Raw genomic sequence first — 56,628 nt, 5'->3', positions numbered from 1 at the left:
CTTAGCTTCCTTACCTACTGTTATGCTTTCAACATCTGGAAATCCAGATATGATTGACTTTGCTAAAAAATTAGGTGCGCTCGACTATTATATAAAGCCATCTACCATGGATGGCCTAGTAAACCTGTGTCGTCAATTGGTTTTTGGAAAAGCTGGGCATACTGATGTCGGTTCCGGTACGCTTTAACTACCGAATAATCTTCAGTTAAAAAGGTATAGACATAATCTATAATGTTATCCAAACCACCAGTGTAAGTTTCATTAAATAGGCAGACTGGAACAAATTTGTATCAGATGTTTGAAATCATTGCTAAATTCTATGATACTCAACAAAAACGTTTCCGTAAACGGGATAGACATATTTTACCGTGAGGCTGGTGACAGGCAAAACCCAACTTTGCTGTTGTTGCACGGGTTTCCCAGCTCGTCGGTTATGTTTAAAGAATTGATGGAAATATTGTCTGACGACTTTCATTTGATAGCTCCGGACTATCCCGGGTTTGGGTTCAGCGGTTTCCAGATACCGACTCTTCAAATATACATTTGCCAATATAGCAGCATGCATCGATTCCTTTCTGCAAAGCATTGATGTCAATGACTTCTTTATTTACCTGCACGACTACGGTTCTGTAATAGGACTGCGGATCTGCAGGAAACATCCTGATAGAATCCTGGGAATCATTGTCCAGAATGGAAATGCTTATATGGAAGGTCTAGGACCGCAATGGGATGAAACCAGGGACTATTGGACAAACCCAACACCGGAAAAAGCGGAAAAAGTCAAAGCTTTTCTAACCGAGGAAGGCACTAAAATGCAATATACAGCAGGGCTGCCCGACAATTTTTTACCACAGCTCGGCCCTGAACTATGGTTTCTGGATTGGGCACTTTTAAGCCGGCCTGGCAACATTGACATGCAATTCGACCTGAACCGGGATTATTCCAGCAACCTTGAATTGTTTGGCTCATTTCAACAATATTTCCGCACACACCAACCTCCTGCTTTAATCCTTTGGGGGAAATATGATGCGTTTTTCAGCTTGGAAGAAGCATATTGCTATCAACGGGACTTGCCTAACGCAAATCTACACATCCTTGACGGTGGACATATGCTATTGCTTACCAACTTTGAAGAGACATCAGCGCTGGTCCATAAGTTTTGTTGGGCAGTATCAGGTACTCTCCGGCAGTTCAATCATTGATTATGGCCTTGTGCTGCTAATGATAGGTTCTAATTCGTTTGAATTCCAAGCAAATAAGGCCTATCCTGTGGTTCACATTCCAACCGCTCTTCCATCTGAAATAGGATGAACCTTATCATTCGGACAGGAATTGGGTTTTAGAAGTATCAGCCAATTAATAGGCATTCCTTGGCAGCGTCTATCACTTCTTTTGATATCAAATTCAGATTTAAAACCAAAAAGGAAATCAACTAGACTGCCGCCTATGTTATAAAACTCTAAAGCTGTCTTTGGCATACCTTCTACATTTGCCTCGATCAGCCTAGGATCATCACTGGTCCCCGAACGATAAGGGCCGGTTACTAAGATAATCATTTGACTCACACCTCTGTTTTTAGGAGAATTAATGCGTGTTTCCTCATGAAAATGTGAGCAAAAGTACCAATTCTATCCACTGCCTGAGCCTTGGGTGATCGGCTTCACCAGCTGTTCACGAAATTCATATCGTTCTTGCATCTAATCCAATAGCTCTTCGCTTGATTTTGATTAGGGTGTTAAGTGTCGATAACTGCAGTAAAATTTGCCGTAATTTGTTAGCAGGAAAATCGCTAAAAAGGGCTGACGTTGTTGCTGAATTAACCAAAATTTACCAGCGGAGAACCTAAAAATAATGACTGAATTACTTCGCAAACAGATTGAGGAGATTATTCTCTTAACTGATGATGAATTTGAGTTTGTGCTTGCACACTTCACAACCAAAAAATTTAAAAAACATCAGTTCGTCGTTCAGGAAGGACAAATGGTGGAAGACGATTTCTTTGTGCTTGAGGGTTGCCTGAAGTCTTACTTGACCGAGCCGACAGGTAAAGAGCATATCATCCAGTTTGGACTTCAGAACTGGTGGATAACCGATTACGAAGCATATTATTACAATACGCGGGCTACAGTAACAATAGACTGTGTTGAAGACAGTACCGTACTCTGTTTATCCAGCAGTAACCGCGAAAAATTATGCGCTCAAATGCATAAGATGGAACATTTCTTCCGCAAAAAAACAAACCGTAGAAATGTGGCATTACAACGGCGAATTTTATTATTAATGAGCGCTGACGCCCGGGAGCGCCATGACAGGTTGTTGGAGCAATACCCTGTACTCTTCCAAACGGTACCAAAAAGGCTTATTGCTTCCTACCTGGGAGTTAGCCGGGAAACTCTAAGCCGGTTCGGAAAGTCATCCCAAAAGAAGTGATCTATATCACATCAAACTTGTGCGCTAGCTCATCGCTCCTGACCCTGGTCCTGACAGATCTTTGTCCTGTTAAACCGAAAATTAAACATGGCAACATTTCACATTCAGCCCAGCAGCAGTACCGTCAACTGGACGGGTAAAAAAGTACTCGGCCTCCACACCGGCAGCATCGATATAGCCGAAGGCTATTTGGAACTCACAAATGGTGAAGTAAAAGCCGGTGAAATCAGCATTGATATGGCTTCACTGACAATTACCGATATCGATGACATTCAAACTCATGAGGAATTCAAAGCACATTTGTATTCCAGCGATTTCTTTGCGATCGATCAGTTCTCCACAGCGCGGCTGGTTCTTTCTCATAGCCTGGCTATGAGCGGCACCCAGTACAGACTTTCAGGTTTACTGACTATTAAAGACATTACTCACCCGATCAGCTTTGACGGTACGATCGAGGAGCTGACCGAATACCTGCTGGCACGCGGCGAGCTGATCATTGACCGTACTTTGTATAACATCCGGTACGGATCGGGCAAGTTCATCGATAACCTGGGCGACAAGCTCATCTACGACCAATTCGTCCTGCAATTCAAGATTGTGGGGAAAGCTAACTGGCATTAACCCGGTAAATCGTAACGGCAGTAGCTCCGAATGAATCCAGGGCGCCGATCACAAATTCATTCAGTACAACTCCATCACAACATATTGAGATCATGTGGAATAAAACGAAATTCACAAAACTTCTTGGCATTGCTTATCCCATTGTACAAGGACCGTTCGGAGGAGGTTTATCTTCTGTTTTGCTAACCAGCACGGTTTCTAATGCAGGCGGACTAGGTTCATTCGGTGGCCAACCGTACACAGCGGCCGAATTAATTGATATATGTTCTCAAATCCGAAGAAAGACAGATAAGCCCGTAAACATCAATTTATGGGTGAACGACCGGGATAGCCGGTTAGCCACGTATACGGATGAACGCTATCAACAGCTGATGGAGCTGTTTACTCCATATTTTAATGAACTGGATTTGCCTTTGCCCCCAAGATCTACTGAACTTGGACCCCGGTTTGATGACCAGGTCGAAGCCATTTTCGAGGCCAGACCAGCCGTCTTCAGCTTCGTATACGGCATTCCTTCGCCTGAGATCCTGGAGCGGTGTAAGTCGCTGGGCATTATAACGGTGGGGGCAGCCACTACGGCCGATGAGGCTGTTGCATTGGAGCAGGCTGGTGTTGACGCGGTTGTTGCGACCGGTTTTGAAGCGGGTGGTCACCGTGTGTCGTTTTTACAGCCGGCCGAGGAATCATTGACCGGCACGTTTTCTCTGATTCCGCAGGTGGCAGACCGGGTTTCCATTCCCATAATCGCAGCTGGCGGTATAGCGGATGCGCGCGGCTTAAAAGCGTCTCTGGCTTTGGGGGCTCATGCTGTGCAGATGGGTACGGCCTTTCTGGCTACCCGCGAGTCAAACGCCACCCAGGATCACAAAGACATCCTGTTTTCGGAAAAAGCCAGGAACACTGCATTAACTAAGGTTTTCACCGGGCGACTCTCACGAGGAATCAGGAATCGCTTGATCGACGACTTGAAGGAAAAGGATCATTTATTGGCTCCATATCCTTTACAAAGTAAGTTTATGAGCCATCTTAAAGCATATCCGGCAACGGCTTGCAGCAATCCCGCTTTCAGATCGTATTGGGCAGGTCAGTCAGCTCCATTATTAAAATACAGGCAAGCTGAAAAACTGATCCGATCGCTGGTAGTCGACATGGATGCAAGTTTGACAAACTGATTACAGGTTCCAGCAACCTTTAAAATCGAGCTGCGCCATGATAAACTAGGGTGTGGCAGTGATTCTGGCTTCTGGTTTTCGGCATCTAGGGATTCAAAGTGTTTTCAATAGATGAAAAGGTCTTTTCAATCTATTGAAGCATTGGCTTTAACCGGAGCAGAACGGCCGCCACCGCGGTCCATGGCTTCAGTAAGCCCCAATTTCTGTACGAGGATCTACCGCAAGCTTCTCCGGATACGGCTCAACGACTGTGGCGTGATCTTGAGATATGAAGCCAGATACTGTTGGGGGACCTGCTGAACCAACTCGGGGTATCGCCTCATCAGCTCTGTGTATTTAGTGGTAGAGTCGCCAAAGTTAAGAAAGTCGTTGTCCTTGATTTTATTTAACAGTGTTGCCTCACTGATACTTTTAAAGAATATGTACAGATTCGGTACATCTGCGAATAGCTGCTCCAACACTGAAAATTTGATCATATGTAGTTCGCAGCCTGCGACGGCTTGAATGGACTCAGTGGCAGGTTGCCTGGAATAATAACTTTCCAGGTTGGCAAAAAATTGATTTTCACGGATAAAGTGCTTCGTAACATCGTCTCCTCTCGCGTCGGCACCGAACAACCTTAAAATCCCACTTTCTACAAATATGATCTCGGAAGCTATCTCGTGCAGATCCTGTACATAGTCCTCGGACTTTACTGTAAGGTGTCTGAAATTTGATGCTACCGATTCTATATCCACAGTTGACAATATTCCACCAAAAGCTAATGCAGACTTCAATTTTTCCATTAGATCAGTATTTTTTGTGCAAACAGGCTGTCCGCACAGGCCAAAACAGCGTCCTTTGCTGAGACTGGTTCCCACCCTAATTCCTTTCTGGCTTTAAGCAAATTTGTTTTCCTTCTAATCGTTTCAAGCATGATCGGTCGGAGTTCAGGCGTGAAAAAGGCAAGTGTGTGACTCACAAAATTGGGCATTACACTCAGCGGAATTTTTCGTTCCGGGTAATGTTCTTCTAAAATACCAGCTATTTCTCTGAGGGTCAAATATTCTGATGCACCAAGATATCTGTTTCCATTGGCTTCTGGAATTTCCATTGCCCTGATCAACAAGTCGGCCACGGACCGAACATCCACAATGTCAAAACCGACTTTTGGTAATGCCGGAAAGCTTCCATTCAGGATGGACAGTATAAGGTTTGCTGACGTGCCGAAATCCTTTTCAAGTACAGGTCCAAGAACAGCACCTGGACAAACTGTTACCAGTTCCAGGCCGGAAGCATCTGCTCCAATAAAGTCCCAGGCTGCCTTCTCAGCCACAGTCTTGCTTTTATAATATGGGGTAATGTCTTTTTTGCTATGCTCGTTGGTCCAATCATTTTCATCAAATGTCTTTCTTAATTTCCGCGCGGGCCTACCATAAGCAACAGCAGCCATAGATGATGTTATCACAACCCTTTTAACATTATTTGCCGCGGCCGCCCGAAGGATTGCTAATGTCCCGTTCCTTGCGGGGAGTATCAGCTCGTCCTCATGCCGTGGCAACTGCCGGGGAAAGGGTGAGGCGATATGCTGGATAAAGTCCACCTCCGTTGAAAGCTCATCCCAAATCAGCTGATCCCCCAAATCGGCAACTGCAAAATCAAGATTATGGATATGACTTGTATGCTCAGCAAGTACCTCTTTGATCGGTTCGATTTTATCTGCGTTACGCGCGGTACCAACTACGCGGTAACCCTGGTTTAGAAGTTGGATCGCCGTGTGTGATCCCAAGAATCCAGTTACCCCGGTTAGCAAAACTTTTTTGTTTTTCATCAGCTCTTTCTTTTTACCAAATTTCTGCGTTAAGCGCTGACTCCCAATTATCATTTGATAAGAAATGCAAGGAACTGATTGCGATGACTCGTGAATAAAGGAAATTGATTAAAGTGCAGCTAAATTGAATTGACGCAAATAACGTCCGTGGTTGTTACACAACTCTCGATAGTAATTGCAACCTCACTATAAGCGTCCTTTAACACGATGAGAATCGTTCAGACAATAAACAATATATCTTGGCAGGCCATCTACGACAATCTCGCAGACTTTTGCAATAGTGAAAACGTCTTTGGATCGAAGGTTTTAAGTTGTGCAACAGCCACCACCGTTTCCACGGACACTGATAAACGAAAAATGAAAGAATCGCAGGCTGGGCTTGCTACCGGTAATGAATCATAAGGAATAATAACCCTTAGGGCTGATGGAACCAGGTTTGCCAATTGGAGTGAGCTAGGAGCTGGATTGCAGTACCATACATGGATGTACTTATATGTAGTGCTAAGTTTACCATTTTTATTACTCTCGCGTTCCAAGCTACATTTTCAACAGCACTAAGTAAGCATAAGTCTAATCCGTCAAATGACATTGGTTAAAAAGTGAAACCTGGATCGATCATAGTCCTTATACCATCCATGATGTTACGGACTCGATAGCTTAACCGCTCGTAGAGTAATCCAATACAGTGACCTGGCGCTCTTCATAGATTTTTCAATCACATTGTAAATTTAGAAATGCTCTTCCTTCGGTGATGAAGCTATCCCGCTTAACCTAAATACCGCCCAAACTTCCTGTTAAAACTTCCATCCAATTGCAATGCTCGGTGCAGGAAATACTGGCCTCAAACGGAAAGTTGTTTCTCTAAGCCTCTGTTCCCTGCCTCGGCCAACGATCACGTTAGCAGTAATTTTTGGCAGAACGTACAAGCCCACAGCTTTCCAGGGAAACCACATAAAACCGACTGCCGGAGATATGAAACCGTTAGTTTTTCCATGAACCTGCTCTTCTATGTGGACCTTGAATTCTTCCACGCCAACTCCTACCTCTCCAAAAAAACCTTTTCTGCTTTCTAAAAAATGGTATCGGGAAATGATACCCGCCAGCCAGGTCAGTCGGATCGAAAGTGCATCGCGATTGTTACTTTCAAAAATCAAAGAGCGGGTATTGCCATTTATCTCATGCGTGGCGTAAATAGCCCCGAAGGAAAATTTGGATTGGGAAGGATAATAGAATACGGCGGCGTCAAAGCCATTTTGCAAATAAGTGGTAAGCCGCGTTTCGACTGCAAACGTACCTCTCGGACTTGGATCCTGGGCTTTTGCGGAAATATAAACGAAGGCTAAAAGCATTGCCAGGCATTTCATTTTCTTTATCATAACATGGTAATTTATTGTTATGGTAAAGAAATGAGCTGCGACGGGTGTTTGCATTCACATTTGTTAAGAAAGTTCGAGCAGATTCACTTTCTTGTTTTCCGCAGCCTGCTCAGGCTCTGGGGTTTAATTCCCATAAATGAGGCCAGATCATACTGGGGCATTTTTTGAATATGATCAGGATGCTTTTCAAGAATGTTGGTATAATAATCAGAAGCATTAAGGCTTGTCAAGTCGGTAATCCTTTGCTGGCAGCTTAACAGCGTATCAAAAACGAGCTGGTTATAAAACTTCTCGATTGCCGGAAATGCATCCATTGCCTGGTCAAAATCGCTTCTGGTAACATAATAGGTCACAGTGCATTCCGATGCTTTAAGGAATTCCTGCGTAGACTGCTGCTTCGAGAAACTTTCAAGACAAGTAATGAATTCATTTTCAGTGACCAGGTGCCTCGCTACGGATTTGTCATGCAACTCGCTCCCCAGCACTACCGAGCCTTGTTCGATAAAAAACAATTTCCGGGCAACATCGCCTGGGCGGATCAGAAATTCGGATTTTTCAAAAGTGGCAGACTTAAATTTAGAAAGGAGCCGTCCAAGGTCATTTGGGTCGGGCAGCAAATTTTGAAACTTACTTCTGAGTTTTTCCATTTTCCAATGAGTTTGACACTAATACGATCATATATTTTCCAGAATATCCGCCAGCTCTTTGGGCCTTGTCAGCATGATCCAATGTCCTCCGTCTTGTTCCAGACTCACTCAGGACGAAGCTGGAATAAGTAAAGGTGGAAGGATAAATTAGCAACCGATGATCACCATAACACCACTATGGATCTGTTTAATGATCGGTTTGTTGAATTTTAGCCTGATGATGAAATATAATTTGACTATTGATAAGACAAGTCACTTGCAATAAATGCAGGCCAGTCAAGCCCACTAAGTAAAATGATCTCAATAATTTAACATGGCTATTGATAAATACAGGTCTATTATTATGAATTATTGCCCCTTTTTGCTCGAATACTGTGGTATAAGTCAACGGCTTATCCTAGATCTTTCTATCACTAGATCCCTTCTCTGGTCATGACTACCTTCCTGATCGTTCCGTCTTGGTTGTAGAGCAATTGGTCAATACAAACAGACCTGCGATGACTTCCGCCGTCGGGCAAGGCGCCATTGTGGTAAAATAAATAGTCCTTGCCGTTGTACGGCTACAAAAGTAATTTTTTCTCCTTTGGTTAGATGGAATCAATCTGCCAGTTTTTAGTGATAATGGCTTTACAGAAGCACATGCACATGTTAATTTTCCTTTTGTAAACCAGGACGATAAAAAGTTACCAGCCGATATACTGAAAGGTCAACGCATAAAAATTGCATTTACCTAAATTAACCACGGGTACATTAATCCGGAAGCAGAGAAATACAGAAAATAATCGACAGTGTTTTCAAAGATTTATCCAAATGGACTACGATAGGTAAACCATCTTCCACATACATTACTCCCCTGACTTGCTTTGAGGAATACATGAATTGGGGACTGGTTACGCTGTATTATCTAGATCTTTTTGATAAGAAAGCATTTGATACACTCAATATGGGCAATGAAAAAACGATGGTCGAACTGCGTGGCTTTCAACACAGAAATAAAAAACCATGTCAAACTGTTGCGGATTTGTATCCTGCTATTATCGAGTGGACAGCAAAATAAGAGATAATTAAACACTAATATTACTGAATATAAGATAGTTAATGTGGATTGAGATGTTAAATTAACCAATTTAGGTCTTGGGAACAATGGATACGGGTCAGCGAGAATAGTAAAACTAAATACCTAGTTCGCTAACGCCGTTTTTCGCCCATTTGTAAGAAAAACCTCATCAATGAATATGGCGCGGGAGAATATGGCTCAAATCCTGAAACTGCTGCCTTGGCCCGCGCCCACAAGCCTAGCTACGAAATCCTGTCGCTGAACGATTACCGCACGCGTTTCAAACAATATCGCAGCGATCCGCAATTGCAGCTGGCCCACCAGAAAAAGCCTTTATCTGTGTGTGGGACGATCATGAGATTGCAAATGACTCATACATGGACAGCGCGCGAAATCATAATGAGGGCGAAGGTGATTTCCAGCAGCGCAAGGAGCGTGCGATCAAAGCCTATCATGAGTACATTGGTGTACGGACGCTGGTGGATGCAAAAATTTACCGGAGCTTTTCGTTTGGCAATATCCTGGACCTGCACATGCTCGACGCCCGGATCATTGGCCGCAACAAGCAGCTTTCCTACGCCAACTACATTACACCGACGGGACTTGACGCAGCAGCATTTCAGCAGGATTGGTTAAATCCAAACCGCAGTATACTGGGCAAAGAGCAGCTTGCGTGGCTGGCAGTGCCATCACTTCGGGAAAAGGTGCATGGCAGGTGTTGGGGCAGCAGGTTTTGATGGGCAAAATGTACGTCCCGGCAGAGATGCTGTTGACCATCGTGCAAATCATTGCCGAAGTGGACGCGACGGGCTCTGCTTCGCCGGTCACGTTCGGCATGTTCCAGACATTACTGCTGGAACTGACGAAGATCAAAGGCCGCCTGCTTGTAGGCGACCCGTCGCTGACCCCGCAGGAAAAAGCGTGCGTGCAAACCGTGTTGCCGTACAACCTGGATGCCTGGGACGGTTACCCAGTGGAGCCGAAATGCTGTATGGAATGGCAACAGGGAAAAAATTGGTTACATTATCCGGAGACTCGCATAATGGCTGGTATTCAAATCTGGTTGCACAGGACAAGTCAGAGGTAGGAAAGGAAATTGCCACATCTTCGGTAAGCTCGCCTGGTTTTGAACAGGATCTGGGCGCAGAGCCCGCATCACTTGCCGGTTTTGAGCAGGCGCTTGCATTGCTGGTTGACGACCTGAATTATTTGGATGCGTCCAGAAGAGGCTATGTTTTAGTTAAAATGAGCGTTAGCCAGATTGCTGCTGAATGGCGATATGTATCTACGATCCTTTCTCCAACGATTGACACAAGTTTGGGGCACGCCGAAGCAATGGGAGCTTAAGCTAGGTTATTTGATCAACAGACTGGCGTCAAGCCAATCTGTTGATTCTTGGCTATGTTAAGTTTTTGAAAAGCGGTCGTGATTGGCGTGAAATTTTAGATCGTAATAACAGCCTCGCCAAATGCCAGGTTACATTTCATCAACAAACTTGAAATTAATGGCCACTGAATTTAGATCTCCATTGACGAGGCTACAAAATACATGGCGTATTTTACTAAACGGTCAAGGTTTGTGGGTAATCATAACCATTAAACTATTAATCGAAAATCATGAAAAGCGCTAAGAAAGAGCTGATCGCCGACATTCAAAACTTTACAGCATAAATTGGCTGGTTCACAAAGTGAGCCCAAGAAACTGCAAAAAGCATTTAAACACACTGCGAAAAAGCTAGCTAATAAGATCATGAAGGTCGCAGACAAGCCGGCTAAGAATGTTCAGAAAGATAAATCGAATACTGGTTCGGGCAAGGGTAGTAAATCAAAAGAAAAGCAGCACGTGGTTGCGCCTGGCTTAACAAACACTATTTCTTCTGAAAGGGACTTGCTGGCACAAAACTAGAAACCCAGGCTTTCTTATGCATCCATTTTCGGTCAACCCTGTATATAAGTCTAGCTCCAGCAACTGCTAGGCATACAAGTCGGGATGCCAAGGGAGGCAAATTTTGAGTCTTAACTTAATGTTGTGGTAATCATTGCTTGACATTGTAAGACTAGTTTTGAGCATTAAATGCTCTTATCTTACTACTCTTCAATGAAAAAAATCTCAGTATTGTTTTTTTGCTTATTGCTGATCTCATCAGTACAGGCACAGTCTCTCGTAAGAGGATTTGTATTTAACGACGCTAACGGCAATGGTCGCAAGGACAAAAATGAAAAAGGGCTGCCGCAGGTCTCGGTATCTAATGGTGTAGTAGTAACGCAGACCGGATATAATGGCAGTTACGAATTACCTGTTGGAAAGGATAATATCATTTTTGTAATTAAACCATCAGGCTTTAAAATTCCGCTTACGGAGGATAATCTCCCGCGCTTTTATCGTTTGCACAAGCCAGACGGTTCACCTGCATTGAAATACAAGGGCGTCGCGCCAACACCCGCATTACCTGCATCACTGGATTTTCCATTGACTGCCAAAGCCGAATCCGACGACTACACCGCATTGATTTTCGGAGACCCGCAGCCCTACACGGTGGAGGAAATTGAATACTTTGCTCGTGGCGTGGTGAGTGAAGTGGAGGGTATTAAAAACGTAGAATTCGGGCTGAGCCTCGGCGACCTTGTCGGAGATAATCTAGATCTTCATCAACCTTATGTGAAGGCGGTGAAAAGGGTCGGCTTACCGTGGTATAATCTGATGGGCAACCATGACATGGATTACGATGCAACTAGTGACTCACTTTCTGATGATACTTACGAAGCGCACTTCGGGCCGGCCAACTACGCTTTCAATTATGGAAAAGTGCATTATATTATTCTTGATGATATCCTGTATCCTGACCCCCGCGACGGCAAGGGATACTGGGGCGGTTTCCGTAAAGATCAGCTGGATTTTGTAGAAAATGACCTGAAATATGTAGCAAAAGACCAGTTGATTGTGCTTGCTTACCATATCCCGTTGCACGAAGAAGGTGAAGGCGATGCTTTCCGTGATGAAGACAGGAATCGTTTGTTTGCTATTCTTAAAGACTATCCGAATACACTGGCGCTGTCGGCCCATACACATTTGCAGCGACAGAACTTCCATGGTACAAAGGCAGGCTGGAACGGCACCAAACCGTTGCACGAATACAACGCAGGCACTACCTCAGGGGACTGGTATTCCGGAGAATTTAACCTACAAGGCGTGCCTTCGTCGACCATGCGAGACGGGACGCCAAAAGGGTATGCGTTTCTGCGTATCAAAGGCAACCAATATAGTATTGATTATAAAGTAGCTGGTGAGCCCAAAGAGTATCAGATCCGCATTCATACGCCACGTGTGGTACCGGCGGGGCGCAACACTTCATCAAGCATCTATGCAAATTTCTTTATGGGTCACGAGGGAAATGCTGTACAATATCGCATTGACAACGAAGTCTGGAAAGATATGATTTTCCATGACGAACCGGATCCACATTTTCAGCGGTTGGTCAACAACTGGGATTATACCGAAAGCCTGCCGGCAGGACGCCGCCCAAGCAATGCAGTCAGAAGTACACATTTGTGGCGAGCACCATTCCCTAATAACCTTGCTGAAGGGCAGCACACCGTTGAAGTGAAAGCAAGAGATATGTTTGGCCAGGATTTTACACAAAAGCACGTTTTCTGGGCTGAAAGATAATAAACGACATCTATGTCATCTGGTATTAGGCCAGCTTGGCGACGCCTGGCAATGCCGTTGTGGACGTGGCAAGAAATACGTTTGCAGATGCCCGAGGCAAATCGGAACCGTTACCAAGCGCTGGGCTAAAAACCAGGCAAGTAGTAGCAGAAGCGGGATTGTCGTCAGATGATTCCGCTTCTGTTCTTATAAAGATCTATTACATGTTTGAACGGATAATAAACGCCTATTATCCTAACATTTAGGAAATTGCTTTGGACAGTTCTTAGTTTTAGAGATTCACAAAATCAATCAAACTATGGAAATCTTTAAGAATGAAGCGACGCTGACCATTCCTTTGACGATCACTACTGTTGCCAGACTAGTGTGACCGGTTCTATAGTCTTATGATTGAAGGTGAGTGTTGCACAACTCCCTCTTGCACTTGCTACCGCAGTTAGGTGTCACCTAGCGCATTAAGGATTGTCCAGACTACAGAATAGGAATTTTCATTGACCATCCATGAAAACCTCACAGACTTTACACCATTGGAGCTATCATCCGACCGAAGGTTTCCAGTTGTGCAACACTCACGAGGGTTTGTGAGACATCGCAATTGCTAACAATTAGAGCATAAACGTTTTGAGATACTGGAGATCCTGCCTTCATATCTCACAATTATATCAAGTGGAAGTGCGAACGTTTAACAAGCTTAAAGAGATAACTACTTTTTCAAAACATTCTAGCAAAATCACTTTGTCCACATACAAACGGTCGTATGTATGTGGACAAAGTGCTAATGCAGTATACTTCGCTGAAAGCGAATGAGATTGACCGTTAGTTAAACCATATTCGCCGGTTAATCGCTTCGTTTCCTCTTGCCTTGGGTCTTGCTATCTATGGGAAAGCATTTTCCGATATGGCAGACTACAAATTTATAGGGGAAGTCAAAGATTTCAACATTAACGATTACATTGGACTTTTTGGCTGGATCGGCACAAGCTGCAAAAAATCTATGCATCGAAGGGTTTTCAGTCCTCCTACCTGCCCGACGAAGAAAATAATAGCCGTGATGAAGCACGGGGCTTGCAGCGCTTTTGGCTTGAAGGATAGCTTGTTCAAGTTGACGGCGCATTTCGTTCTGGATTCATAGTACATATTTCGAGAAAGTCTCGAACGTTTGTGAAGTAGTTGCCTGATATTGAGTAAACTTATTGCTAAATCAGCTCTCACCAAAGCGCATGAAAATTAAAGCGTTAACCTCTTTAAAAGCTGCGATTATATTCTACTTGCAATTTATATCGATCCATACATTTTCCCAAGGATCGGTCAGGCTTGAAGGCTCTGTAACAAATAGTCAAACAGACAGACCGCTAGCTTCGGCAATTGTATTCATAGATGGTACGAGCATTGGAACTTTAACAAATGAGCAAGGAGGATTCACTTTGTCAAACTTACCACTTGGTACACTGAATTTAGTTGTCACTCTTCTCGGCCATAAATCTGAAAAGCACGTTTTGTATTTCGATAAACCCGGAGTTAAGAAAATTCACGTGAAAATGTTAGAGGGGTTGGATCTGAACACTTTGAAGAGTGTACAATCTTTGCAGCCTTATCAGCTGAAACAAATCTGAGACAATTTATCGTTGATCTTTTCTACAATAAGGCCAGTCCACGTCTGTACAATTAAACTGAGCTCATCCTGGCTTATGTTCTGATGATTTAGTTTTCTGAGCCATGTATCGTCTTTCGAACTACCGACTTTGTAGGTATATTCCTCAAAGTAGAATGTCAGAACCTGCTTCACATCAAACGTATCTACACCCGCTCTTTTGAAACCTTCAAGTCGGGCGGCAAGGCCTATCTTGCTGACCGCATCGTGATAGTATCTAACCTCTAAATCCGCCGAAGTAAGAAAATCTGAATCGTCATCATCAATCGTCCGGAAGAGCGTGCTGGAAAAAAACAGTGGAAACACCTCGGACCGAAGCCCTGCCTCCGCCTTCAACGCGATGTCAGGAAGCACTTCGGAAAAAATCTTATTGACCGCGTCAATGCCAAGTCTCTGCCGTACTTCTTCTAGCAGTATGTGTAAATGAAGAAGAACTGGAAAGGTAAGCTTGGATAGCCGACCTATCTCTGCCCAACAAAAAACACCCAGCAAATAAAATCATCCGAAAAGTCATTAAATCTGTGCTCGCTAAATTTTGGGACATAAAGAAAATCGCCCGGCTTAAAGCCAGTAGTTTGATCTCGTAATGTAAATTTCCCTTCACCTGAAATGAACATATAGAATTCATCACGGTCGTGCGGTGATTGTTTGTCGATTAAATGCGGCCTATATATTTCTACTGAAAGCAGGCTGTTTCGAAAAGAACAACAAATTCTTTCCCTGATTCTTTTAACCGGTCGATTGCTATTTCCTGCTCTATTTTATTTATGAAGTTATTTTCAAAGGTCATCCGTAAAATGCCATCTTGCTTTTTCCTGATTAAATTTCCGCATATTATAATCGCCCGATTTGTTCCTGGGAATTGAAAGGCTTTCCCAATTTTCATTAGCGGCCATTTTCGCAATGTAAACGATCTGCCCGATGTGATAAGGGTAATGGGCCAGCTGTCGGTTGATCGCCTCCATTACCGTGTGGCCGTCATTCCGGATGTATACGATCGTTTCCAGTTGATCGTCGCGAAGGTTTCGCAAGGTGGTTAACAATTGCGCCCAGCCTTTTTCCCAGTGCAATATGATTTCTTCACGGCCAGAAAAAAGATCCTCAAATTCCGCATCGCGGTTTCGCCAGGGTTTTTCACCGTCGGTTGTTAAAAAGTCAGTAAAACGCGAGAGCATATTTCCGACAATGTGGTTGACGATCACTGCTATACTATTGCTCTCGGCATTGTATTGCCAGAAAAGCGCCTCGTCGGGCAACTGCGCAATCGCCTTTTCACCTAGCATTTTATAATACTCAAACTGTTTGATCGAGCTGGCTAAATAACTTGTATTCATGATTTTAATTTTCCATTTTGTCGAATTCGTTCTTCCAATGCGCCGCGAAACCAACAATTAATTTGAACGCCATTAACATGAGTAGCACATATAAAGAGTTAGGGATTTTGGTATAATATCGCATTACCAAAACTACTAATGTAAATAGAAGTACGCTGATCTGCTTTTGAAAATGCGTATTGTACACAATGACGGTCACACTGGAAAACAGCATCGCACAGAAAGATAAAATCACAATCTCTGATCTGAATTCCAGAAAAATACCGAGCAGCAACGCCGACTGCAACAAATGAGACCAGACAAAAGCATGGGGCGACAGGTGGTGTTCCCTGTAGTATCTGATTGTGCTTTTTGTAAAATTACTGACAACGCCGCCGCCAATATCAATGGAAAGCACTGCGAGTATAACAATCTTCCACACTGGTAATGATCGTGAAAAAGCCAGGTTGAACAACATGACTAAGATCGCAAGTAAGTAGGTTAAGATCAGCTCGGTCTGATATGCTTTTTTGCCGTGCAACTTCCATAAGGCTGGCGGAATGCTTACCTCTTTTGCCTGATATAAATTCATTACTATTTTAGGCTTAGGACTAATGATCATTTCTTATCTGCCGCCGGTCACGTCTATAAAAATACCTGTCGAAAAGGACGACTTTTCTGTGGAAAGCCAAAGGATCGCCTCCGCCACTTCTGTTGCCAGTCCGCCGCGTTTCAATGGAATACTGTCCTTGATCCTATCGACCCTGCCGGGCTCACCGCCAGCGGCGTGAATGTCGGTATAAATGAATGCAGGCCGCACCGCATTGACGCGGATACCTTCTTCGGCTAGCTCTTTCGAAAGCCCGATGGTGAATGCATCGATTGCGCCTTTGGAAGCAGCATAATCAATGTACTCGTTCGGCGCGCCTGTTCTGGCAGCAATAGAGGACACATTGACAATAGTACCGCCCTCGCCACCATTTTTTACCGACATTCTTTTGATCGCTTCCCGGGCGCAAATAAACTGGCCGGTAATATTGGCCGTAAAAATCCGATTAAGCCTCGCTACATCCATATTTTCCAGCCGCATCTGACGTTCCAGTATGCCCGCGTTGTTGACCAGCGCATGCAGGTTTCCGAAAAGCTCGTCGATTTCCGCAAAAAGCCTGAGAATATCTTCTTCTTTCGAGATATCAGCTTGAATGGCAGCCGCCTTCCCGCCTTTTTCAATAATATCCGAAACCACTTGCTGGGCCGCAGCCTGATTCTGATGATAGTTAACGATCACTGCAAAACCGTTTTCAGCGGCCAAATAGGCCGTCGCTGCGCCTATTCCCCGGCTTCCGCCTGTTATGAGCATTGTCTTCATTGTATTGCTATTTGTTCAGGGTTTAACGTTTTTAAATTGTTTTTGAAGTTGATCTCAGCTTTAAGTCGTGTCAGTTGGCCTAATAGCATTGTTGCCTTTATGTCATGCACTAATCCCAGCTCCCTGGCCATTCTCACTATTTCGAAATTAAGCGTGTCAATTTCCGTCCGCTTGCCTGCGCGGATATCCTGCAAAGTGGAAATAAGTTGACCATCAGATGCCCGGCTGATCTCCAACAAACCTTCTTCTATATCATTTGAAGTGAGCAGTATACCTTTCGCATTTGCAATACCACTACATTCGGCAATTACGCGACCGGCAATTTGCATGGCCTGTTCACTTCTGTAAAATATGCCATTATGCGTTTCCAGCAGCGGGCAGATTGAATTAAAAACACAATTGATGATCGCCTTTTTCCAGATCGTATGCTGGATATGCGCCTTGCTTTCGAATACCAGTTGCGGGGTAGTCAGCTGGCTGACAATGTGCTGCAAACGATCTGTATTCCCGCGCTCGATACCGACGGGACAAGGCGCAACGGGCTTGAAACGGACCGTGGTTCCGTCGATGACCTGGCTTGTTACAAATAATACGCAACGATATATTTCCGGAAAGCTTTGTGCCAAGAAAGGTCTCTCCACGCCCAATCCGTTTTGCAGCAAAACAATCGGCGAGTTGCCGGTTTTGTTTTTCAATGCGATTGCCAACTGCTCATTTCCGAATGATTTGTTGGCAAGAACAATAATGCCGTTAAGCGTGGGAAACGCATTTATCGTGGAAATGGTGACCTCGGCCTCGCGCAAAGTTCCGTCTTGCATCTCAACGCGTATAGGCTCGATTTTACGGCTGCCGTCGTTTACGCTTCCTCTGATGAGCGTCGCTTTTCGTCCCGAAAGTCTGAGAAAGACCGCCAGCGCCCTCCCGATGGCGCCGCTCCCGATGATGTAGATATGATCTGAATTTAGATGCATGATATGATTCAAACTGACAAGGGCAAATTTGAACAAAAGGAAAATACGATAGCAGATGCAGTTTTGCTATTTTTGACGGCAGCAGTTATTTTTAAGCATGAAAAAAGAAGGGATCGATAAAGGCAAATTTGTCTACCTCCAGATTGCAGGTATTATAGAGCAGCAGATACTGGACGATACTTTGCGTACCGGCGACAAACTGCCGTCGTTGCGCACCATTTGCAGCGAATATGGTGTAAGCCAGAATACGGCCCTGAGCGCCTATTATCACCTGGAAAACAAAATGCTGATTGAGACCCGGCCGCAATCGGGCTATTATGTCAAGTACCCCGGAGCCAGGATCCCGCAGGTACCAGACATCAGCAGCCCATCTACCATTGCCAACTTTGGCATCAGCGAACTACTGGTAAGCAAAGTGTATGATAATCTTGGCAAAGGCGGGCACCTGCCGCTTGCGCTTGCAACTCCTGCCAACGAACTTTTACCAATTGCCAAACTCAATAAAGGATTACTCCAGGCAACCCGAGAGCTGCAAGGCAGCGGCGTAGCCTACGATAAAGCCGAAGGAAACGAAAGATTGCGAAGACAAATAGCGCGCTGGGCATTTAACATGGAATGCAGCCTGAGCCACCACGACATCATCACTACCAGCGGCTGCCTTAATGCGCTTTCCTATTGCCTGATACCCGTCACTGAAAAAGGCGATACCGTCGCGATGGAAAGTCCGGTGTCTTTCGGGATGCTGCAACTGGCCGAGGCACTGGGCTTGAAGGTACTCGAGCTGCCCACGCACCCGGAATCAGGTGTCGACTTGAATGCATTTGAAGGTGCTTTGAAAAACAAAAAGGTGAAAGCCAGCCTGTTGATCAGCAATTTCAACAACCCGCTGGGTAGCTGTATGCCCGATGAAAACAAAAAAGCGGCTGTGCAGCTGGCTGAAAAATATAATGTACCCCTGATCGAAAATGATATCAGTGGCGACGTATACTTTGGCCCAAACCGGCCAAGGACCTGCAAAACTTACGACAAGAGCGGGATCGTACTCTGGTGCGGCTCGGTTTCCAAAACCCTTGCACCGGGCTACCGCGTGGGCTGGACAGCACCGGGCAGGTTTAAAGAAAATGTGTTGAGAATGAAGCTCTACCACAGCATTTCCGGCACTTCGATCACGCAGGAAACGATCGGCGGCTTTCTGGAAACCGGGCGCTACGAAAGCCACCTACGCAAACTCCGCCACACATTGCATGGCAACATGCTCCGGTATTCGGGTGCCATCGCCGACTATTTTCCCGAAGGCACCAAAGCCAGCAGGCCGCAGGGCGGTTCCGTTTTGTGGGTGGAGCTACCGCCACATATTGATACTGTCGATCTTTATGAAAAAGCCCTTGCCCGAAGCATCAGCTTCGCTCCAGGCAAGATTTTCACGCTGCAAAATCAATATCAAAGCTGCATGCGCTTGAATTATGGATTATTGTGGAATGAGCAAACAGAAGCGCAGCTGAAAACGCTTGGAGAACTTGCGAAACGACATTAGCGTGGAGAAGTTTCGTTTCCCTATAATTTCTGATTCGTGTTACAACATTCTTGATATGGGCCAAGTGGTGATTGCTATGCCACGCATAGTTACCGATCGCCTCGTCCAACCTGAACTCCCTTCCGTGTTCGGGATGGATATAGATCCTTGAAAGATCCTGCGTGCTAAGACTTTGAAGCAAAACAACCCAGCGTGCATGCAGCCCGCGAAGGATAAAAAGAGAATCATCAACGGGGATCTCCCTGGAATCCGCCAGCTCTGCCCAAAGCGCTTCGAAGTAAGGTTTGATAGTCGGGCTGTCTTCGGTTAAAGTTAGCTTGAAACGGCAAAAGGCGTTCATGTGGCTGTCGGCGCAGTGATGCACTACCTGACGAACTGTCCAGCCACCGAGCCTGTAAGGTGTATCCAGATGGCTATCAGTTAATTTTTCAACCTTTTTTGACAACACACGGGAAAAATCGGATATAGTTTTTATCCATTCGTTCAAGATTGCTGTGGTAATTTCAGCCGGCTTTTCAAATTCGCCTATCGGGTATTTGAGTTTGTACAATGTTTCAGTATCCATTGCCTAGCTAATCAGATAGTTCCAATTGTGTTTGTCTTCTTGCTCCCCTCTGCGGATCGCTTCCAGCTCATTTTTGAGAGTAAACATCACCGCGCCGGTTTCTGTGTAGGGGAAATAATCGGTGCCGTTAATCTGGACACACGACATGGATGACACGATCGCTGCAGTGCCTACGCCAAACAATTCCACACGTTCATCATTCTCAAAATACCCTTGCAGCTCTTTGCAGCTGATCGCTCTTTCTTCAAATAGAATATTCAGATCCTTTGCAATCTGAATGATTGAATCTCGCGTGATACCATCAAGTATGGAGCTGCTGACCGGGGGGGTAACAAGGGTGCCGTGTACATACATCATGATATTCATTGTTCCGGCTTCTTCCAGACACTCGTGCGTTTTGGCATCGGTCCAGATCACCTGGTCGAAACCGGCTTCGACTGCTTTTTGTGTCGGGTAAAAAGCACCGCCATAGTTCCCTCCGAACTTGGCATATCCCGCGCCGCCTTCGGCTGCACGCGCATACTGCGTCTCTACTTTGACTTTCAGCGGCTTGTCATAATACTCCCCGATAGGCGTACAGGCAACTGCAAAAAGATATTCGCTGGACACTTTTACACCGAGCCGAGCTTCGGTGGCTATCACAAACGGGCGTATGTATAAAGCAATGTCCGTGCGATCAGTCGGCAGCCAGGTCTGGTCTTTTAGGATTAGATGGGTAAGCCCTTCCAGAAAAAGGTGCCTTGGCAATACCGGCATCGACATTCGCTCCAAAGACTTGCTCAACCGATCATAATGCTTGTCTGGCCTGAAAATGCTGATCGAGCCGTTGGCCAGCCGGAATGCTTTCATGCCTTCGAAAACGGTTTGCCCATAGTGGAAACAGAGCGCGAAGGGACTTAGGGTAAGGTTTTGAAATGGCTGTACGCCCAGGCTCGACCAATTACCGCCTTTGTATTCAGCAAGAAACAGGTGGTCTGTCGGCGTTTCTCCAAACGAGAAGTGATTAAAGTCAAACTGCTGCGCGCGGCTTGTCTGGGGTAAATCCAGGTTTTGCATGGATAATTGGATACTGGTGATCTGCAAATATCCATTCAAACCAAACTATGAGAACAGACGCAATTTCATCATTTTCGATGGGTGCAGCTCTTTCACTGGTACTTGGTAGGGCTGTCGTAATAGAAGATGTAAATATCTGGTGAATCGAAGAAAAACAATGAATAAGAAAGGCTATACCAACAAATGACTGTCCCGATCTGCCACCGCGGTTGTCCTATATCCCCTACAACTGCCGATGCCTGAAATGGTAGCTTTGTTTATTATAAATAAAAAAAGGCAATCGAAATGGATATCAAATTCGAAGGCGGCATCAACATTGCCGTAAAGATTCCGAAAGCTAAATACGAAGCCACAGTTCATTTCTATCGCGACATTCTCAAACTCATCGTGGAAGAAAAGCCGATCACGAATCCGACAGTTTCGCGAACACACCAGGTTCGCTTCGGTAGCAACGTCATGTGGCTGGACTGCGTCGATAACTATACGCATTCCGAAACCTGGCTGGAGCTCAATGTGGAGAATATCCCGGCAGCAACTGAATACCTGAAATCTCACGGTATTTCGACCTGTGACGAACTGGAAGAACTTCCCGACAATATGCATTGGATCACCGATCCCGCAGGCTCAGTCTATATTGTTAAAAACAGAGAGTGATTCTGAGGCAATTAAAATCGAAAAGTCATGGCGAATAAGCTCTCAAGCCGACTTCAAGAAATTGTGGATGCACTGCCGCTGAAAGAAGGTATGAGAATATTGGAGATCGGCTGTGGATCAGGTGCTGCTGCCCGCGAAGTTGCCAAACGTGTCCCAGGTGGTCGAGTTCTGGGAATTGATCGTTCATCCAAGGCTATCGAACAGGCTATTGAAAATAGTAAGGCAGAAATTGCTTCCGGCGTACTTTCTTTTCGTGCCGAGTCAATCGAAAACTTTGAGCTGCAAGCGGGCGAAGGGAGGTTTGATCTCGTCTTTGCGATTCGTGTAGGTGCGCTGGACGGAAGACATCCGAAAATTGAGCAGCAGGCTATCGAAAAAATCCGGAAATCACTCAAACCAAATGGTAAGGTTTATATTGATGGCGGAAACCCATTGAAGCTGCTTGCAATCTGAAAACCGATAACTAAAACATTGTTATGAAACTTTCTTTAAAAGCGGACAACATCCTGGAAAAGATCAATGGTAATACCAAACTGGGAGATTTACGGAAAATTGCCAAGGATATTAAGAAAGATCATGAGCTGGCTCTTGAACTTTGGTCGACCGGGAGATTTTTGCCCAGGCAACTGGCCATTTTAATTATGGACAATAAGCGTATTTCACAAGATCTGATCAATAAGCTTAACAATGATATGAAGACCCATCCGTCAGGAGAGGCCAATCAACTTATGGACTGGTTAATGGCCAATCAACTCCTTAAAGACAAGAAGATCACTGCTTTAATTGAATCATGGGAAAATAGCCCGTCTGCTCTTCAAAGAAGAGTATTCTGGTATCATCAGGCGCGTTTGAGATGGATGGGACAAACACCCCCTGATAACACGGCGGAATTGCTGGCCAAAATAGAAACCAACATTGCCAAAGAAGAACCGGAAGTGCAATGGGCGATGAACTTCACCGCCGGTTGGATTGGTGTCTATGAAAAACAATATCGGGATCGCTGTATTGCCGTCGGCCAGAACACTGGTCTTTATAAGGGAGAAATGGTCTCAAAAGGCTGTACTCCGGATTATCTGCCGGATTTTATAGCGATTGAAAGTAGCAAACGGAATTTATAGTTATTTTTCTTAAAGAAGATACGATTCACCCTGCTAGCCGATCACATATCTCACCTATGATTAAAACATATTTACAACCGCTGTTACCGATGAGCTTATTGCCGGATTAATACTCTGAATCAGAATACCCAGCCTCTTTGGGGAAAGATGAATGTGGCTCAGATGCTGGCTCACTGTCGTGTAAGCTATAAACTTGCATGGCATGAGGAAGCTTGGTGATCATCAACCACCTGCGCCAATGAACTAAATCAAGCGAGAACCCTGACCTGGATAAAAATTTCTTTTGTGTCCCCATAGCGTGTGTTAATGTTGCCGGCGTCTGAACCCTGCACATCCTAACTCATTTCAGCTTGGGTGGGCATCATATTCACTTTCAGTTCTTAATTTCGTGGTCGGTAAACATAAACAAAAACATGACCAAAGCAGATATTGTATCCCGAATAACCGAAAAAACTGGCATTCAGAAAGAGGAGGTTGAAAAAATTATCGAATCGTTTTTTGCAACTATCAAAAATTCACTTCGTGAGGGTGAAAACGTTTATTTCCGGGGCTTCGGCAGCTTTATTATCAGGCAAAGGGCTGCTAAAACAGCAAGAAACATCACTCTGAAATCAACTATTGTCGTCCCTGCCCATCAAGTTCCCGTTTTCAAACCAGCTGACGATTTCATCAGCCAGGTAAAGAAAGGCCTGCCGGTACAGTAGTCGTTCGACGTTTTGCTGTGTAAAGAACCGCGCTCTACGATCTTTACACAGCAAAAAGCTTCCTTAGCACCTTACCTGGCACGCCGTTACGATTTTGGTTTTGCATTTTTCACTGCCGCCCAGCCTCGTCCAAATAGATGCTGCTGGGCTGTTTGCGGCTCAGGGAGGGTTCATATTTAATATAGCCGTACTCGCTGAGCTGTCTGATATACCTGAAATAGGTGTCCCGACTGCTGACTTTGGCAAGACCAATGACCTGATGGGAGAAAACCATCAGTGGTTGCCGGTACTGCTGAGCCGCCCAGCACTGCAGAAGTGCCGCATAGAGGCCGATATGGCCACAACTAATGCGCGGGTCGCGAGCTATGCCTTCAAAAAAAGTATGCAGCAGCCCCGATACTGTTATGCTAAGGGTGTACGCGCACAAAATGATTGTCCGTTTCCGAACAGCCATAACGAGGGTTTGTTTACTAACCTAATTAAAGGTACCTGTAACAAGGGCATGACTATTTTGGACTGCAAACCTGTCAACCTTTTTCACCTGAATCATGATCGGTAGCTACTTTAAAACGTCCGGACGCAGCTTGATGCGCAACAAGCTGTTTTCTTCCATCAATATTGTTGGCCTCGCCATTAGTATGTCCGTCGGGTTACTGCTGATCGCGTTTGTGCTCGACCTGCGTTCTTACGACAAGTTCAACAAGAACGGTGAGCGGATCTATCGCATTACCAACGTAGCGGCTTTCAAAGGTGAAAAAGGTGGCAAGTTTTCATCGACATCTGTAAAGACAGGAAAGCTGATCCGCCAGAAAGTGACTGGTATTGAAGAGGTGGCTATTATGCGCAATGACTTTTTGCAGGATGGGAGGGTTGGCGACAATGTTCTTCCGATCAAGGGCATCTGGGCGGAGCCTTCGGTGTTCAAAATATTTACATATCCAATGCTGGAAGGCAATCCCGAAAATGCGCTGCGCGATCCCTACTCGATCGTTCTGACGGAGACGGCCGCGAAAAAGCTCTTCGGCAATGGAGCCGCGCTTGGCAAAGTGATAAAATTCGATACACTTGATTATCAGGTAACGGTGTGATGAAGGACGTTCCTTTCTTTTCGCATCTGAGTTTCGAAGCATTGGTGTCTTTCTCGACTGCCGAACAGCTAAACAGGAAAGATAAGAATTTCGACAAATGGACAAACATGTTTTCGAGCTCCGTTTACCTTTTGCTGCCGGAAAATACCCGGGTTTCCTCAGTCCAGTCGCAGCTCGACGCAATTGCAAAGCAGGAAAATCTCGCCGAAGAAAACACAAAGATCCAGCTCGAATTGCTTCCTTTATATGACATTGTGGTCGGAGAAAATCTCCAATCCGGCTCCATGAGTGGCTCCACTGGTCCTCATATGGCTCCGGTTGTACTCTGGATACTGGGTGGCCTCGCATTGGTCGTAATATTGTCTGCGTGTTTCAATTATACCAATCTTTCGGTAGCACGCGCCATGCGGCGCTTTAAGGAAGTAGGTCTGCATAAAGCGATCGGCGCCGGAAAGGCACAGATCCGGCAACAATTTCTGGCCGAGGCGATCATCATTTCCCTGACAGCACTTTTCCTTTCATTCTTTCTATTTCTCGTGTTGCGGCCGCAGCTGATCAACATGGCCCCTGAAATGCAGCGTACTGTGAAGTTGGAGCTCAGTCCGTCCATGATCATAGCGTTTATTTTGTTTTCTGTCGGTGTGGGCGCTATGGCCAGCTTTATGCCTGCGATATTCTTTTCAAAAGTCAGTGCAATCCATGCGCTCAGGAATGTCTTTTCTGTGAAAGCGTTCAAACAAGGGACGCTCATACGCGCCCTGGTCGTGATCCAGTATACGGTCACACTGATCTTTATTACAACAACCGCCGTCGGCTATGTGCAGTATAAAAACATACTTGGGTTCGACCTTGGATTCAACACAGAAAATGTCTTGAACATCAATATGCAGGGTAATAAAACCGATGCGCTTCTCAAGGAACTAAGCGAAATGCCGGAGGTAACAGCACTGTCCCGCTCGTTTATCATCACCAGTGTAGGCAATGCATGGGGCGGCTATATGAAATACAAAGATTCCGGGGACTCCGCCCTGGTGATGACCAACAACGTAGATGAAAACTACCTGGCTGTTCATGGATACAAGCTTCTTGCCGGTGGAAATTTTATTGCACGACCAACTACTGCCAACGCTGTCCGCGAGGTTATTGTAAATCAGGAGTTCTTGAAACGATTTAACATCGGAACAGGCGACCCTCAGAAAGCACTTGGTGAGGAAATTACATTCATTAATTTTAAAGTAAATGGACAAAAGATGACTATTGTGGGCGTGATGCGGGACTTTCGCTACGGCAAGGTCGACAACCGCATCGGCCCGGTGGCAATCATGCCCTGGACACCCGAAGATAGGGCTATCATTAATGCCAAGATAAAAAGCAATGATATGCCGGCGACGATGGCCAGGATCGAATCAACATGGAAGAAAATCGATCGTGTTCACCCATTCGAGGCTGAATTCTATGACGAAGCAATAGAAGATGCTTACAGCGAATTTTCCACCATGATCAAGATCATTGGTTTCCTTTCATTCCTTACTATTTCTATCGCATCGTTGGGATTGTTTGGAATGGTGGTATTCACAACCGAGACAAGGCTGAAAGAGATCGGCATCCGAAAAGTAGTGGGCGCCACCTCCGCCAGTCTGATCTACTTATTAAGCCGCGGCTTTCTAATTTTGCTGTCAATATCGGCGATGATTGCCTTGCCGGTGACATACCTTTTCTTCGAGAGATTTTTGTTCACGAACTTCCCTTATCATACACCAGTGCAAATAGCAGAGCTGTTCGCTGGCTTGCTGGCGGTGTTGCTGACCGCATTCGTTATGATCGGCTCACAAACGCTGAAGGCGGCGCGAAGTAATCCGGTGGAGGTTCTTAAAAATGAGTAGGATTTGAGAGTTGGAACCTATATTTAATAAGTTTCAATCAAACGCCGGACACGTTGCAATACCAGACCTTTCAGCCACAGCCTGATTTAAATTCATTTGTCAAATGTTACTGGACATTGGAAGTCCCGGCAGATAGTGACACCGCCAAGCAACGGACACAACAACTTCCGCTGGTAATCCCGAAAAGCCTCTTGGGTCAAGCGATAGCTTATACCTTGCCCCGTAGGGAAGGACTCAGTCCGTATGCATTACATGGGCAATTTGAGATCGACCGCGGCGGCGGACCGCAATAACTTGGCTGAAAATGTCATCAGACCTCTGGCCATTGGAAGAAAGACGTTTTTGTTCGCCGGCTCCCATCAGGCAGCTGAGATGACAGCAGCTATGTACTCCTTTATGGCTCCGTGCAAGAAAAATGGTGTTGATGAGCAGGAATTGGCTCAAAGACGTATTCGAAAGGATTCAATCACACAAACAAAAAAATCTTTATCAACTGCTTCCAAATAACTGGTTGGAGTATCGAAATCAGAACGGTTAACCTAGCTGCCATGAAGCCCAACTACACAATATGGGTTCGTCGGTTGAATACGGTTCAACTATTTTCTGCCATCCCTATCCGGCTCGCTTTAATCCCTAACAAAGCGCTACATGTCCCTAAAAATTTAAAGAAGAATTTTGCGGCGTAAAATTTCGATCATCTCGAAAATTTACTAACGGCATCATGCAACACCGTATTTACGACTTTTTTCTGCTAAGAAGGCCTTTGTTACCAAAGCAGACCTTGGCAGATTTTCATGAAAAGGTCGGCACCGACCCAGTAGCATTTCAGAACGAGTTGATTCGAATTTTCTCCAACCCATTGGTTCAGGACAGCCTTTTTATAGCCTCCAAGCCTCTTTTTGAATCTCTGATGGGGGTTTTAGCATCCAAGCCAATTAAGAAGGCCGATAGAACCTACCGGGCCTTGTATAAATATTTGATAAGGATGTCAACCCGGTGCACACCTTTTGGACTATTTGCGGGCTGTACAACCGGTCAGATCAAAAGTGAGACGGCCATCACAATTTCGAATGCCGATCAAATAAGGCCGGCGTACAGGTTAAATGCAGGTATTGCCGATCAGCTTTGCCAGTACTGGCAACAAACAGAAAATCTTAGTAGCCAGCTGCTCTTTTATCCCAATTCCAGTCTGCTAGCAGGCCCGAGTTGGTTTAGGTATCTGGAAAGAAACCGACAGGAGCCGGGCCGTTTCACGCTGACCGAGCTCAGCTTTCAGCCAGCTCAGGAAGGACTATGGCAGAGAGCAGGCTGATGTGATCATGAACATCACCGGTAATTTGATAGCCGGGCAGGTCTCAGGAGACACGGCAAGGCAGCTTTCGGAACGGTTTGGAAAAATCATGCAGGATCGTACCAGCTTTTCTATCACTCGGAACGATACTTCCATAAGTCAATCAAAGCAGCTAGACCTTGCCATCCCAGCCTCTAAAATCGCCTCACTAAGCTCAGGAGAATTTGTAGGAATCGTGGCAGATACGCCCAGTGAAAAGGTTGATCTAAAGATTTTTCATTGTGAAATCGCCAATGATCATCATGCTATCAAAAAGCAGGAAGATGCCTACAAGGAAATTCCAAGGGTACGAAAGATCGATCAGGCCGCGGTAATGGCCAACTATTATCAAATTAAGCAGGAGGTGCAAAATATTGTGTTTTCAGAGATGGAACGCTTGCTTAATGATCCAGAGCTGTCGCACTTGATTATTGATAAGTAGTTCATGCAAAATGCACTTAGCGCCTTCACCCTTGTACGTAATAAACCCTAGTACCAGCAAGATATATCAAAGAAGTCAGCTCGCTAAACTCGATTCCTGCTGATTCGATTGTTTAACAGAATGTACTGCTTCATAGGGCATCACTAGGCTTACTTTCCAACTACCACGTGAAGCGATTTTGCTGTTCCGTTGTTGAATGTGAGATTGACAACATAACGGCCCTGCGGGAGATTACCAACTTCAAGTCCGGCTGAGATGTTTTTTGTTTTTGTCAGTGGCCTGCCACTTAGGTCCACCAGCGTAGCTTCTTTCAATGTGTTCTGGGTTATTCCATTGAAATTGATCCTGTCAGACGCCGGGTTTGGGTAGATAAATGCGGTTGCATGCTGGTCAAATCGTAACTCTTTGATCTGGCTGTATGTGTAGGATGCATCCAGATCAACCATTTTCAAGCGGTAAAGATTAACTCCGGTTAATGGATGCTGATCAACAAACTGGTAGTTCGAATGATGATCCGTGTTTGCGCTCGTGGTAGCAGCCTGCAAGCCGATTTGCGCCCACTGCTTGCCGTCTGCACTGCGTTCAATTTCGAAGTGACTGCTATTTACCTCTGCGGATGTAACCCAGTTTAGAATGGCCGATTGCTCAGCCGCTTTCACATGAAAGCTCGCCAAAGTAACAGGCAAAGATCCCTCTGCGATCACGCCCAACGTAAAAATGCTGAAGTTATCAGGAGTAAGTTCTTCGCTTGTGGTTATCGATCCCGCTGTAAGTGAGCTACTTTCTCCACCTACAGACACAGGATCGACAATGGATGGCACCTTCACCCATTTGCCTGCCGACCAACCAACAATCGTCAGCTTGGCCAGATCTTTGCCCGCGAGCATGGAAGTAATATCGCTATCCGCATTCCAGGTCAGACTGATTGTCGTACTTGCCGAACCATTAATGTCCCAGAACTCCTTGTTGCTGACCAGGCTCGTGCCGGGATCGGTGACCAGCGGATTAAATGGTCCTTCATTGAACATATCACGCGTCATATCTGAGCCCGGGTCCCCAAAGAAGTATGCGCCGGAAGTACCCTGCGCCTCGGCCGCAAATGGCCGGAGAGTACCATTGCCACCAACGGGGTAAACGAACAGATTTGTGCCCACCTTCTTCACGTACCCGTCCACAAAATTATCAATCCCAAGTATGCCCGTCTCCACCCCCGGCCCAAATGTAACGAGTCCGATCTGGGTACCGCGCTTTGTAGATATACTGTTGGTAAACTGCGCCGAGACTTCTAAGTTGAAGAGAGTGAGGGTACTTAGTAAGCCACAGAAAAACAACTTGGACAGATTCTTCATAATAAATTCGTATACAAGTAGAGTTAATGGGCTGAAATATACAGTTTATTCCTATTTCATATCAATTATTTCTACAACGATGTGCTACAAATTAGACATCCAAATCGATGTGCAGGTTTACGGCAAGGCATATCTGGCGTGTTGAAGCGTGTGCTACCGGCAGTTGGCAGAAGATCTTACTTGTCAACGCAGGTATGGGAATGAAGACGAACTGGAAAAATGGCTATCCCGGGCTTATCCACAGTTCGAATAACTATCCAGAAAATCCGTTAAGGCTGGCATTTAGCACACGAAGACGCCGGCACGTGGCGAGGTCTCGTCGAGCGGGGTGGCGTGTGGTCAAAGCAGGAACTACTTGCTGGATCTGAGAAGAATTAAATAGCGCTGTTCCGATGCGAACTATTTCGTTAATTATTAGACGATTATTTACTGAACACAATTTAATTGAACCAATCGAATATTATATTTAATCCTGACAAGTTTACACCAATTTAACCATCCCATTTGAAACATTTTCAGTATTTCAAAAACATGAATTTCGTGTAGAATAAAGCCTTTTCCGGCGTTTAGAAACGGGATTTTTGTGACCCCAGATTTCGTCAAACTGACCACATATTACCCGGGGTATCGCCCCAAAAAGTATTTTGCCCTACCCTATTGTTGTAATTTAGATTTCGAAATCAAACAGGCCACTTGCAAACTGACCTGTATTTTATCAAGCACACTCTTTTTCGATATCCGTCAATAGCATAGCCAGCCAATAAACTTGTCTGTTGTTATTGATTACCTGACACCAACATCATCACATAAAAAATAGGCTTTTTAATAAGTTTATCGACCTGACGATTACGCCTTCAGAAATACCAATGGAAAGTTTAATGCAGTGTCAGTAAGATTGGTGATAAATAATACAGACTTTGTGTAATATACTTTATTACTGATCGCAGATTTATTCATTTGCATTGGAGATATATTTCGCCTCTGCTGAAAAATGCTCCTTGCTTTATAAAAAGAAATTCCAGTACAAATAAAGACATGTGTTTGTACTATAATGAATTTAGATTATTAACTATTGATGATTGATTCGTAATGAGTAAAAAAGTATTTGATGTCCCTGTCCTGCTCATCACTTTTAACAGGCCGGAAACCACTTGTCATGTTTTTGCACAAATCAGGAAGCTAAGACCTTCAAAACTTTACATATTCTCAGATGCGGCAAGAGTAGAAAAGCCCGAAGAAAAAGAATTGGTAGATGCATGCAGGAGCTTGTTCGACGATTCGCAGATTGATTGGGATTGTCAGGTGGAAAGATGGTTTGCTGACAGTAACATGGGCTGCGCAATGGGTGTATCTTCTGCGATCAGCTGGGCATTTGAAACAAATGAGAAATTGATCATTCTGGAAGACGATTGTTTGCCACACCCAACCTTCTTTTCGTTTTGCAAAGTAATGCTTGATAAATACCACAACAATGATCGCGTGATGCATGTTTCAGGTACCAGATGGAACGAAGAATTTGTCATGGGGCAATCCGATCATTTTTTCAGTTTGATAGGTCACATCTGGGGCTGGGCAACCTGGAAAAGAGCGTGGAATAAATATGATTTCTGGATGGAGAAGCTGCCCGAAATGAAGAATCAAAGAAAGATCCAGACGTTATTCGGAGATAGCAAAATCGCCAGATATTGGTACGACCGGTTTAACGAAGTTTATGTGGAAGAGAAAAAAAGAACCTGGGATTACCAGTGGCAATATACTCTCTTCCTCAATTACGGTCTGGCGGTGGTTCCAAACGTTAATCTGGTGAGTAATATCGGTCTGGTTGGCGTTCATTCGAGCGGAGAAAAGACCGAGGACCATTTTTGCGAAACCTGGCCCTGGCAAAATACAGGTTCACAGGTGCAGCTGGCAGTCAACACCCAATACGAGCGTCACCACGCAAAAAAACGGTTCATGAGAAAACCACCCATGCGCATTCGGATCATGAACAGGGTGAAGAATATGCTGCATTTGAGTGCGTAGTGAGAACACTAAGGGCTATTCGCGAAGTAAGGATTAATAAAAAGCTATCTATTTAACTACCTGTGTATTAATGAAAATCGCGGTATTATTAACAACCTACAACAGAAAGAGCAAAACACTCGATTGTTTGAAAACCCTGTACAGTCAGGATATCGATGACAGTGTTCAAATTTCCACTTTTCTGACTGATGATTTATCGTCAGACGGGACAGCCGAAGCAGTAAAGCAATCATTTCCGCAGGTTCAAATTTTAAAAGGAACCGGTAGCTTGTTTTGGGCGGGCGGAATGAGAAAGTCATGGCGACGGGCATCTGCCGGTAATTTCGACTACTATTTGCTGATCAATGACGATACAATGTTATTTTCAGATGCAATTAGTACACTTCTGAGATGTGTGGAATCAACGAAAACAAAAGACGGAGTTCCAGGTATTTGCATTGGTAGTACGATGGATTCTATATCAAAAAAAATATCTTATGGAGGAAAAAAATTAACATCGAATTTTTCCATAAAGAGTGTTCAGGTTTTCAGCTCCAAAGAAGCGGTGGAATGTGATCTTGGAAATGCAAATATCATGCTGGTTCCCGCAGCTGTCGTAGAAAAAGTCGGTATTTTATCTGAGAATTTCACACACGGAATTGCTGACTATGACTATACATTGAAAGCAAAGAAGGCAGGATTTTCCGTTTTTGTTGCACCCGGAATTTTAGGTGAATGTACGGATGATCACGGTAATAACTGGCGCGGTTCCAATACGCGGCTTTCGGAGAGAATCAAATATTTAAAGAGCCCAAAAGGGTTAGCTTATCATGAATATCTGGGATTTATACGTGATCACTTTCCAGTCTATTATCCATTTGCATTCAGCAAGCTGTGGCTCAAAACTTTATTTCCATTTTTATGGGATAATTTAAAAGCAACGCAAAGTTAAAGGCCTTTTCATAGCGCTATTTAGCAAATTTATAAACCCCGCTAATCTAAATGATAACCCCACTAGACTCAGGTTTGGCCACAAAATAAAAGATCAAGAAATAACCTTTGGTAACTTAGATTAACAATTCAGCACAATAGCAAATGATTGTAACACGGGAGCTGTTCAGTGCTCCCCGATTAAGGCACACATGTTAGCATTCGTCGATTGACACCTGCCATCAGCCTAAACTATTATAGATCCATTTATTTGGTTCAAAACTGATTAATAAAGCTAAATACTCTGCCTCGTTCCGAATAATCCCTCAAAATGGAGAATAAAATTCATGTCGTTTACCTTACCAACGTTCCTGCCCCTTACCGGGAAAGAATGCACGAACTGCTCGAACAAGAAAGCGCATTTGCATACACTGTTGTGTATTGCGCGCAGCTTGAACCTAACAGGTCGTGGAAGCTGGATTATGGGAAATATGCGAGGTACTTTCTGAGCGAGGCATCAAAGACATTCAAGCATAATAATCCCTCTGTCTGGGCGCTGCTTAATGTGATCAGGCCGGATGTTCTGATCATTACCGGATTCAATCCGACAATGCTTTATGGTTTTATCTGGGCGATGCTTAAAAGATGTAAGTTAATCGTATCCCTCGATGGCACCTATGATTCGGAAAAGGACTACTCAATATTCCATAAGCTGGTCAGAAAGATCATTTTCCCCTTTACAAACGCCTTTATTGGGCCGAGCCGCGGATCGGCTAAGCTCTTCAAAAGCTACGGGGTTAAGGATAGCGACATATTCAAGAGCACACTGTGTGTTGATAACAGCAGATTTTCCCCATCCAGCATCACCGACAGGGAATTTGACATCATGTTTTCGGGCCAACTCATCGCGCGAAAAATGCCTGGCTTTTTTGTGGATGTGGCCTGCCGGCTCAACAAGATTTATCCGGGACTCAAAATACTTTTGGTTGGGGACGGTCCCGAAAGGGAGCCCGTTTTAAAGCGGCTTGATTCAGAAGGGCTGGATTATCTCTTCACCGGCTTTCTTGACCAGCAATCGCTCGGTTCGTGCTACAACAAGTCGAAATTATTCCTTTTCCCGACGTTGCATGATCCCTGGGGCATTGTTGCAAATGAAGCCTGCGCCAGCGGCACGCCCGTGATAACCTGTGCAAACGCCGGCGCGGCTGACGATCTGATCATTGATCAGCACACGGGCCTAATACTCCCATTGGATGTGGATATCTGGGTTGAACAAATCGCCAGGCTGTTAAACAATCCGGGGCAGATCCGGCAGTATGCCAGCAATGCATTATCGCGGGTCCGGATCTACAATCACAACCAGGCAGCTCAGGGAGTGGTAGATGCTGTGTTGCACACTGTCCCAAGCACTTTTGCAGGGACTTACCACCAGATCTGATGCAAAGTTTACATGACAAACATAAAGTTAAAGTATAGTTACAAGCGACACGTATATAGCATAACGTTAACCCGTCTATTCTGATTTCAGCTTACAATAATATCATTTTAAACAAACCTTTTTCTTCTGATCATCTATCTCAAACTCATCAAAAATAATCGTTATGGTAAAAGTTGCATTGATTGGTGCCGGCAAGATGGGCATATCCCATCTCTCTATCCTCGGGGCACATCCGAATGTTGAAGTTGTCGGAGTGAGTGACACCTCAAAAATGGTCCTTGACGTTTTCGAAAAATATTCTTCGTTCCCCTGCTTTTCCAATTATGAGGAAATGCTTGCGAAGACAAATGCAGACGCAGTTTTTGTATCTGTTCCCACCAAATACCACGCAACAATGGTGCGCAAGGTCCTGGAAAGAGGCAAGCACGTTTTTGCTGAAAAACCGCTTTGTTTGACTGCCGAAGAAGGGAAATCACTCGTTGAGCTGGCAGCGGAAAAGGCTGTTGTCAACCAGGTAGGCTATCACAACAAGTTCATCGGGACATTCAGGGAGGTAAAAAGACTGCTGGATCTCGGTGTTCTCGGCGAAGTATACCATTTTACCGGTGAATCGTACGGGCCGGTTGTAATCCGCGAAAAACAGGATAACTGGCGCGCAGATCCCGCTGAAGGCGGTGGCTGTCTGATGGACTATGCTTCGCACGTTATTGACCTGATCAACTACCTTTTAGGTAACATCACTGGTGTCAGAGGCACGATGCTGGAATCGATTTACTCGAAGAATGTAGAAGACGCTGTTTATTGTATTCTCGAAGTTGATTCAGGTGTAAATGGGGTGCTCTCGGTAAACTGGAGTGACGAGACCTACCGCAAAATGTCGACTTCCATTACAATCCAGGGCAAAAAAGGTAAAATCATCTGCGACGCCAATGAGCTGAAAGTATACTTCAAGTCAAGCGACTGTCCGGAAGGATATTCAAAAGGCTGGACTGTGAAATATGTGACCGATCTGACCGACTCTGTGGATTTCTACCTGAGAGGAGAAGAGTACTCTTCGCAAATCGATTACTTCATCAGTGCCATTGAACGTCAGGTACCTAATGTTATCAACAACTTCAAAAGTGCCTGGTATACCGACAATGTAATTTCAATGATCAAAAGCAGCAACCTTAATTAATCATGGACAGAATCATCTTCGGAGACAATCAATTCTTCGCCGTCAACCATATTTCTGACGAAAAATCACGTGCGCAATCCATTAAGTTTAAAGACGATCGCGCGATCATCAAAACACTGGATATTGCCATTGAAAGCGGCATTAACACTTTCATGTGCACAACGCACGACCGCATCGAAAATATTTGCGACCACATCCGTAAAAACCCCTCTAAGTACCAGGATTTCAAGATTTATCCTTGCATGCCTTACGCACATAAGTATGCAAATGCTGTGACGGAAATGGGCTACGCGGGTACGTTGAAACACTTTGTTCCCGGCAACTTTGTGGGATCACTTTTCAAGGGCGGCCTGGCCTTCTTGTCCAAGGATTATATCTCGATCATGGAACTCCTCATCGACTCTGAGATGAAGATGTTCAGGGGTATTCAAACACCTGTGATCTTTTTACAGAATGTAATCACAGACCTGCTGCTTGGCCTTGGAATGAACGATATCCTCGTTGCATTTCACCGGTACGTGAAGAAGAAGTACGGCGCAGAAGCGGGTTACATTACCATGAATATGCCTAAACTTCTGTCTGTACTTGAAGCCAATGGCATTCACAACCCGATCATTTGCAGCTCGATCAACAAAGTTGGTTTCCGCATGTCAGGCGGACGTGAGATTTACGAGGAGGTGCTCAGGACAAAAAAGGTGAGAGCAATGGCTATGCAGGTTCTGGCCGGGGGCGCGATCCCTCCGAAGGAGGCGATTGAGTATGTATGCAATTTGCCTAACATCGAATCCATCCTTTTTGGCGCATCGTCTGCCGCCAACATTGAGCAGACAGTAGAACTAATCAACGAATACAGTTTGACTGGCGAATTAAGTGAAGTTGTCAGCTAATCGACACACTTTCAGGCAGTAAAAATCAAACGAATGAACCAAGTACCTATGAGATCAATATTGACATTAGCAATTGCGGGTTTGCTGTTGGCAGGATGCAGAAAAGACAAGGAAGTTACCACAGACCCAAATTTCATTGAATTCAGGGCAACTTATAATAATGCAGACGGGTCTCCAACCCTCAGGTTTCAGCCCGGAGATCTGCCTGCCCGGCTGCGCCTGAATCCCAGCAGCAGCTTTGTTCATTCCGGCGAATGCCAAAAGTCGATGGCCTGCCTGAATTTGTCTGATATCCGCGTTGAAGAAAACGGGACGCCTTACGAGTTCATCATGGAGAATGCAGAGACATTTGAAGTGGTCAATGGGTCTCCGCTGAGAGATCTGGATAACAAACTCTCGATTAGTCCCGTGAAAACGCTGGATTATGTACTTGTCCTGGATATTGGGAGGTCGCTTGGCGGCAACGAGGCGCTCATTAAGCAATACGCCGGCGAGTTTATTGACAGGATTGCTGCCAATGCAGCTACAAAGTCCAGGGTCGGTTTGGTTGTCTTTTCGGATGTCATTGAATCATTTAAATTGAGCTCGGATTACGCTGCCGCAAAGGCTTTCATACAAAGCAGAAAGGGCGGCAGCGAAACCAAGCTTTACCAGGCAGTAGATACCGGATTGTCGCTGCTAGAAGGTTCCAATGCCGAGGCGATGGCGCTCATCACCTTCACCGACGGCCTTAACAACTCGTGGACTGACTCTAATCTCTATCAAAGTATTGATCATGTGAAGAACCGTCTTGGTTCGCCAATTGGTGGCAAATTTGTCTCCACCTATACGATTGGTTTAAAGGGCCATCCCACATACAGCCCCGACGAAAAGGTGTTAAAAGACCTGACACGAAACGGCGGAATTTCCCTGATCGGAAAAACGGCTGGTGAGATGGACGGTATTTTCAAAAAAATGGCTACTTCGGTCTCTTCGGTTTACACTTTTACTTACAGCAGAAATACCAGCAGGTTATCCGCTCCTATTGACCTTCTTTTCAAACTCCAATTGAAAAGTCTCTAATTGAAATTTACCCTCCTCAAACCTTTACTCAGCACATCATGAAAAGTCCATTTGTTGCGGGATACCCGTTCGACGATATTCTGGAAAAGTCAGTTTCAGAGAAAGACTGGGCGGCTTACAAGCGAATCTTCGACGTTGCATTCTCGCTGACAGTTATGCTTTGCGGAATACCTTTGTTCCTGCTGGTGATGATTCTTGTGAAATGCTCGTCGAAAGGCCCCGTGTTCTTTTTACAAACAAGAACCGGCCGCTGGGGCGAACCTTTCAGCATCATCAAGTTCAGGACCATGTATACCGACTCGCACAAATACAACCTTACACATTCGCTGGGCGCTTCTGACCCACGAATTACTCCGGTCGGAAATTTTTTAAGAAGAACGCGCCTGGACGAGTTGCCACAGTTCCTGAATGTGCTAAAAGGCGAAATGTCGGTCGTCGGCCCGCGACCGCTCCACCAGGTTGATGTAGATATGCTGATGGCACAAGCAAGCCACGATTTTCAACGGCTGCTTACGATCCGCCCAGGTATCACTTCTATTGGTCAGATCAAAGTGGGGTATGCGACTAATGCAAGTGAAAATTTGAAGCGATTGAAATACGATGTTATGTACCTGGACATCTACGGGATGAAAACCGATATCTATCTAATCTGGCTTACTATCCAAGTTGTTCTAACTGGGAAAGGTAAATAGTAGAACCAGCACAAATTCCAACTATAAATAAGTTAGATCCATAAATACAAAGATCCGCATCGATATACGTATACGGCACACCGTTAATCAAATGCAGTTTCAATTATAAATAATCTGGACTAAGTACCAAGCCTGCTTAACAGGTTCATCATCAACTTGAATACGCTCTATTCTAAACTTGCAACGAGCTGTTAGTTCCTAACCACCGAATTAGTAAAACTGACCCCAAGATTCAAGGCCATTCGCCCCAAAAAAAGTGATAATCTTTATGCAGGGCGTAATTTAGATGAAAATAAGACAACTCAACGTATGAATTCCTGCCTCCCTATTGATTGCCACGCTCTTTTTGCCAGCCGAGAAACCCATCAAGAGAGATACCGTTCCTACTCTGGTACCACATATAAAAATGCCATTTAAAAAATGAAAAATTTGCTATCAAGGATTACCATTGCAGTGGCGACACTCGTATTCGCATCATGCAGTTCCTATAAGAATGTGCCCTATTTTAAAGATTTAAATCAGGCGCTGCCTTCCATTGATACTGTTGGGAATTACTCTTCTCTAACCATTCAGGTTGACGATATTCTGGGGATAAATGTTACCAGTCTTAACCCTGACGCTTCGGTTATATTTAATTACAATCTCGGAAGAGTTAATGGAAATAACTTTGATAATTCAAATGGAAATCCTGTGGTGGGCTATCTGGTTGATCAAAACGGGAATATCCAGCTTCCATTGATCGGATCGTTTAAAGTAGCCGGCCTTACTTCCGCACAGGTTCGGGAATCACTTACAAAAAGGTTGGTTACCTATTTGAAAGAACCTGTTGTAAATATCCGACTGCTCAATTTCAAAGTTTCAGTGCTTGGAGACGTACTGCGGCCGGACAGTTACAATGTTCAAAAAGAACGCATCACAGTTATAGAAGCTATAAGTATGGCGGGAGATCTTAATATCACTGCCAACAGAACCAACGTAATACTTATTCGCGAAAGGGATGGAAAAAGGGAATATTACCCGATCGATCTTACCTCGAAAAAAGTGTTTGATCAGCCATTCTATTACCTTAAAAATAACGATATCATTTACGTAAAACCGGAGCGTACTAAGTTTGCGGCCGTTGACAGGAGCTATCGTACTGCGAGCCTTGTGCTTTCAGCGCTCTCCATTATCGCTATTGTTATTACTCAGCTCTAAAAGGAAACTCATGAATAAGGAACCGATCGTTATTGTATCTTCTCCGAATATTGCACGTGAAACGCAGCCGCAGAGCATTTCAGAACTGCTGACCAAATGCATTTTCTATTGGCCGGTTTTTGTTGTGAGCTTGTCTGCTGCGCTTGCAATTGCGTTCCTGTATATCAAAACAACGCCGCCGGTTTATGAAGTAACAGCCAAACTTCTGATTAAAGACGAGAAAAATGCGAGCGTAGAAAAAACACCCCTCGAAAAGCTGAACGTCTATGAAAAGCCGAAGACAGTTGAAAATGAAATTGAGGTTCTCAAGTCAAGGGAATTGATCGGACGAGTCGTTAAAGATCTGCAACTATGGATAAGCTACACAGAGAAAAAGACCTTGGGCAGCCAGGAGCTGTATAAGAATGGCCCTTTTGCTTTTCAATTCATTTCAGGTATAAAAGACTCGCTGTACTCGAAGAAGTTGGAGATCTTAATAGAAAGTAAGGACAGTTATAGCGTAAGTGGATTAGGAAGTAAATCTATTTCCGCAAACTTTAAAGACATAATTGTCACTAATGATTTCAAGTGGAAGCTGTCCAAAACTCCTGCCATAAAAAATTACATTGGAAAGAAAATTGAGATCACCTTTACGTCTCCAGAAAAAGCAGTTGCGGATTATCAAAAGGGAATCTCAGTCTCCCTTGTAAACAAGTTGGCTCCCGTTGTCGAACTTAGCATCGACAATACCCTTCCCGAGCGTGGAAAAGACATACTGAATAGTTTAATGCGCGTCTATAACGAATCCTCATTGGAAGATAAGAACAGGATCACGATGAGCACACTTAAGTTCATCGACAATCGCCTGTCATCTCTGACAGGTGAGCTGGTCAGTGTTGAAAAAAGTGTCGAAGGATTTAAGAGCAGTCGCGGTGTAACCGATATTTCATCAGAAGCGAAAGTCTTTCTCCAAAACGTCCAATCAAATGATACAAGGCTGAATGACGTTAATGTACAACTTGATGTAATCTCAGGAATAGAACAATATGTGGCTTCCAGCAGCAACGCCGGAAATCCACCCGCAACACTCGGCATTTCTGATCCGGGGCTGGTTAATCTGGTTGAACAACTTAGCGCATTTCACCTCCAAAAAAATCGGCTACTCGCTACCACACCGGAAGAGAATCCTATTTTTGAGCCGCTTAACAGACAGATAAAAACAACAGAGAATGCAATTCGTGCCAATGTGCGGGCAATTAAAGGATCGCTCCTGGCAACGAAGGCGCAATTGCAGGGAAATAATTACAAATTCGAAAAATCAATTAAGAATATTCCGGGTCAGGAAAGACAATATACAAGTATCAAGCGTCAGCAGGAAATCAAGGAGAATTTGTATGTATACCTTCTTCAAAAGAAGGAAGAGATTGCATTAAGCTACGCTTCTACTTTAAATGATGCGAAGATTGTAGAAAGCGCTTATTCGGATGTACCCAAGTCGCCCAAAAAGCCGCTGGCTCTTGCAATTGCACTCCTGTTCGGGCTCGTTGTTCCTGCGGGCTCAATATTCGCGATCGGCATTCTGCGCGGCCGCATTAATAACCGAAGTGAAATTGAAAATACGGTTTCCATTCCTGTAATCAGCGAAATATCTCATCAGAAAGGGAAAGACCCGCTGATTTCAGGGGACAAAAGTAACTCTCTCATACTGGAACAATTCAGGGCGCTACGAACAAGACTTCAACATATTCACAGCACCGAACAGCATGGAAGGGTGACACTCTTCACGTCCAGCGTGGCGGGCGAAGGAAAAAGTTTCGCAGTGAGTAATCTCGGAATTTCACTCGCAGCATCAGACCGAAAAACGATCATCCTGGAACTTGATTTGCGCAGACCAAAAATTGCATCGCTGTTCAAATTACCAGCCAATCATCCGGGAATTTCTGAATATCTGCGGGGCGAGGTAATGGAGAATGAAATCATTCAAACTACCAAGCAAGCGGCTAATCTGTTCGTAATCGGCTGCGGTGAAATACCAGAAAATCCATCCGAACTTTTGGAAAACGGGAAGCTAGAAAAATTGATCGACTACTTAAAGCAGGAGTTTGACGATATTCTTATCGACACTCCTCCTGTGCACCTCGTATCCGACGCACTTATCATAGATTATCTGAGTGAAGCCACCATGTATATCATTCGACAAGGTTTCACATCAAAGAACGAGCTGGCCTTTATAGAAGAGCTCAATAAAGACAGCAATTTCAAAAACATGAACATCATATTCAACGGCATTAATCGCCGGAAACACGGATATGGATATAAGTATGATACTGCTTATTACAGGTGAGATATAAGTCACCAATCCATTGAATTTTCGGCAAAATCCCGCCCCCGATATATATACTCAACAGCGACTATTTAAAAGCCTTAATGCGTAATACCATCGACAAATCGGATTCAGGTGTTGTCAGCAAGTTTAGCACTCTGATCAATAATCCAACCATCAGAAAATATGCGTTCAACACGTCCTGGCTGTTCAGCGAACAGATCCTGCGGATGGCGGTCGGACTTTTCGTTGGTGTTTGGGTTGCCCGCTTTTTAGGACCTGCGAATTTTGGAATACTGAACTATGCGCAAAGCCTGGTCGGACTATTTGGCGCAGTGGCTACGCTGGGGCTAAACAATATTGTAATCAGAGAACTGGTAAATAAGAAAGTAGATGAAAATCTACTGCTTGGCACTGCCTTCGTAATGAAGTTAGTCGGTGCATTTGTAGTAATGACTTTGCTGGCAATCACCATCAACATCATTCCGACCGACTCCTACACAAAGTTGATTGTTATGATCACGTCGGCATCTACCATTTTCCAAAGTGTCAACGTAATTGACTTCTACTTTCAGTCCAAAGTCCAATCTAAGTTCGTTGTATATGTCAACTTCGTAGTACTGCTGATATCCACTTTATTGAAGCTGCTCTTTTTATTCCTGAAAGCATCGGTCGAGGTATTTGCCATTATTGTGGTAGTTGAAACAATCGTCTCCGCTATCGGTCTTATCTACTTCTACAAAAAGAATAAGGCTGATATCCGACAATGGAAATTCAATACAAATGTCGCCGTAAAATTATTAAGGGACAGCTGGCCGCTGATACTTAGCAGTATTTCCATCTCGATCGGAATGAGAATTGACCAGGTCATGCTTAAAAGCTACATCAATGAAACGAGCGTCGGATACTATGCAGTCGGGGTAAAGTTTGCCGAGATATTCAATTTCATTCCGATGCTGATAAGCCAATCCATTTACCCCAAAATTATTGAAATGGATCTTGTCAAGGAGCGTAATAAGTTGATTGCAATGCTCCGGTATATATTTATGGCCCTTGCATTGTTGGGAATAGGTGTGAATATATTTTCAGGATTTGCAGTCAATCTGCTATACGGAGCAGAATATGAACCAAGTATCGCAGTAGTGAACATCCTGATTTGGTCCATTCCATTTACATTCCTGAATATTGTCACAAGCACAATCCTTCAAAAACTGAATAAGAACTCTACAATTCTTATCAGACAACTTATCATAGCTGGTATTAACATACTGGTCAACATGTATCTTATTCCGAGATACGATATCGCAGGCGCGTCAATGGGAACATTGATCGCAGATATGTCGCTATTCATTTTTGGTTTCCTGATTCCAAATGAACGCGCAATATTCTTTCTGCGATTAGAAGCACTGTTGTTTATCAAAACCGACAAAATCGGGAAGCTTATCTAACGAACTTGAAGATGAAGATTTTAACCGTCGTTTACGATCTGGATAAGGGAGGTACGCAAAGAGCAGCTCAGAACTTTTGCGAAGCATATCAGATTCTCGGACATGACAGCCAGCTGCTGGCAACACAAGCAGGTGGTCCCCGAGAGATTGAGCTTCATGCACTCGAAATTCCGTATTTCGTTGGTTTGACAGACGATTTTATCAAACATGTAAAAATATGGCAGCCCGATATTGTACACCTGCATTCCCATTCACTTGTCAAAGAGGAAGTGCTTGCATTGAAGCAATATTGTCAATCGGCAAAGTTTGTTGAGACCAATGTATTTAGCGAACCATCATCATACCCTGAGGATATTCTGGAATATAGCTTTCAGCTTTCAGAATGGTGCCAATATTTGTACCTGCTGCGCGGCGGATCTGAGAATAAAAGTGTCATTGTACCTAATCCGGTTAAGACCGCACAATTTAAACGCCCATCTAACATTGAAATAGCTGAGTTTCGCAATAAATATAGTATCCCTGAGAATGCATTTGTTATCGGCCGCATCGGACAACGACATTATGCAAAATGGTCGCATTATTTAATTGAGCTTCTTGACCGACTTCTTAAAGAAGTGAATGCCGACACTTACCTTGTTCTCGTAAATGCCAGAGAAGAATTGCTGGAGTATGCTTATGCCCGCAACCTTCATCACCGAATCATTAATATTGATTCAATTCATGGTGACCTCGAATTGTCGAGATGCTATTCAGCTATTGACGTGTTTATGCACATCAGCAGCCAGGGTGAGAGTTTCGGATATGCTTTGGCAGAATCCCTTTTGTGTGAAACTCCCGTTATTGCGCTGAATACACCCTGGTCAGATAACTCGCAAAGTGAAACAATAGGTCACGGGATTGGCGGTTATTGTGCCAATTCCAGGGAGGAGCTGTTTGAATATACAAAACAGCTCTTTCATGCCAAACTTCTACGGCAGAAACTCGGATCTCAGGGAAGAGAGAAAATCATTACTGACTACGATTATGTTGCAGTCGCCCAAAAGGGTTTACAGATTTTGTCGGGAGTAAGACAACCAAAAACCAAGGTGATTATCAATAAACTACCCGCGATTCAACATTTCGATTTTATAAAGAAAGTGGCAGTCAGCTTACTGTTGTGGGTAAAGTTTAGAAACGCCGGAACAGCTAGGGTAACAAATTATTTGCTACGGAAGCTTTACAAACATGAGATATTCTACTCGTAACAAAACAATCCCCCAATGAAAATCCTCCACATAACTTGTTTTGATAATGGCGGCGCCGGCACGGCGGCAGTGCGGTTGCATAAAGGACTCCTGAATTTAGGTATTGAAAGCAAAGTCTTGGTGTTAGAGAAAAGAACAGATACACCGGAAGTGTATGCATTTCAGCAAACTAACAAGTACTTTGTGTTGTTTCAGAGGATTCTAAAGAACCTCGGGTTTCCACTCACACTTGAACATTCCAACGACAACCGTTCAAGAAAATTCAAAGGTGATTTCGATTATTTTTCGTTTGCAAAAACGTCATTTACTGAGCTTGTTAATCACCCATTGGTTGAAGAATGCGATGTGGTTAATCTGCATTGGGTCGCAAATTTTCTCGACTATCAAACATTTTTTAATAAAATAAACAAGCCTGTTGTGTGGACACAACATGATATGAATGCCTTTCAGGGCGGATTTCACTATAAAGACGATGATATCAGGAACAGGGAAATTCTTTTCGAAGCAAATGATGAACAATACCAATGTAAACTGAAAGCTCTCAACCAGTTGCCAGACGATGCGCTCACCGTTGTTTCCCCATCAAGGTGGATGATGAAAGAAGCATCTGAGTCGGAAATATTGGGCAGATTTTCGCATACGGTCATCCCGAATGGAATAGATACCTCCGTGTTCAACAATAAGAATTCAGCAGAGTCAAACTTGAAGAGCAAACTGGGCCTAAATCCTGACAAAATAACCGTCTTATTTGTATCAGAAAGTGTAGCAAACCCACGAAAAGGATTCGACTTTATTGCCAGTCTTACCGCCGATCAATTGCTAAGACAAAGTTGTGAATTCGTAGCTGTCGGCAATATAAAAAGTGGGCAGAAATTGCCAGGAGTGAAATACCTGGGCAGCATTCATTCTGAAATGCTACTCAGTGAAATTTATAGCGCTGCCGACTTTTTTCTACTGCCAAGTCGTGAAGATAATTTGCCGAATGTTATGTTGGAAAGCCTGGCATGCGGCACCCCGGTTGTTGCGTTTTCCGTTGGCGGTATGAAGGACCACATTGTAAACGGATACAATGGAATGTTATCCAATGAGCTCTCAGGCCGTGGCCTTCGTGAAGTGCTGGCGAAATGCATCAATCGAACAGCTGAATTTAACCAGGATACAATCTCAACCGAATCCAGGAAGAAATTTAGTCTTGAAAGGCAAGCCAAATCCTATGTTGCTCTCTACAAGAAAATGACACAAATACTTGTCGATTGATATGCATAGTTCTATTATAAGTACTCCTCAGCCAAAAATCCAGGACCCATTAATTGCTGTAATAGGAAGGCTGGCCGTGATGATGGTGCTAGGACAATTTACATTTTCCAGATACCCAGCACCTGTAATCGCAGTGTCACTAGTAGTTATTGGCGGGCTGTTTTTCGAATCTCTTTACAGGAACAAATACCCAACATTTCTTATCCAGCTTTTTATATGCAATCATTTTATGTTTGGATATGAAAACGGAGGTATTTATAATATGGCGGCGTCGTTGTCACTCATTACGTATCTCGCCTTCTTTAAAAATTCCTTTTCGGCACCTTCATCTGTGGGCGCGATGTTGATCTCCTTATTAGCCGCTCTACTGATTATCCAATTTATTAGCCTGCTCAACAATAATGCAGGTACTCAAACAAAGTTGGCAGCCGCATTGATATTCACTAATCTGTTATTTCTCTTCTTCTTTGCATCAAAAATCCAGCTCTCCTACCCGGATTTAAAGCGGTTCATTGAAGTAGTCGGCATATTTTTCTTCTACAGTTTTGTAGTATCTATCAATCAAAAATATGAACTGTTTGCATCTCCATTCGAATTTTTTCCCAGCCTGAGTGCTGCCGAAGAATATGAAATGGGTATCCTCCGCAGCACAGGTGTTCTAAATAATTTTGAGTTTTACGCTGAATATTCAATTTCCTTAATCGCGCTGGTGTTACCGGCAGTTCTAAGTGGCTCGTCGAAAGCTTATGGGCAGAAATTCTACTATTTCTGTTTCGCAATCATCTTTATAGGTGTTCTATCCATCATATTCTCAGGCACCAGGTCTTCTGTATTGCTACTGCCTGCTGTGACGCTTTTGACATCCGTCCTCTTAAACAAACGCCTCAAAATAAAGGTACTTCTTTATGGCGCGGTACTCGCTTCTGCGTTCGCAATCGTAAACGCCAGTGCTGGATGGATTGACTTTGACGTTTTTTCAAAACGGAGTGAAAACGTGGATCTGAAAAATCTGACATTAGAAAAGATCCTGAGCGGCGAAGAAATAAACAGAGGCGGAATTTTCGCGTACGGCATCAAAAAAGCGGGTGAAAGCCACCTGCTATTTGGTGAAGGTTATTTCACAAACAGAAGCCAATACATCAAGGTACATTTTGATAAAACCGGTGATGATATTATCCCGGATTATCACAACCTGTACATGAGTGTTATTGTAATATGGGGATATTTAGGAGGCATTATATTTCTTTCCTTATTTATAATAAGTCTCGTCAGAGGTTATCAACTCTATTTCAGAGTGCGGCAATATAATCTGTTTGCGATAGATATCTTACTCGGATTTAATCTTCTGTTTACCTTTTTACTGATTAACCAGTTTAAAATTCAATTCATCCGGGATGCCAATTACTTCTTACTTACATTGTTGTTCCTGGTGATTTATAATGCAGTCATTACACTCTTAAAAAATAGTACGTTTCTTGTACCACAAGAAAACGCAACCAAGAATATGATAATAGATATAGATGTAACAAAATACGCGAACTCTTATCTGACAAGTGAAACGCAATTTTAAATCAACAAATTTGTATTCAGTGCACAGAGACAAAATAATCAATGGAAAGTAAAACTAGCCTCGTTTACCTGACAAACGTACCTGCTCCGTATCGTGAGAGAATGCATGAGATACTTGGCCAGGATACGTCCATTTCGTACAGTGTGGTCTATTGCGCACAATTGGAACCAAACCGGACATGGAAACTTGAATACGGAAATTATCAGAAGCACTTTTTGAAGGAAAAGTCAAAAACATTTAAACATAATAACTTAAATGTATGGCCTTTACTTAACGTACTGAATCCGGATATTTTATTAATTACCGGCTTCAATCCCACGATGCTTTATGGTGTGATCTGGGCCTTACTAAGAGGGCGTAAATTGATTGTCTCTCTCGACGGGACTTACGAGTCAGAGAAAGATTATTCAATTTTTCATAAACTGGTCAGAAGAGTCATATTCCCTTTTACCAAAGCGTTTGTCGGACCGAGCAATGGATCGGCAGAACTATTCAAAAGCTACGGAGTAAAATCCAGGAAAATTTTTAAAAGTACTTTATGCATTGATAACAGCCGGTTTAAGTCACCTGAAATTCAAAGCAGAGAATATGATATTATGTTCTCCGGACAGTTTATTGAGCGGAAAATGCCCGGCTTCTTTGTCGAAGTGGCCAACGAGTTGAAGAAAACACATCCTGCTCTCAGGATATTAATGGTCGGTGATGGTCGTTTAAGGCAGTCTGTACTTGCAAGAATGGATGCGTTGAAACTGGATTATGTATTCACCGGTTTTCTGGATCAGCAATCCCTTTACTCCTGCTATCCAAAAGCAAAGCTTTTTCTTTTCCCAACCCTTCACGATCCCTGGGGAATTGTAGCAAATGAGGCGTGTGCAAGCGGGACGCCTGTGATTACATGCAGTAATGCAGGTGCTGCTGATGATCTGGTTATTGATGGAGTGAACGGATATATTCTTCCATTAGACGTAAAAGTCTGGGCTGAGCAAATTGTGAAATTATTATCTAATGAAAATCTGATCCAGCAGTTTTCCGACCAGGCTGTGAAGAAAGTCCAGGCCTACAATCATTTCCAGGCTGCAAAGGGAATACTGGATGCAGTCTCTTTTACTTTGTCGAAAAATACTTTAACCCCTTCGCATGAAATCTAGCATTTTATTTGTCTTACACATACCACCACCGGTGCACGGTGCTGCAATGGCTGGTACGTTTATTCGTAATAGTGCATTGATCAATGATGAATTCGATACAACATATATCAACCTTTCCACTTCCACGCATTTAAAGGAATCAGGAAAAGGAAGTTTTAAGAAGCTTGGTGCATTACTGAACATTCAGTACCGCGTGATCAGCGCATTGATCAGGCGAAATTATGATTTGTGCTACGTTACATTGAATGCAAGCGGTCCCGGGTTTTATAAAGACATGCTGATCGTTGCGATATGTAAACTTTTCGGAAAGAAAATCATTTACCATTTTCACAACAAAGGTGTTGACACTTCAAAAAAGACGCGGATAAACGATTTTCTTTACCGGTATGCATTCAATAATGCATTCAGCATTCTGATCTCTAAATATCTTTATTCCGATGTCAAGAATTATGCAAAACAATCCAATGTATTTTTCTGTGCATACGGCATTCCGGAAAGTACGGAGACGGCGAAAGTACACACGCAAATAGCTGAATCTGAAAGCCCTTGCCGCCTTTTATTCCTGTCCAACATGATGCAAGAAAAGGGGGTATATGTACTTGCCGAAGCTTGCAAGATTTTAAAAGAACGCGGCCTGCAATTTGAATGTAATTTCGTAGGTGCCTGGTCGGATGTTACCAAGGAAGCTTTTGAGATTAAGGTAAAGGAACTTGGCCTGGAAAAGATGGTTTTCGGCCACGGGGCAAAATACAATAGCGACAAACTTGCTTTCTTTAACAACTCCGACGTTTTCGTTTTTCCCACCTATTATCATTACGAAACTTTCGGCATTGTAAATCTCGAAGCAATGCAGCATAGCTTGCCAGTAGTCTCCTGCCCGGAAGGTGGTATTCCCGATATTGTTGTAGATGGACAAACCGGCTATCTGGTACCGCAAAAAGATGTGAACGCATTAGCTGACAAACTTGAAATCCTGATTCTAAACCCCGAGCTCAGAAAAGCAATGGGGAAAGAAGCAAAAGCGAGATTTGAACAGTATTTCAGACTCGAAACTTTTGAAACAAACATCAGGGACATACTCAAAACTGCGATTGCAGAAAACCCATCATAGTATTCTCAACTTATCACAATACAAGCTTAAATAATTATGGAACTTCAAGGATACAAAAGTACAAACGTTCTGAGCTACGAGGTATTTTCGGCTTCTTTGGATATCATCAGGGCAGATGTTAAAAAGCTGCTTATCAATACTTTCAGTCCTAACTCGTACGGTATTGCTCTGCAAGACCAGGAATTTGAGAAGGCGCTCAAAGGCTCCGATCTCCTGGTGTTAGACGGTATTGGAATAGCGCTTGGAAGTATTCTGCTTAATGGGAAGAATATCAAAAAAATCGCTGGTCAGGACTGCTTTGACTATCTCGTTGCCAAGGCCAACGAACATGGCTGGAAAGTTTTTTTACTGGGGTCAACAGAAGCGACGCTGCAAAAAATCACTCAGCGATTAGGTCAGGAATATCCGCGGGTGATCACTGCAAGTTATTCGCCGCCCTATAAAGCCGAGTTTTCAGATGAAGACAACGCTCGAATGATTGAAGCAGTCAATGCATTTCAGCCTGACATCCTTTTTATAGCAATGACGGCTCCAAAGCAGGAGAAATGGGGTTACCAGCACCGTGATCTTGTGAATGCGCGAATTCTGTGTGCTGTGGGCAATGTATTTGACTGGTATGCCGGAAATAGTAAGAGACCTGCGCCAATATGGATCAAGCTGAGACTGGAATGGCTGGTCAGAATTTTTCTAAGACCGGAAATTTTCAGGAGAAATACGAAGAACCAGCTCGCTTTTGTTAAGGATCTGCTTCTTCATATTTCTTACCTTAAACGGATTAAATCATAAGTCGCGATGATCGGTTGCGGATTCTTATTCTCTGGTGTCAACCTTGTAGTTTCCCTGGAAATATAATTCTCCGCCCGAATCCACATTGATTTTTTTCGCAGCGATATTTTGACTGACAGATATGGTATGTCCCCGGTTTATTTTGACCAAATCATTTGAATCGGGAACTCTGCCATGGGACCATATCGACTTTTCGCCCCAGGAGCCGGAGCCAATCGTTTCGACTATATTGGAAAAAAGGGAAACGTTTTTGAAGCTTTTGAAAAGTACAGCATCTGTTTTGGGACTTTCGGCTCCAAACCAGTTGCTGAGAATGTCAGAGTAAACGCGCCGGAAGTCTATCTGCATGGCGATATCGTAGTTATTGTCCCCTGAGCTTGCCAGCGGCGGCACCAGATCTTTGGCAAGATCAGGGTTTGTACCAATGTTCTGCCGCTTTATACCGGTTCCAAAAACCAGCATCGGAGCGGCGATGCCGTGATCGGTTCCTTTGGAAGCATTTGAAGAAGCGCGGCGGCCGAAGTCGGAAAATGTCATTCCTATGACACGGTCTTCTGTACCCTGCAACTTCAAGTCCTGCTGGAAAGCAGATACTGCACCAGAGAGTTTGCTCAACAGGCTGGCATGCGCCCCATTTGAAGTATCATTCGGATCGACCTGCTCTGAATGCAGATCGAAGCCGCCAAGCTCCACATAGTAGATCTTGCTTTGCAGGCCTCCGTGGATCAGCCTGGCTACTATTTTAAGCTGTTCCGCAAGTTCGTTTCCGTTTTCGGGATAGCTCGCCATATTTCTCCCAGCCTCAGACGCCCGCTTGATCTGGGCACCGTAACCGATCGAGAGTACCTGCTGCTCCCTGACGTATTTGATCAGCTGACCGGAATAGCAACACGGCAGATCATCCACGGGAATGTTGGTTTGTGTTCCCACTAGTTGGTAAAATTCGTCCGGCGTAGCCATTACAATGCCCATTGACTGCCGCTTCCCCAGCAGACTTGTACTCGCGATGTGCCCGATTTGTATCGCCAGCGGATCTTTCATGTTATCATTCGGATAATTTTCCGGGTAGCCGGGAAACCTGTCTTCCAAATACCTTCCTGCCCAACCCGTTGACGCGTATTGGGTCGCGTCAGATCCGGTCATGTAGATATCAGTGGAGCGAATGTGCGAAAGATTGGGGTTCGGGTAAGAAACAGAATGAACAATAGCGAGCTTACCTTCTTTATAAAGCTGCTGCATGCCTGTCATGGCGGGATGCAGTCCCATTTCCTTACTGCTACCCAGCGTCAGCACTTTATTTTCAGGGATAGCGATGTTACTCCGCAGCGACTGGTAGCGCGAATAGTGCTCCACCGGAATCACCATATTCAGGCCGTCATTTCCGCCATTGAGATAAATGATCACTAGTACCCGGTCCGGATTGGCGGTAGCTGCCTCGTGAAGTGAATTCACAAGTGCCGAGTTTCTTGCAAATGCTTTTACACCAAATCCATTTAACATTACCGGCAAGACCATCGAGGAAGTCGCCGCAAGAAAATCTCTTCTGTTAATCGTTGACATTGTCAAAAAATTTGAAATTCAGCCATGCTCATCATATACTTCATTACCGCTTCCAGCCGCCATAAAATCCCGCTTCTGGTTTCCTGATTCGGATTTCTCCGGTAAGCGTTGAATTCAAATTCCCAAGTTTTCCGGGGGGCTGAATACATCATGATCTTGTCAATTAAAAATTCCTTCTGTGAAGGGAATAGATCATGAACAAAGAGGTTTTTACTAAACGCTTCGAAGACTTGCTCGCAGGTGATGCAGGGAGTGCCCTCCACATCAGAAAAGTTGGGCTGCAAAGAACTAACCCACTTCACCAGATCAATACCTATTTTGTAACCTGGATAGATTTCCGTTGGATAAACCATCTGATCTGTAAACATCCGGCGCATTCCAATACTTGCAGAATTGATCCAGTTGACAGAATACCCGGTTTGATAATAAGGCAGAGATCCGAAAACGAGAGGCTGGTCCAGCAGGTTCAGCTGCATCGGGTACATTCGCCAATGTATGTATTCCACATACTTTTTGAATGCCATATATTCCCGCTTCATGTCAGGGACCGGCTGCTTAAAAAACCGCATACAGCCCACCAGCAACTCCGCAGGAGATTTGATGATGGAGCCAATATTATCAGGATGATAGAAGATCTCGCTTGAAAGCAGTTTTCTCAGCACGGGCTCTAATGCAAAGTTGTTTTCTGCACTGGCAAAAAAGTTGGCGAGCGGTACAATTACATTATTCTCAATGTCCGGCGTCACATCTGTATTGACATACCAGCGGTAGAGTTTCCGGCAAATGAACCTGGGACATTCGGGATGGCTGGTCAGCATATCAACCAGGTCGCTAAGCTCCTCATTTCCGGCATTCGCCCCTGCCCTACCTTTTATTGTGGTGTTATTATAATGGTCGGAAAACTTCTTGTCCCCGGTGTCGTGCCGGTCTGGGTTGAATACAGTCCTGGCCGCAGCGGAGCCGTGGACAGACTCATTCTCTACCTGCCAGCCGGTCAGCAGTCTGGCGGCGGCTTTTACGTCTTCATCTGTATAATTCGGATTGTTGGCATAATCCCGCTGACCTACGGTAAAGAGTTCCTGCAATTCCCTTGCATAATTCTCGTTCGGGTGATCCTTCTCGTTCTGGTTTCCATTCTGGTAGATGAGCATTGCTGCATCTTTTGTAATCTCAGAAACGAGCGTCTTGAAATTACCGAGACTGTTCTTCCTCAGTAAAGCGATATACTGATATGAAAGCCGGTAGTCAGTAACGACGGCTTGTGTGGTTACAAAATGGTTTTGCCAAAAAGCAGTGATCTTTTCCAGTACCGAAGGCTTTCCATTCTGCTCGGCCATCAACCCTATCCACCAGTACTTCACATAAAAGCTGTATTCGTTGCTCTTACCGTAGTCGAACGGTTTATCAGTAAACGTCTGACCAGCAATGGGAGAAGCATCGTCCATCACCACGGGCGGAGCGGGAGAAAGCGTCAAAGCCGCGTTTTTAATAAGCGCATCAATGGCCTCGGAGGCCGACAGACCTGTAAAATCAACGATCTCTTCCGGCGTGGGCCCGAAGGTAGCACGTCTGAGCAGATGCGCCGCATTCCTGGCAGAAAGCGGTTGCGAGAAGGGGTCTAGGTAGGGCATGGTATCGAAAAAGGGGCACCGGGTAATGTGCTAATGTTTAAGTTAAAGTATTTCTATGTTTAATAATGACAAATTCTAAACACAAGACCATCTTCCGAAGATATTAATTTTTAGCTGAATCCAACGAACAACTACAACGCATTTGTAAACTCATTATACCATATCAGATCTACTTGCAGTGAGGTGCGACACATAGTACTATACCAAGCGTCTCTGCCGAGAACTAAAAAGTGTTAGTGCCAGACCTGCTTTTTACATCTAATGCATCTTTCCAAAGAAGTACTAACAAAAACCATCACCGGAAAAACTTTCATAACTTTGTAAAAAAAAGTTGTCTGATTTTACTCAACATTCAATAAGTCTAAATGAAAAAGGCATTGATTACCGGGATAACCGGGCAGGATGGTTCTTATCTGGCAGAGCTCTTACTGAGCAAAGGATACGAAGTACACGGCATTAAGCGCCGCAGCTCTTTGTTCAATACGCAGCGGATCGACCATATTTACGAAGATCCACACGAGAAAAATGTGCGTTTCCATCTTCACTATGGTGATCTGAGTGATTCTACAAACATCATCCGGATCATTCAGGAAGTTCAGCCGGACGAAATTTACAACCTGGGCGCGATGTCGCACGTACAGGTAAGTTTTGAAGAGCCTGAGTACACTGCCAATGTGGACGGTATCGGCACCTTGCGGATCCTGGAAGCGGTTCGTTTGCTGGGATTGACCAAAAAGACCAAAATCTACCAGGCTTCTACCTCAGAGCTTTACGGTCTGGTACAAGCGGTGCCACAATCAGAAACAACCCCTTTTTACCCACGCTCGCCTTACGCAGTTGCGAAACTGTACGGTTACTGGATTACAGTGAACTACCGCGAAGCTTACGATATGTTTGCAGTGAACGGGATTTTGTTCAACCACGAATCTCCATTGAGAGGTGAAACTTTCGTAACCCGCAAAATCACCCGCGCAGTCGCACGTATCGCATTGGGCTTGCAGGATAAGGTTTATCTGGGTAACCTGGACGCACAACGTGACTGGGGCCACGCCAAAGATTTCGTAGAAGCGATGTGGCTGATCCTGCAACAGGATACCCCCGAGGACTTTGTGATTGCAACAGGTATTACCACCCGCATTCGCGAGTTTGTGAAAATGGCTTTTGACGAAGTAGGTATCGAAGTTGCATTCACAGGCGAAGGTGTTGACGAAATTGCAACCGTAGTTGCATGCAACAACCCTGATTTCCAGATCGAAGTTGGCAAAGAAGTAGTAGCTGTTGACCCAAGATATTTCCGCCCGACAGAAGTGGAACTGTTGATCGGAGATCCAACGAAATCGATGACAAAACTGGGCTGGAAACCTATATATGACCTGAAAGCACTGGTTAATGATATGGTAGCGGCTGACGTGACCCTGTTCAAAAAAGACAGGTTACTCGAAAGTAGCGGTCACCGTGTTCCAAACTATTACGAATAAGAAATCTATTAAATACAAAGGCCCGGAGGCAAGTGCACTGCTCCCGGGCCTTTGTATTTAATAAGCTTTTAAATTTTTGGTTTATAGCAGAGTTTCTTAGAATGCAGGCCTCCTTGATCAAAAGATATGTGGTGTTTAACGATAAATTAGGATACTTATAGTGACTTATGTATACTAATTTGCCTGTTTGCTCGATACTTACATACAAGTATTTTGATATATTTGTCCACTATTCAACGTTACCCTTCAAGCCTTAGATGAAATTCTATGTTTCCCTGCTGATGACAACTAGCCTCTTGTGTTGCAAAGCAAAGAAGGATGAGCAAAAATCGACAACCGAAATTCTGCAAAGCAAGGAGGTTGCTGCTTACAGGGAGGATACTAGCCATGCTCTACAAAAATCAAAAGTGGCTTTGCCTGGCGTAAATTTTGGCATATCTCTAAAAGAATACCAATCCGCCAACAAATACATGTTACAAGGTTTTGGTTCCAATACCTATTTTGTCAAGCCTTTCTTCGATAACGAATCAGAACTGTTTAAAATTGAGCTTTCTGGTCTTAGTCGAAATGCATCTTACTCTGATACAAAGCTTTGGGAGGATCATACTAATCTGGTCAAGTTCTTCGAGGCGGATAACGGAGCCCCGAAGATTTTAGCTGTTGCTCCTAAATTAACTGAAATAAAACCAGGTGAGGTTAAGTGGACGCATTCATGGTCCATATCCTCAAAGCGGATCAAAGTCGGTATTGCCGAGGGAACTACAGGGGAAACGTATGAGGTTAAGGGTTGGGTTTACGACAAATCTATGCTTGATAAGAAAAAAGCTGCCGATTCATTGATGCTACACCCTGAGAAAAAAGCGACACGTAAATTGAGGAATAAGCTTAGGCACATGAAAAAACAGAAGAATAAAGGATCTTGAGTTGTGGTATTAAAATTCTTAAGAAAATGGGCGCTCGATATCAAGAGCGCCCATTTATATTTACGGGTTATTTTTAGCTTATTTTGTGAGTACAATTCGCTTGCTCTCCGTTTTAGCACTTGTTTTAAGCGTAAAGATGTATATACCATCTGCATAGCGACTCAAATCAATCGACTCACTCGCCTTGCTTCCAGTACCAATTTCTGTCTTTTGCCATACTACCCGGCCTGTCGAACTTACGATAGACAAGTTCGCTTTGACATCTTTATCCAAACTGTACTCAGCTGTTATTTTCCCTGACGTCGGGTTTGGTGCCACAGTAATCTCTATATCTTCTGGCTCTTCAACGGGCATAAACGGAGCAATTTCGGGTGTCGCTATCCTGGCCGAAGAAGCGCAGGTAATAACCCTCGGTGATCCTGGTATAATGTAATTAGTCCCTTTCACCCGCAGGCTGATGGAATGAGTTACTCCATCCTTCAAAACTGATGGGGTCGACAAATTAAAGCCATAATTTCCAGTTCCATAACCTTTGTTCTTAATGTCTTCGCGATACAAACTTGCAGTAACAGTACCAAAGATCGTGCTACCCTCCATGATTTCAACCGTTAGGGTTTTGTCCGGATAATTCTTATCCCATGCCCAGCCCTTGATCGTAGCACAGCTCAGGAAATCAAAGCCGCCCCCGTAAGAAGCTGGCAAGGCGCAGTTCACAGATTTTGGAGAGCCTGTCAGGACCGTACCTGGGCCTTTAATGCGCACACTCAATGAATGTGTCGCGCCATCTTTCAGCACTGCTGGCGCAGGTATCGAGAACCCATAATTACCTGTGCCAGTACCAGCTGCCTTTAAGTCTGACCGGTAAGCATCCGCTACAACAGTGGCCAGGATCGTACTGCCCTCTAACACCTCAACTGTCAAGGCTTTTTCAGGATAATTCTTGTCCCACGCAAAGCCCTTGATGAAGTTACAATCCGCGC

At 44.3% G+C, this 56,628-nt stretch carries 57 protein-coding genes and 1 pseudogene; 40 read left to right on the top strand and 18 right to left on the bottom strand.

Annotated elements, in window-relative coordinates; all coding sequences use genetic code 11:
- The 3 genes from Q369_RS29395 to Q369_RS27910 form a co-directional block, all read left to right on the top strand.
- On the top strand, positions 1-187 hold a 187-nt coding region (locus tag Q369_RS29395; RefSeq protein WP_031529637.1), incomplete at its 5' end, for a hypothetical protein.
- A 132-nt stretch (positions 188-319) separates the two neighbouring features.
- Entirely contained in the window at positions 320-589 is a 270-nt protein-coding gene (locus Q369_RS29925; protein ID WP_084165801.1) for an alpha/beta fold hydrolase, read from the top strand.
- Positions 501-1,202, top strand: coding sequence for an alpha/beta fold hydrolase (locus Q369_RS27910; RefSeq protein ID WP_051664169.1), 702 nt, complete (start codon positions 501-503; stop codon positions 1,200-1,202). The genes Q369_RS29925 and Q369_RS27910 overlap by 89 nt, the downstream gene beginning before the upstream one ends.
- Positions 1,203-1,274: 72 nt before the next feature.
- Here Q369_RS27910 and Q369_RS29390 read toward each other — a convergent pair whose 3' ends face one another.
- Positions 1,275-1,556, bottom strand: a complete 282-nt coding sequence (locus tag Q369_RS29390) for a hypothetical protein (protein WP_031529636.1) — start codon at positions 1,554-1,556, stop codon at positions 1,275-1,277.
- Between the two features lie 295 nt (positions 1,557-1,851).
- Here Q369_RS29390 and Q369_RS0120490 point away from each other — a divergent pair, with 295 nt between their 5' ends.
- The 3 genes from Q369_RS0120490 to Q369_RS0120475 all read left to right on the top strand — a co-directional run bounded on the left by Q369_RS0120490 (position 1,852) and on the right by Q369_RS0120475 (position 4,223).
- On the top strand, positions 1,852-2,430 hold the full coding sequence (locus tag Q369_RS0120490; RefSeq protein ID WP_031529635.1) for a Crp/Fnr family transcriptional regulator: 579 nt from the start codon (positions 1,852-1,854) through the stop codon (positions 2,428-2,430).
- Positions 2,431-2,517: 87 nt separating this feature from the next.
- Entirely contained in the window at positions 2,518-3,051 is a 534-nt protein-coding gene (locus tag Q369_RS0120485) for a YceI family protein (protein ID WP_031529634.1), read from the top strand.
- A gap of 92 nt (positions 3,052-3,143) precedes the next feature.
- Complete coding sequence (locus tag Q369_RS0120475) at positions 3,144-4,223, top strand: NAD(P)H-dependent flavin oxidoreductase (RefSeq protein ID WP_031529633.1); 1,080 nt, start codon at positions 3,144-3,146, stop codon at positions 4,221-4,223.
- A gap of 215 nt (positions 4,224-4,438) precedes the next feature.
- On the opposite strand, the gene Q369_RS28480 is transcribed toward Q369_RS0120475, so the two are convergent.
- The 4 genes from Q369_RS28480 to Q369_RS0120450 all read right to left on the bottom strand — a co-directional run bounded on the left by Q369_RS28480 (position 4,439) and on the right by Q369_RS0120450 (position 8,056).
- Positions 4,439-5,008 carry a Crp/Fnr family transcriptional regulator gene (locus Q369_RS28480; RefSeq protein WP_031529632.1) on the bottom strand — a complete coding sequence of 190 codons (570 nt, stop codon included), beginning with the start codon at positions 5,006-5,008 and terminating at the stop codon, positions 4,439-4,441.
- A complete protein-coding gene (locus Q369_RS0120465) occupies positions 5,008-6,033 on the bottom strand; it encodes an SDR family oxidoreductase (RefSeq protein ID WP_031529631.1) in 1,026 nt (341 codons plus the stop codon). The genes Q369_RS28480 and Q369_RS0120465 overlap by 1 nt, the downstream gene beginning before the upstream one ends.
- A 794-nt stretch (positions 6,034-6,827) precedes the next feature.
- On the bottom strand, positions 6,828-7,409 hold the full coding sequence (locus tag Q369_RS0120455) for a hypothetical protein (RefSeq protein ID WP_031529629.1): 582 nt from the start codon (positions 7,407-7,409) through the stop codon (positions 6,828-6,830).
- An 83-nt stretch (positions 7,410-7,492) separates the two neighbouring features.
- Positions 7,493-8,056, bottom strand: a complete 564-nt coding sequence (locus Q369_RS0120450) for a Crp/Fnr family transcriptional regulator (protein ID WP_031529628.1) — start codon at positions 8,054-8,056, stop codon at positions 7,493-7,495.
- Between the two features lie 1,276 nt (positions 8,057-9,332).
- Between Q369_RS0120450 and Q369_RS28470 the strand changes: the two are divergent.
- The 6 genes and pseudogenes from Q369_RS28470 (at position 9,333) to Q369_RS0120420 (ending at position 14,392) form a co-directional block, all read left to right on the top strand.
- Positions 9,333-9,850, top strand: a pseudogene (locus tag Q369_RS28470) (alkaline phosphatase D family protein).
- 259 nt (positions 9,851-10,109) lie between these two features.
- Positions 10,110-10,460: an alkaline phosphatase D family protein gene (locus tag Q369_RS29290; protein WP_169739269.1), complete on the top strand. Its 351-nt coding sequence runs from the start codon at positions 10,110-10,112 to the stop codon at positions 10,458-10,460.
- A 324-nt stretch (positions 10,461-10,784) separates the two neighbouring features.
- Complete coding sequence (locus tag Q369_RS0120435; RefSeq protein ID WP_031529626.1) at positions 10,785-11,018, top strand: hypothetical protein; 234 nt, start codon at positions 10,785-10,787, stop codon at positions 11,016-11,018.
- Positions 11,019-11,210: 192 nt separating this feature from the next.
- Entirely contained in the window at positions 11,211-12,779 is a 1,569-nt protein-coding gene (locus tag Q369_RS0120430; protein WP_031529625.1) for a calcineurin-like phosphoesterase C-terminal domain-containing protein, read from the top strand.
- Between the two features lie 898 nt (positions 12,780-13,677).
- Positions 13,678-13,911 carry a hypothetical protein gene (locus Q369_RS0120425; RefSeq protein ID WP_031529624.1) on the top strand — a complete coding sequence of 78 codons (234 nt, stop codon included), beginning with the start codon at positions 13,678-13,680 and terminating at the stop codon, positions 13,909-13,911.
- A gap of 88 nt (positions 13,912-13,999) precedes the next feature.
- On the top strand, positions 14,000-14,392 hold the full coding sequence (locus Q369_RS0120420) for a carboxypeptidase-like regulatory domain-containing protein (protein WP_031529623.1): 393 nt from the start codon (positions 14,000-14,002) through the stop codon (positions 14,390-14,392).
- Here Q369_RS0120420 and Q369_RS0120415 read toward each other — a convergent pair.
- From Q369_RS0120415 to Q369_RS0120390, 6 genes are all read right to left on the bottom strand, one after another.
- The gene (locus Q369_RS0120415) at positions 14,374-14,784 is read right to left on the bottom strand and encodes a hypothetical protein (RefSeq protein ID WP_157488260.1); all 411 of its coding nucleotides are present in this window, start codon (positions 14,782-14,784) and stop codon (positions 14,374-14,376) included. The two genes, Q369_RS0120420 and Q369_RS0120415, sit on opposite strands and share 19 nt — an antisense overlap.
- A gap of 107 nt (positions 14,785-14,891) precedes the next feature.
- Positions 14,892-15,047: a cupin domain-containing protein gene (locus Q369_RS29550; RefSeq protein WP_229206906.1), complete on the bottom strand. Its 156-nt coding sequence runs from the start codon at positions 15,045-15,047 to the stop codon at positions 14,892-14,894.
- Positions 15,048-15,209: 162 nt separating this feature from the next.
- A complete protein-coding gene (locus tag Q369_RS0120405) occupies positions 15,210-15,764 on the bottom strand; it encodes a DUF1572 family protein (RefSeq protein ID WP_031529621.1) in 555 nt (184 codons plus the stop codon).
- Positions 15,765-15,768: 4 nt separating this feature from the next.
- On the bottom strand, positions 15,769-16,335 hold the full coding sequence (locus Q369_RS0120400; protein WP_157488259.1) for a hypothetical protein: 567 nt from the start codon (positions 16,333-16,335) through the stop codon (positions 15,769-15,771).
- A 33-nt stretch (positions 16,336-16,368) separates the two neighbouring features.
- Positions 16,369-17,112, bottom strand: a complete 744-nt coding sequence (locus Q369_RS0120395; RefSeq protein WP_031529619.1) for an SDR family oxidoreductase — start codon at positions 17,110-17,112, stop codon at positions 16,369-16,371.
- Positions 17,109-18,083 (bottom strand): ketopantoate reductase family protein, encoded by a 975-nt coding sequence (locus Q369_RS0120390; RefSeq protein ID WP_031529618.1) that lies wholly within the window; start codon positions 18,081-18,083, stop codon positions 17,109-17,111. Before Q369_RS0120390 ends, Q369_RS0120395 begins: the two co-directional genes overlap by 4 nt.
- 97 nt (positions 18,084-18,180) lie before the next feature.
- Here Q369_RS0120390 and Q369_RS0120380 point away from each other — a divergent pair, with 97 nt between their 5' ends.
- Positions 18,181-19,617 carry an aminotransferase-like domain-containing protein gene (locus tag Q369_RS0120380; protein WP_031529617.1) on the top strand — a complete coding sequence of 479 codons (1,437 nt, stop codon included), beginning with the start codon at positions 18,181-18,183 and terminating at the stop codon, positions 19,615-19,617.
- On the opposite strand, the gene Q369_RS0120375 is transcribed toward Q369_RS0120380, so the two are convergent.
- Together Q369_RS0120375 and Q369_RS0120370 are read right to left on the bottom strand one after the other, a co-directional pair.
- Complete coding sequence (locus tag Q369_RS0120375) at positions 19,505-20,182, bottom strand: YfiT family bacillithiol transferase (RefSeq protein ID WP_031529616.1); 678 nt, start codon at positions 20,180-20,182, stop codon at positions 19,505-19,507. The genes Q369_RS0120380 and Q369_RS0120375 overlap by 113 nt on opposite strands.
- A 3-nt stretch (positions 20,183-20,185) precedes the next feature.
- Complete coding sequence (locus tag Q369_RS0120370) at positions 20,186-21,238, bottom strand: branched-chain amino acid aminotransferase (RefSeq protein ID WP_031529615.1); 1,053 nt, start codon at positions 21,236-21,238, stop codon at positions 20,186-20,188.
- A 285-nt stretch (positions 21,239-21,523) separates the two neighbouring features.
- On the opposite strand from Q369_RS0120370, the gene Q369_RS0120365 reads away from it, so the two are divergent.
- From Q369_RS0120365 to Q369_RS0120350, 4 genes are all read left to right on the top strand, one after another.
- Positions 21,524-21,892, top strand: a complete 369-nt coding sequence (locus Q369_RS0120365) for a VOC family protein (protein WP_031529614.1) — start codon at positions 21,524-21,526, stop codon at positions 21,890-21,892.
- A 27-nt stretch (positions 21,893-21,919) separates the two neighbouring features.
- Entirely contained in the window at positions 21,920-22,345 is a 426-nt protein-coding gene (locus tag Q369_RS0120360) for an SAM-dependent methyltransferase (protein ID WP_031529613.1), read from the top strand.
- Between the two features lie 23 nt (positions 22,346-22,368).
- A complete protein-coding gene (locus tag Q369_RS0120355) occupies positions 22,369-23,010 on the top strand; it encodes a DNA alkylation repair protein (RefSeq protein WP_031529612.1) in 642 nt (213 codons plus the stop codon).
- A 413-nt stretch (positions 23,011-23,423) separates the two neighbouring features.
- Entirely contained in the window at positions 23,424-23,714 is a 291-nt protein-coding gene (locus Q369_RS0120350; RefSeq protein WP_031529611.1) for an HU family DNA-binding protein, read from the top strand.
- Positions 23,715-23,823: 109 nt separating this feature from the next.
- On the opposite strand, the gene Q369_RS28845 is transcribed toward Q369_RS0120350, so the two are convergent.
- Positions 23,824-24,168: a hypothetical protein gene (locus tag Q369_RS28845; protein ID WP_205624344.1), complete on the bottom strand. Its 345-nt coding sequence runs from the start codon at positions 24,166-24,168 to the stop codon at positions 23,824-23,826.
- A 94-nt stretch (positions 24,169-24,262) separates the two neighbouring features.
- On the opposite strand from Q369_RS28845, the gene Q369_RS29545 reads away from it, so the two are divergent.
- The 5 genes from Q369_RS29545 to Q369_RS0120325 all read left to right on the top strand — a co-directional run bounded on the left by Q369_RS29545 (position 24,263) and on the right by Q369_RS0120325 (position 28,457).
- The gene (locus Q369_RS29545) at positions 24,263-24,802 is read left to right on the top strand and encodes an ABC transporter permease (RefSeq protein ID WP_229206905.1); all 540 of its coding nucleotides are present in this window, start codon (positions 24,263-24,265) and stop codon (positions 24,800-24,802) included.
- Positions 24,802-26,685, top strand: a complete 1,884-nt coding sequence (locus tag Q369_RS27890; protein WP_229206904.1) for an FtsX-like permease family protein — start codon at positions 24,802-24,804, stop codon at positions 26,683-26,685. Before Q369_RS29545 ends, Q369_RS27890 begins: the two co-directional genes overlap by 1 nt.
- Positions 26,686-26,937: 252 nt before the next feature.
- Positions 26,938-27,192, top strand: coding sequence for an IS66 family transposase (locus Q369_RS29920; RefSeq protein WP_374754358.1), 255 nt, complete (start codon positions 26,938-26,940; stop codon positions 27,190-27,192).
- 214 nt (positions 27,193-27,406) lie between these two features.
- On the top strand, positions 27,407-27,997 hold the full coding sequence (locus Q369_RS0120330; RefSeq protein ID WP_031529609.1) for a lantibiotic dehydratase: 591 nt from the start codon (positions 27,407-27,409) through the stop codon (positions 27,995-27,997).
- A gap of 7 nt (positions 27,998-28,004) precedes the next feature.
- Positions 28,005-28,457 (top strand): hypothetical protein, encoded by a 453-nt coding sequence (locus tag Q369_RS0120325; protein ID WP_031529608.1) that lies wholly within the window; start codon positions 28,005-28,007, stop codon positions 28,455-28,457.
- A 149-nt stretch (positions 28,458-28,606) separates the two neighbouring features.
- On the opposite strand, the gene Q369_RS28460 is transcribed toward Q369_RS0120325, so the two are convergent.
- Positions 28,607-29,806: a T9SS type A sorting domain-containing protein gene (locus Q369_RS28460; RefSeq protein WP_031529607.1), complete on the bottom strand. Its 1,200-nt coding sequence runs from the start codon at positions 29,804-29,806 to the stop codon at positions 28,607-28,609.
- A gap of 1,089 nt (positions 29,807-30,895) precedes the next feature.
- Between Q369_RS28460 and Q369_RS0120310 the strand changes: the two genes are divergently transcribed.
- From Q369_RS0120310 to Q369_RS0120235, 16 genes are all read left to right on the top strand, one after another.
- The gene (locus Q369_RS0120310; protein ID WP_051664165.1) at positions 30,896-31,828 is read left to right on the top strand and encodes a hypothetical protein; all 933 of its coding nucleotides are present in this window, start codon (positions 30,896-30,898) and stop codon (positions 31,826-31,828) included.
- A 70-nt stretch (positions 31,829-31,898) separates the two neighbouring features.
- Positions 31,899-32,759, top strand: a complete 861-nt coding sequence (locus Q369_RS0120305; protein ID WP_031529605.1) for a glycosyltransferase family 2 protein — start codon at positions 31,899-31,901, stop codon at positions 32,757-32,759.
- A 309-nt stretch (positions 32,760-33,068) separates the two neighbouring features.
- Complete coding sequence (locus Q369_RS0120300; protein WP_031529604.1) at positions 33,069-34,175, top strand: glycosyltransferase family 4 protein; 1,107 nt, start codon at positions 33,069-33,071, stop codon at positions 34,173-34,175.
- 163 nt (positions 34,176-34,338) lie between these two features.
- The gene (locus tag Q369_RS0120295) at positions 34,339-35,352 is read left to right on the top strand and encodes a Gfo/Idh/MocA family protein (protein WP_035333726.1); all 1,014 of its coding nucleotides are present in this window, start codon (positions 34,339-34,341) and stop codon (positions 35,350-35,352) included.
- Between the two features lie 2 nt (positions 35,353-35,354).
- Complete coding sequence (locus Q369_RS0120290; RefSeq protein WP_031529602.1) at positions 35,355-36,239, top strand: aldo-keto reductase family protein; 885 nt, start codon at positions 35,355-35,357, stop codon at positions 36,237-36,239.
- A gap of 48 nt (positions 36,240-36,287) precedes the next feature.
- Positions 36,288-37,301 (top strand): vWA domain-containing protein, encoded by a 1,014-nt coding sequence (locus Q369_RS0120285; protein WP_031529601.1) that lies wholly within the window; start codon positions 36,288-36,290, stop codon positions 37,299-37,301.
- Between the two features lie 38 nt (positions 37,302-37,339).
- Positions 37,340-37,993, top strand: coding sequence for a sugar transferase (locus Q369_RS0120280; protein WP_051664164.1), 654 nt, complete (start codon positions 37,340-37,342; stop codon positions 37,991-37,993).
- Between the two features lie 420 nt (positions 37,994-38,413).
- Entirely contained in the window at positions 38,414-39,190 is a 777-nt protein-coding gene (locus Q369_RS0120275; RefSeq protein ID WP_031529599.1) for a polysaccharide biosynthesis/export family protein, read from the top strand.
- A 10-nt stretch (positions 39,191-39,200) separates the two neighbouring features.
- On the top strand, positions 39,201-41,513 hold the full coding sequence (locus Q369_RS0120270) for a GumC family protein (RefSeq protein WP_051664163.1): 2,313 nt from the start codon (positions 39,201-39,203) through the stop codon (positions 41,511-41,513).
- Between the two features lie 83 nt (positions 41,514-41,596).
- Entirely contained in the window at positions 41,597-42,940 is a 1,344-nt protein-coding gene (locus tag Q369_RS0120265) for a flippase (protein ID WP_051664162.1), read from the top strand.
- An 11-nt stretch (positions 42,941-42,951) separates the two neighbouring features.
- Positions 42,952-44,184: a glycosyltransferase family 4 protein gene (locus Q369_RS0120260; RefSeq protein ID WP_031529596.1), complete on the top strand. Its 1,233-nt coding sequence runs from the start codon at positions 42,952-42,954 to the stop codon at positions 44,182-44,184.
- A 15-nt stretch (positions 44,185-44,199) separates the two neighbouring features.
- Positions 44,200-45,441, top strand: a complete 1,242-nt coding sequence (locus Q369_RS0120255; RefSeq protein ID WP_031529595.1) for a glycosyltransferase — start codon at positions 44,200-44,202, stop codon at positions 45,439-45,441.
- 229 nt (positions 45,442-45,670) lie between these two features.
- Entirely contained in the window at positions 45,671-47,011 is a 1,341-nt protein-coding gene (locus Q369_RS0120250; RefSeq protein WP_169739268.1) for an O-antigen ligase family protein, read from the top strand.
- A 41-nt stretch (positions 47,012-47,052) separates the two neighbouring features.
- Complete coding sequence (locus Q369_RS0120245) at positions 47,053-48,159, top strand: glycosyltransferase family 4 protein (RefSeq protein ID WP_035333725.1); 1,107 nt, start codon at positions 47,053-47,055, stop codon at positions 48,157-48,159.
- Entirely contained in the window at positions 48,149-49,270 is a 1,122-nt protein-coding gene (locus tag Q369_RS0120240) for a glycosyltransferase family 4 protein (RefSeq protein WP_031529592.1), read from the top strand. Before Q369_RS0120245 ends, Q369_RS0120240 begins: the two co-directional genes overlap by 11 nt.
- A 36-nt stretch (positions 49,271-49,306) precedes the next feature.
- The gene (locus tag Q369_RS0120235) at positions 49,307-50,056 is read left to right on the top strand and encodes a WecB/TagA/CpsF family glycosyltransferase (RefSeq protein ID WP_035333724.1); all 750 of its coding nucleotides are present in this window, start codon (positions 49,307-49,309) and stop codon (positions 50,054-50,056) included.
- A gap of 24 nt (positions 50,057-50,080) precedes the next feature.
- On the opposite strand, the gene Q369_RS0120230 is transcribed toward Q369_RS0120235, so the two are convergent.
- Together Q369_RS0120230 and Q369_RS0120225 are read right to left on the bottom strand one after the other, a co-directional pair.
- On the bottom strand, positions 50,081-51,616 hold the full coding sequence (locus Q369_RS0120230; protein WP_229206903.1) for a DUF1501 domain-containing protein: 1,536 nt from the start codon (positions 51,614-51,616) through the stop codon (positions 50,081-50,083).
- Positions 51,617-51,618: 2 nt separating this feature from the next.
- Positions 51,619-53,247, bottom strand: a complete 1,629-nt coding sequence (locus Q369_RS0120225) for a DUF1800 domain-containing protein (protein ID WP_031529589.1) — start codon at positions 53,245-53,247, stop codon at positions 51,619-51,621.
- Between the two features lie 365 nt (positions 53,248-53,612).
- Here Q369_RS0120225 and gmd point away from each other — a divergent pair, with 365 nt between their 5' ends.
- Entirely contained in the window at positions 53,613-54,725 is a 1,113-nt protein-coding gene (gene gmd, locus Q369_RS0120220; RefSeq protein ID WP_031529588.1) for a GDP-mannose 4,6-dehydratase, read from the top strand.
- Positions 54,726-54,982: 257 nt separating this feature from the next.
- Complete coding sequence (locus Q369_RS0120215) at positions 54,983-55,648, top strand: hypothetical protein (RefSeq protein WP_031529587.1); 666 nt, start codon at positions 54,983-54,985, stop codon at positions 55,646-55,648.
- A 78-nt stretch (positions 55,649-55,726) separates the two neighbouring features.
- Here Q369_RS0120215 and Q369_RS0120210 read toward each other — a convergent pair.
- Positions 55,727-56,628 (bottom strand): T9SS type A sorting domain-containing protein (locus Q369_RS0120210; protein WP_031529586.1); only part of this gene is annotated, 902 nt, incomplete at its 5' end.

Origin of the sequence: Dyadobacter crusticola DSM 16708 (assembly GCF_000701505.1) — a bacterium.
Taxonomy (GTDB): Bacteria; Bacteroidota; Bacteroidia; order Cytophagales; family Spirosomataceae; genus Dyadobacter; species Dyadobacter crusticola.
The sequence above is the reverse complement of the archived record's forward strand: the minus strand, read 5'-3'. Positions and strand labels throughout refer to the sequence as shown.

What these genes read in the sequence shown, in the direction of transcription:
- Q369_RS29925 (WP_084165801.1), top strand. Translation starts at nt 320, where the DNA reads ATGATACTCAACAAAAACGTTTCCGTAAACGGGATAGACATATTTTAC.
- Q369_RS29390 (WP_031529636.1), bottom strand. Translation starts at nt 1,556, where the DNA reads ATGATTATCTTAGTAACCGGCCCTTATCGTTCGGGGACCAGTGATGAT.
- Q369_RS0120490 (WP_031529635.1), top strand. Translation starts at nt 1,852, where the DNA reads ATGACTGAATTACTTCGCAAACAGATTGAGGAGATTATTCTCTTAACT.
- Q369_RS0120485 (WP_031529634.1), top strand. Translation starts at nt 2,518, where the DNA reads ATGGCAACATTTCACATTCAGCCCAGCAGCAGTACCGTCAACTGGACG.
- Q369_RS0120475 (WP_031529633.1), top strand. Translation starts at nt 3,144, where the DNA reads ATGTGGAATAAAACGAAATTCACAAAACTTCTTGGCATTGCTTATCCC.
- Q369_RS28480 (WP_031529632.1), bottom strand. Translation starts at nt 5,008, where the DNA reads ATGGAAAAATTGAAGTCTGCATTAGCTTTTGGTGGAATATTGTCAACT.
- Q369_RS0120465 (WP_031529631.1), bottom strand. Translation starts at nt 6,033, where the DNA reads ATGAAAAACAAAAAAGTTTTGCTAACCGGGGTAACTGGATTCTTGGGA.
- Q369_RS0120455 (WP_031529629.1), bottom strand. Translation starts at nt 7,409, where the DNA reads ATGATAAAGAAAATGAAATGCCTGGCAATGCTTTTAGCCTTCGTTTAT.
- Q369_RS0120450 (WP_031529628.1), bottom strand. Translation starts at nt 8,056, where the DNA reads ATGGAAAAACTCAGAAGTAAGTTTCAAAATTTGCTGCCCGACCCAAAT.
- Q369_RS29290 (WP_169739269.1), top strand. Translation starts at nt 10,110, where the DNA reads ATGGCAACAGGGAAAAAATTGGTTACATTATCCGGAGACTCGCATAAT.
- Q369_RS0120430 (WP_031529625.1), top strand. Translation starts at nt 11,211, where the DNA reads ATGAAAAAAATCTCAGTATTGTTTTTTTGCTTATTGCTGATCTCATCA.
- Q369_RS0120425 (WP_031529624.1), top strand. Translation starts at nt 13,678, where the DNA reads ATGGCAGACTACAAATTTATAGGGGAAGTCAAAGATTTCAACATTAAC.
- Q369_RS0120420 (WP_031529623.1), top strand. Translation starts at nt 14,000, where the DNA reads ATGAAAATTAAAGCGTTAACCTCTTTAAAAGCTGCGATTATATTCTAC.
- Q369_RS29550 (WP_229206906.1), bottom strand. Translation starts at nt 15,047, where the DNA reads ATGTTCATTTCAGGTGAAGGGAAATTTACATTACGAGATCAAACTACT.
- Q369_RS0120405 (WP_031529621.1), bottom strand. Translation starts at nt 15,764, where the DNA reads ATGAATACAAGTTATTTAGCCAGCTCGATCAAACAGTTTGAGTATTAT.
- Q369_RS0120400 (WP_157488259.1), bottom strand. Translation starts at nt 16,335, where the DNA reads ATGAATTTATATCAGGCAAAAGAGGTAAGCATTCCGCCAGCCTTATGG.
- Q369_RS0120395 (WP_031529619.1), bottom strand. Translation starts at nt 17,112, where the DNA reads ATGAAGACAATGCTCATAACAGGCGGAAGCCGGGGAATAGGCGCAGCG.
- Q369_RS0120390 (WP_031529618.1), bottom strand. Translation starts at nt 18,083, where the DNA reads ATGCATCTAAATTCAGATCATATCTACATCATCGGGAGCGGCGCCATC.
- Q369_RS0120380 (WP_031529617.1), top strand. Translation starts at nt 18,181, where the DNA reads ATGAAAAAAGAAGGGATCGATAAAGGCAAATTTGTCTACCTCCAGATT.
- Q369_RS0120375 (WP_031529616.1), bottom strand. Translation starts at nt 20,182, where the DNA reads ATGGATACTGAAACATTGTACAAACTCAAATACCCGATAGGCGAATTT.
- Q369_RS0120370 (WP_031529615.1), bottom strand. Translation starts at nt 21,238, where the DNA reads ATGCAAAACCTGGATTTACCCCAGACAAGCCGCGCGCAGCAGTTTGAC.
- Q369_RS0120365 (WP_031529614.1), top strand. Translation starts at nt 21,524, where the DNA reads ATGGATATCAAATTCGAAGGCGGCATCAACATTGCCGTAAAGATTCCG.
- Q369_RS0120360 (WP_031529613.1), top strand. Translation starts at nt 21,920, where the DNA reads ATGGCGAATAAGCTCTCAAGCCGACTTCAAGAAATTGTGGATGCACTG.
- Q369_RS0120355 (WP_031529612.1), top strand. Translation starts at nt 22,369, where the DNA reads ATGAAACTTTCTTTAAAAGCGGACAACATCCTGGAAAAGATCAATGGT.
- Q369_RS0120350 (WP_031529611.1), top strand. Translation starts at nt 23,424, where the DNA reads ATGACCAAAGCAGATATTGTATCCCGAATAACCGAAAAAACTGGCATT.
- Q369_RS28845 (WP_205624344.1), bottom strand. Translation starts at nt 24,168, where the DNA reads ATGGCTGTTCGGAAACGGACAATCATTTTGTGCGCGTACACCCTTAGC.
- Q369_RS29545 (WP_229206905.1), top strand. Translation starts at nt 24,263, where the DNA reads ATGATCGGTAGCTACTTTAAAACGTCCGGACGCAGCTTGATGCGCAAC.
- Q369_RS27890 (WP_229206904.1), top strand. Translation starts at nt 24,802, where the DNA reads ATGAAGGACGTTCCTTTCTTTTCGCATCTGAGTTTCGAAGCATTGGTG.
- Q369_RS29920 (WP_374754358.1), top strand. Translation starts at nt 26,938, where the DNA reads ATGGGCAATTTGAGATCGACCGCGGCGGCGGACCGCAATAACTTGGCT.
- Q369_RS0120330 (WP_031529609.1), top strand. Translation starts at nt 27,407, where the DNA reads ATGCAACACCGTATTTACGACTTTTTTCTGCTAAGAAGGCCTTTGTTA.
- Q369_RS0120325 (WP_031529608.1), top strand. Translation starts at nt 28,005, where the DNA reads ATGAACATCACCGGTAATTTGATAGCCGGGCAGGTCTCAGGAGACACG.
- Q369_RS28460 (WP_031529607.1), bottom strand. Translation starts at nt 29,806, where the DNA reads ATGAAGAATCTGTCCAAGTTGTTTTTCTGTGGCTTACTAAGTACCCTC.
- Q369_RS0120310 (WP_051664165.1), top strand. Translation starts at nt 30,896, where the DNA reads ATGAGTAAAAAAGTATTTGATGTCCCTGTCCTGCTCATCACTTTTAAC.
- Q369_RS0120305 (WP_031529605.1), top strand. Translation starts at nt 31,899, where the DNA reads ATGAAAATCGCGGTATTATTAACAACCTACAACAGAAAGAGCAAAACA.
- Q369_RS0120300 (WP_031529604.1), top strand. Translation starts at nt 33,069, where the DNA reads ATGGAGAATAAAATTCATGTCGTTTACCTTACCAACGTTCCTGCCCCT.
- Q369_RS0120295 (WP_035333726.1), top strand. Translation starts at nt 34,339, where the DNA reads ATGGTAAAAGTTGCATTGATTGGTGCCGGCAAGATGGGCATATCCCAT.
- Q369_RS0120290 (WP_031529602.1), top strand. Translation starts at nt 35,355, where the DNA reads ATGGACAGAATCATCTTCGGAGACAATCAATTCTTCGCCGTCAACCAT.
- Q369_RS0120285 (WP_031529601.1), top strand. Translation starts at nt 36,288, where the DNA reads ATGAGATCAATATTGACATTAGCAATTGCGGGTTTGCTGTTGGCAGGA.
- Q369_RS0120280 (WP_051664164.1), top strand. Translation starts at nt 37,340, where the DNA reads ATGAAAAGTCCATTTGTTGCGGGATACCCGTTCGACGATATTCTGGAA.
- Q369_RS0120275 (WP_031529599.1), top strand. Translation starts at nt 38,414, where the DNA reads ATGAAAAATTTGCTATCAAGGATTACCATTGCAGTGGCGACACTCGTA.
- Q369_RS0120270 (WP_051664163.1), top strand. Translation starts at nt 39,201, where the DNA reads ATGAATAAGGAACCGATCGTTATTGTATCTTCTCCGAATATTGCACGT.
- Q369_RS0120265 (WP_051664162.1), top strand. Translation starts at nt 41,597, where the DNA reads ATGCGTAATACCATCGACAAATCGGATTCAGGTGTTGTCAGCAAGTTT.
- Q369_RS0120260 (WP_031529596.1), top strand. Translation starts at nt 42,952, where the DNA reads ATGAAGATTTTAACCGTCGTTTACGATCTGGATAAGGGAGGTACGCAA.
- Q369_RS0120255 (WP_031529595.1), top strand. Translation starts at nt 44,200, where the DNA reads ATGAAAATCCTCCACATAACTTGTTTTGATAATGGCGGCGCCGGCACG.
- Q369_RS0120250 (WP_169739268.1), top strand. Translation starts at nt 45,671, where the DNA reads ATGTTTGGATATGAAAACGGAGGTATTTATAATATGGCGGCGTCGTTG.
- Q369_RS0120245 (WP_035333725.1), top strand. Translation starts at nt 47,053, where the DNA reads ATGGAAAGTAAAACTAGCCTCGTTTACCTGACAAACGTACCTGCTCCG.
- Q369_RS0120240 (WP_031529592.1), top strand. Translation starts at nt 48,149, where the DNA reads ATGAAATCTAGCATTTTATTTGTCTTACACATACCACCACCGGTGCAC.
- Q369_RS0120235 (WP_035333724.1), top strand. Translation starts at nt 49,307, where the DNA reads ATGGAACTTCAAGGATACAAAAGTACAAACGTTCTGAGCTACGAGGTA.
- Q369_RS0120230 (WP_229206903.1), bottom strand. Translation starts at nt 51,616, where the DNA reads ATGTCAACGATTAACAGAAGAGATTTTCTTGCGGCGACTTCCTCGATG.
- Q369_RS0120225 (WP_031529589.1), bottom strand. Translation starts at nt 53,247, where the DNA reads ATGCCCTACCTAGACCCCTTCTCGCAACCGCTTTCTGCCAGGAATGCG.
- gmd (WP_031529588.1), top strand. Translation starts at nt 53,613, where the DNA reads ATGAAAAAGGCATTGATTACCGGGATAACCGGGCAGGATGGTTCTTAT.
- Q369_RS0120215 (WP_031529587.1), top strand. Translation starts at nt 54,983, where the DNA reads ATGAAATTCTATGTTTCCCTGCTGATGACAACTAGCCTCTTGTGTTGC.